This window comes from Microbacterium sp. NPDC058062 (genome assembly GCF_042885375.1).
In the GTDB taxonomy this organism is placed as follows: Bacteria; Actinomycetota; Actinomycetes; order Actinomycetales; family Microbacteriaceae; genus Microbacterium; species Microbacterium trichothecenolyticum_C.
Genome location: NZ_JBHVSC010000003.1, coordinates 678,327 through 734,774, shown reverse-complemented (window position 1 = coordinate 734,774; position 56,448 = coordinate 678,327). Strand labels below are relative to the sequence as shown.

At 70.9% G+C, this 56,448-nt stretch carries 51 protein-coding genes (2 of these 51 running past the window's edge); 18 read left to right on the top strand and 33 right to left on the bottom strand.

Annotated elements, in window-relative coordinates; translation table 11 throughout:
• Positions 1-930, bottom strand: partial view of a phosphoribosylformylglycinamidine cyclo-ligase gene (purM, locus tag ACFVSU_RS12450; RefSeq protein WP_387142994.1) — the 5' portion only. It extends 240 nt beyond the left edge of the window; 930 of the gene's 1,170 nt are visible here — the first part of the coding sequence; it begins with the start codon at positions 928-930; the stop codon falls past the left edge of the window.
• A gap of 144 nt (positions 931-1,074) precedes the next feature.
• Here purM and ACFVSU_RS12445 point away from each other — a divergent pair, with 144 nt between their 5' ends.
• Positions 1,075-1,686 carry a zinc-binding alcohol dehydrogenase gene (locus tag ACFVSU_RS12445; RefSeq protein ID WP_387142991.1) on the top strand — a complete coding sequence of 204 codons (612 nt, stop codon included), beginning with the start codon at positions 1,075-1,077 and terminating at the stop codon, positions 1,684-1,686.
• Positions 1,687-1,695: 9 nt separating this feature from the next.
• Here the strand turns inward: ACFVSU_RS12445 and ACFVSU_RS12440 are convergent, their stop codons facing one another.
• Complete coding sequence (locus tag ACFVSU_RS12440) at positions 1,696-2,049, bottom strand: potassium transporter Trk (protein ID WP_387142988.1); 354 nt, start codon at positions 2,047-2,049, stop codon at positions 1,696-1,698.
• A gap of 101 nt (positions 2,050-2,150) precedes the next feature.
• Entirely contained in the window at positions 2,151-5,771 is a 3,621-nt protein-coding gene (locus ACFVSU_RS12435) for an HtaA domain-containing protein (RefSeq protein ID WP_387142985.1), read from the bottom strand.
• A gap of 144 nt (positions 5,772-5,915) precedes the next feature.
• Here ACFVSU_RS12435 and ACFVSU_RS12430 point away from each other — a divergent pair, with 144 nt between their 5' ends.
• From ACFVSU_RS12430 to ACFVSU_RS12420, 3 genes are all read left to right on the top strand, one after another.
• A complete protein-coding gene (locus ACFVSU_RS12430) occupies positions 5,916-7,067 on the top strand; it encodes a hemin ABC transporter substrate-binding protein (protein WP_387142982.1) in 1,152 nt (383 codons plus the stop codon).
• Positions 7,068-7,168: 101 nt separating this feature from the next.
• Positions 7,169-8,182, top strand: coding sequence for a FecCD family ABC transporter permease (locus ACFVSU_RS12425; RefSeq protein WP_387143519.1), 1,014 nt, complete (start codon positions 7,169-7,171; stop codon positions 8,180-8,182).
• Entirely contained in the window at positions 8,179-9,000 is an 822-nt protein-coding gene (locus ACFVSU_RS12420) for a heme ABC transporter ATP-binding protein (protein ID WP_387142979.1), read from the top strand. Before ACFVSU_RS12425 ends, ACFVSU_RS12420 begins: the two co-directional genes overlap by 4 nt.
• A gap of 6 nt (positions 9,001-9,006) precedes the next feature.
• Here ACFVSU_RS12420 and ACFVSU_RS12415 read toward each other — a convergent pair whose 3' ends face one another.
• Positions 9,007-9,375, bottom strand: coding sequence for a sterol carrier family protein (locus tag ACFVSU_RS12415; protein WP_387142976.1), 369 nt, complete (start codon positions 9,373-9,375; stop codon positions 9,007-9,009).
• A 140-nt stretch (positions 9,376-9,515) separates the two neighbouring features.
• Here ACFVSU_RS12415 and purD point away from each other — a divergent pair, with 140 nt between their 5' ends.
• The 9 genes from purD (at position 9,516) to ACFVSU_RS12370 (ending at position 18,683) form a co-directional block, all read left to right on the top strand.
• Positions 9,516-10,790, top strand: a complete 1,275-nt coding sequence (gene purD, locus ACFVSU_RS12410) for a phosphoribosylamine--glycine ligase (protein WP_387142973.1) — start codon at positions 9,516-9,518, stop codon at positions 10,788-10,790.
• Between the two features lie 3 nt (positions 10,791-10,793).
• Positions 10,794-11,180, top strand: coding sequence for a hypothetical protein (locus ACFVSU_RS12405; RefSeq protein ID WP_387142970.1), 387 nt, complete (start codon positions 10,794-10,796; stop codon positions 11,178-11,180).
• Positions 11,181-11,326: 146 nt separating this feature from the next.
• Entirely contained in the window at positions 11,327-12,775 is a 1,449-nt protein-coding gene (locus ACFVSU_RS12400) for an aldehyde dehydrogenase family protein (RefSeq protein WP_387142967.1), read from the top strand.
• Complete coding sequence (gene lhgO / locus ACFVSU_RS12395; RefSeq protein WP_387142964.1) at positions 12,775-14,091, top strand: L-2-hydroxyglutarate oxidase; 1,317 nt, start codon at positions 12,775-12,777, stop codon at positions 14,089-14,091. Before ACFVSU_RS12400 ends, lhgO begins: the two co-directional genes overlap by 1 nt.
• Positions 14,092-14,101: 10 nt before the next feature.
• On the top strand, positions 14,102-14,542 hold the full coding sequence (locus ACFVSU_RS12390; RefSeq protein WP_387142961.1) for a flavodoxin domain-containing protein: 441 nt from the start codon (positions 14,102-14,104) through the stop codon (positions 14,540-14,542).
• Positions 14,543-14,646: 104 nt separating this feature from the next.
• Positions 14,647-15,930 carry an MFS transporter gene (locus ACFVSU_RS12385; protein WP_387143517.1) on the top strand — a complete coding sequence of 428 codons (1,284 nt, stop codon included), beginning with the start codon at positions 14,647-14,649 and terminating at the stop codon, positions 15,928-15,930.
• 269 nt (positions 15,931-16,199) lie between these two features.
• On the top strand, positions 16,200-16,901 hold the full coding sequence (locus ACFVSU_RS12380) for a DUF2306 domain-containing protein (RefSeq protein WP_387142958.1): 702 nt from the start codon (positions 16,200-16,202) through the stop codon (positions 16,899-16,901).
• Positions 16,902-16,905: 4 nt separating this feature from the next.
• Positions 16,906-18,033: a sensor histidine kinase gene (locus ACFVSU_RS12375; RefSeq protein ID WP_387142955.1), complete on the top strand. Its 1,128-nt coding sequence runs from the start codon at positions 16,906-16,908 to the stop codon at positions 18,031-18,033.
• On the top strand, positions 18,030-18,683 hold the full coding sequence (locus ACFVSU_RS12370) for a response regulator (RefSeq protein WP_387142952.1): 654 nt from the start codon (positions 18,030-18,032) through the stop codon (positions 18,681-18,683). The genes ACFVSU_RS12375 and ACFVSU_RS12370 overlap by 4 nt, the downstream gene beginning before the upstream one ends.
• Before the next feature lie 288 nt (positions 18,684-18,971).
• Here the strand turns inward: ACFVSU_RS12370 and ACFVSU_RS12365 are convergent, their stop codons facing one another.
• The 15 genes from ACFVSU_RS12365 to ACFVSU_RS12295 all read right to left on the bottom strand — a co-directional run bounded on the left by ACFVSU_RS12365 (position 18,972) and on the right by ACFVSU_RS12295 (position 34,364).
• Positions 18,972-19,259 (bottom strand): putative quinol monooxygenase, encoded by a 288-nt coding sequence (locus ACFVSU_RS12365; protein ID WP_387142949.1) that lies wholly within the window; start codon positions 19,257-19,259, stop codon positions 18,972-18,974.
• Complete coding sequence (locus ACFVSU_RS12360) at positions 19,256-20,308, bottom strand: hypothetical protein (protein ID WP_387142946.1); 1,053 nt, start codon at positions 20,306-20,308, stop codon at positions 19,256-19,258. Before ACFVSU_RS12360 ends, ACFVSU_RS12365 begins: the two co-directional genes overlap by 4 nt.
• Positions 20,309-20,321: 13 nt before the next feature.
• Positions 20,322-20,789, bottom strand: coding sequence for a heme-binding protein (locus ACFVSU_RS12355; protein WP_387142943.1), 468 nt, complete (start codon positions 20,787-20,789; stop codon positions 20,322-20,324).
• Between the two features lies 1 nt (position 20,790).
• Positions 20,791-21,597 carry an alpha/beta fold hydrolase gene (locus ACFVSU_RS12350; protein ID WP_387142940.1) on the bottom strand — a complete coding sequence of 269 codons (807 nt, stop codon included), beginning with the start codon at positions 21,595-21,597 and terminating at the stop codon, positions 20,791-20,793.
• A 73-nt stretch (positions 21,598-21,670) separates the two neighbouring features.
• Positions 21,671-22,135: a VOC family protein gene (locus ACFVSU_RS12345; protein ID WP_387142938.1), complete on the bottom strand. Its 465-nt coding sequence runs from the start codon at positions 22,133-22,135 to the stop codon at positions 21,671-21,673.
• A complete protein-coding gene (locus ACFVSU_RS12340; RefSeq protein WP_387142935.1) occupies positions 22,132-22,974 on the bottom strand; it encodes a fumarylacetoacetate hydrolase family protein in 843 nt (280 codons plus the stop codon). The genes ACFVSU_RS12345 and ACFVSU_RS12340 overlap by 4 nt, the downstream gene beginning before the upstream one ends.
• A 35-nt stretch (positions 22,975-23,009) precedes the next feature.
• Complete coding sequence (locus tag ACFVSU_RS12335) at positions 23,010-24,497, bottom strand: NAD-dependent succinate-semialdehyde dehydrogenase (RefSeq protein ID WP_387142932.1); 1,488 nt, start codon at positions 24,495-24,497, stop codon at positions 23,010-23,012.
• Entirely contained in the window at positions 24,494-25,432 is a 939-nt protein-coding gene (locus tag ACFVSU_RS12330; RefSeq protein WP_387142929.1) for a VOC family protein, read from the bottom strand. Before ACFVSU_RS12330 ends, ACFVSU_RS12335 begins: the two co-directional genes overlap by 4 nt.
• A 4-nt stretch (positions 25,433-25,436) precedes the next feature.
• Positions 25,437-25,973 (bottom strand): MarR family winged helix-turn-helix transcriptional regulator, encoded by a 537-nt coding sequence (locus ACFVSU_RS12325; RefSeq protein ID WP_387142926.1) that lies wholly within the window; start codon positions 25,971-25,973, stop codon positions 25,437-25,439.
• Positions 25,974-26,184: 211 nt separating this feature from the next.
• Positions 26,185-27,090 carry a LysR substrate-binding domain-containing protein gene (locus tag ACFVSU_RS12320; protein WP_387142923.1) on the bottom strand — a complete coding sequence of 302 codons (906 nt, stop codon included), beginning with the start codon at positions 27,088-27,090 and terminating at the stop codon, positions 26,185-26,187.
• A gap of 117 nt (positions 27,091-27,207) precedes the next feature.
• A complete protein-coding gene (locus tag ACFVSU_RS12315) occupies positions 27,208-28,116 on the bottom strand; it encodes an ATP-binding cassette domain-containing protein (protein ID WP_387142920.1) in 909 nt (302 codons plus the stop codon).
• On the bottom strand, positions 28,113-30,017 hold the full coding sequence (locus ACFVSU_RS12310; protein ID WP_387142917.1) for a dipeptide/oligopeptide/nickel ABC transporter permease/ATP-binding protein: 1,905 nt from the start codon (positions 30,015-30,017) through the stop codon (positions 28,113-28,115). Before ACFVSU_RS12310 ends, ACFVSU_RS12315 begins: the two co-directional genes overlap by 4 nt.
• Complete coding sequence (locus tag ACFVSU_RS12305) at positions 30,014-30,961, bottom strand: ABC transporter permease (RefSeq protein WP_387142914.1); 948 nt, start codon at positions 30,959-30,961, stop codon at positions 30,014-30,016. Before ACFVSU_RS12305 ends, ACFVSU_RS12310 begins: the two co-directional genes overlap by 4 nt.
• Before the next feature lie 95 nt (positions 30,962-31,056).
• Positions 31,057-32,604 carry an ABC transporter substrate-binding protein gene (locus ACFVSU_RS12300; protein ID WP_387142911.1) on the bottom strand — a complete coding sequence of 516 codons (1,548 nt, stop codon included), beginning with the start codon at positions 32,602-32,604 and terminating at the stop codon, positions 31,057-31,059.
• Between the two features lie 185 nt (positions 32,605-32,789).
• Positions 32,790-34,364: an arylsulfatase gene (locus ACFVSU_RS12295; RefSeq protein WP_387142909.1), complete on the bottom strand. Its 1,575-nt coding sequence runs from the start codon at positions 34,362-34,364 to the stop codon at positions 32,790-32,792.
• Positions 34,365-34,545: 181 nt separating this feature from the next.
• On the opposite strand from ACFVSU_RS12295, the gene ACFVSU_RS12290 reads away from it, so the two are divergent.
• Together ACFVSU_RS12290 and ACFVSU_RS12285 are read left to right on the top strand one after the other, a co-directional pair.
• A complete protein-coding gene (locus tag ACFVSU_RS12290; RefSeq protein WP_387142906.1) occupies positions 34,546-35,880 on the top strand; it encodes an aminomethyl transferase family protein in 1,335 nt (444 codons plus the stop codon).
• Positions 35,881-35,883: 3 nt separating this feature from the next.
• The gene (locus ACFVSU_RS12285; RefSeq protein WP_387142903.1) at positions 35,884-37,245 is read left to right on the top strand and encodes a hypothetical protein; all 1,362 of its coding nucleotides are present in this window, start codon (positions 35,884-35,886) and stop codon (positions 37,243-37,245) included.
• A gap of 125 nt (positions 37,246-37,370) precedes the next feature.
• Here the strand turns inward: ACFVSU_RS12285 and ACFVSU_RS12280 are convergent, their stop codons facing one another.
• Positions 37,371-38,426 (bottom strand): hypothetical protein, encoded by a 1,056-nt coding sequence (locus ACFVSU_RS12280; protein WP_387142901.1) that lies wholly within the window; start codon positions 38,424-38,426, stop codon positions 37,371-37,373.
• A gap of 411 nt (positions 38,427-38,837) precedes the next feature.
• On the bottom strand, positions 38,838-40,217 hold the full coding sequence (locus tag ACFVSU_RS12275; protein WP_387142898.1) for an aminomethyl transferase family protein: 1,380 nt from the start codon (positions 40,215-40,217) through the stop codon (positions 38,838-38,840).
• A gap of 129 nt (positions 40,218-40,346) precedes the next feature.
• Here ACFVSU_RS12275 and ACFVSU_RS12270 point away from each other — a divergent pair, with 129 nt between their 5' ends.
• Positions 40,347-40,829 (top strand): MarR family winged helix-turn-helix transcriptional regulator, encoded by a 483-nt coding sequence (locus tag ACFVSU_RS12270; RefSeq protein ID WP_387142895.1) that lies wholly within the window; start codon positions 40,347-40,349, stop codon positions 40,827-40,829.
• A gap of 67 nt (positions 40,830-40,896) precedes the next feature.
• Here ACFVSU_RS12270 and ACFVSU_RS12265 read toward each other — a convergent pair whose 3' ends face one another.
• The 7 genes from ACFVSU_RS12265 to ACFVSU_RS12235 form a co-directional block, all read right to left on the bottom strand.
• Positions 40,897-41,829 carry a bifunctional methylenetetrahydrofolate dehydrogenase/methenyltetrahydrofolate cyclohydrolase gene (locus ACFVSU_RS12265; protein ID WP_387142892.1) on the bottom strand — a complete coding sequence of 311 codons (933 nt, stop codon included), beginning with the start codon at positions 41,827-41,829 and terminating at the stop codon, positions 40,897-40,899.
• 28 nt (positions 41,830-41,857) lie between these two features.
• Entirely contained in the window at positions 41,858-43,201 is a 1,344-nt protein-coding gene (locus ACFVSU_RS12260) for an ATP-binding protein (RefSeq protein ID WP_387142889.1), read from the bottom strand.
• A gap of 62 nt (positions 43,202-43,263) precedes the next feature.
• On the bottom strand, positions 43,264-44,619 hold the full coding sequence (locus tag ACFVSU_RS12255; protein ID WP_387142887.1) for an aminomethyl transferase family protein: 1,356 nt from the start codon (positions 44,617-44,619) through the stop codon (positions 43,264-43,266).
• A gap of 23 nt (positions 44,620-44,642) precedes the next feature.
• Positions 44,643-45,476, bottom strand: a complete 834-nt coding sequence (locus ACFVSU_RS12250) for a methylenetetrahydrofolate reductase (RefSeq protein WP_387142884.1) — start codon at positions 45,474-45,476, stop codon at positions 44,643-44,645.
• Between the two features lie 41 nt (positions 45,477-45,517).
• Entirely contained in the window at positions 45,518-46,423 is a 906-nt protein-coding gene (gene purU, locus ACFVSU_RS12245; protein ID WP_387142881.1) for a formyltetrahydrofolate deformylase, read from the bottom strand.
• A 388-nt stretch (positions 46,424-46,811) separates the two neighbouring features.
• Entirely contained in the window at positions 46,812-47,867 is a 1,056-nt protein-coding gene (locus ACFVSU_RS12240; protein ID WP_387142878.1) for a hypothetical protein, read from the bottom strand.
• A 137-nt stretch (positions 47,868-48,004) separates the two neighbouring features.
• Positions 48,005-48,589: a carboxymuconolactone decarboxylase family protein gene (locus ACFVSU_RS12235; RefSeq protein ID WP_387142875.1), complete on the bottom strand. Its 585-nt coding sequence runs from the start codon at positions 48,587-48,589 to the stop codon at positions 48,005-48,007.
• A 131-nt stretch (positions 48,590-48,720) separates the two neighbouring features.
• Here ACFVSU_RS12235 and ACFVSU_RS12230 point away from each other — a divergent pair, with 131 nt between their 5' ends.
• Both ACFVSU_RS12230 and ACFVSU_RS12225 read left to right on the top strand, forming a co-directional pair.
• Complete coding sequence (locus tag ACFVSU_RS12230; protein ID WP_387142872.1) at positions 48,721-51,555, top strand: family 78 glycoside hydrolase catalytic domain; 2,835 nt, start codon at positions 48,721-48,723, stop codon at positions 51,553-51,555.
• Positions 51,552-51,977: a cupin domain-containing protein gene (locus ACFVSU_RS12225; protein WP_387142869.1), complete on the top strand. Its 426-nt coding sequence runs from the start codon at positions 51,552-51,554 to the stop codon at positions 51,975-51,977. Before ACFVSU_RS12230 ends, ACFVSU_RS12225 begins: the two co-directional genes overlap by 4 nt.
• Before the next feature lie 134 nt (positions 51,978-52,111).
• Here ACFVSU_RS12225 and ACFVSU_RS12220 read toward each other — a convergent pair whose 3' ends face one another.
• The 5 genes from ACFVSU_RS12220 to ACFVSU_RS12200 form a co-directional block, all read right to left on the bottom strand.
• Positions 52,112-52,270 (bottom strand): hypothetical protein, encoded by a 159-nt coding sequence (locus ACFVSU_RS12220; RefSeq protein WP_169583593.1) that lies wholly within the window; start codon positions 52,268-52,270, stop codon positions 52,112-52,114.
• A 72-nt stretch (positions 52,271-52,342) separates the two neighbouring features.
• A complete protein-coding gene (locus ACFVSU_RS12215; RefSeq protein WP_387142865.1) occupies positions 52,343-53,284 on the bottom strand; it encodes an NADP-dependent oxidoreductase in 942 nt (313 codons plus the stop codon).
• A 3-nt stretch (positions 53,285-53,287) separates the two neighbouring features.
• Positions 53,288-54,325, bottom strand: coding sequence for an Ldh family oxidoreductase (locus ACFVSU_RS12210; RefSeq protein WP_387142863.1), 1,038 nt, complete (start codon positions 54,323-54,325; stop codon positions 53,288-53,290).
• 64 nt (positions 54,326-54,389) lie between these two features.
• The gene (locus ACFVSU_RS12205; protein WP_387142860.1) at positions 54,390-56,084 is read right to left on the bottom strand and encodes a thiamine pyrophosphate-binding protein; all 1,695 of its coding nucleotides are present in this window, start codon (positions 56,082-56,084) and stop codon (positions 54,390-54,392) included.
• Between the two features lies 1 nt (position 56,085).
• On the bottom strand, positions 56,086-56,448 hold the final stretch of the coding sequence (locus ACFVSU_RS12200) for an amidohydrolase family protein (RefSeq protein WP_387142857.1). Its footprint extends 537 nt past the window's final position; 363 of the gene's 900 nt are visible here — the last part of the coding sequence; its start codon lies beyond the right edge, outside the window; its stop codon occupies positions 56,086-56,088.

The following is a 56,448-nucleotide window of genomic DNA, read 5'->3' as shown; positions in this document are numbered from 1 at the left end:
CTCGGTCGCCTCGAGCTCGAGGTTGCCGAGGTCGGCGAGGACGCGGAACACCGGCGAGGGCGACCACGTCGAGCGGTCGACCTCGACCCACATGCCCTGCGGGAGCACGCGCGCGAGGTTCGCGGCGATGCCGCCGCCGGTGACGTGGCTGAGGGAGTGCACCGCGTCGCCGGTCGCCTCGATGAGGCGCAGCAGCGGCAGCGTGTAGAGGCGGGTCGGCTCGAGCAGGGCCTCGCCCCACGTCGTGCCGAAGTCGGCGGCGTTGTCGCCGTACTGGATGCCGGAGCCTGCCACGATGTGGCGCACCAGCGAATAGCCGTTGGAGTGCAGGCCCGAGCTGGCAAGCGCCAGGACGACATCGCCCTCGCGCACCCGCTCGGCGCCCAGCACGCGGTCGGCCTCGACGACGCCGGTCGCGGCACCCGCGACGTCGTAGTCGTTGACGCCCAGGAGGCCGGGGTGCTCGGCGGTCTCGCCGCCGACCAGGGCCGTGCCGGTGGCCTCGCAGCCCTCGGCGATGCCGCGGACGATGTCGGCGATGCGCTGGGGGAAGACCTTGCCGCACGCGATGTAGTCGGTCATGAACAGCGGCTTCGCGCCGACCACGACGATGTCGTCGACGACCATGCCGACGAGGTCCTGCCCGATCGTGTCGTGCTTGTCGATGGCCTGCGCGATCGCGACCTTCGTGCCGACGCCGTCGGTGCTGGTGGCCAGCAGCGGCTTGTCATAGGCCTTGAACGCGGCCGCGTCGAAGAGCCCGGCGAAGCCGCCGACGCCGCCGAGCACCTCGGGGCCGTGGGTGCGCCGCACCGCCGACTTCATCAACTCGACGGCGAGGTCGCCGGCGGCGGTGTCGACGCCGGCAGCCGCGTACGGGTTCACGGGCTCTTCGGGGCGGGAGGGGGCATCGCGTTCGGATGAGGCCACGGCTACCAGCCTACCGGCGCCCCACCTGGACGGATGCCGGGCGCCGCCGCTGTTACGTCGGGCCTCGCGCGCGAGGGTCGAGCGGGCTGCCGGGACGCGGTTTCGGCCCGCCTCGACGTCGATGCCCGGATCTACAATGGCCACATGGGCGGCGCCGGTGCTCCGGAGTGGCTGATCCGCGAAGACGCCGGTCAGCCCGTTCTCCTCGCCCTCTACCTGCGCCAGGTGCTCGGCATCCGCTCTCCGGAGGAGCTGCCGCACCTCCGCGGCATCCCTCCGCGTGCGAACGACCGGTCCGAAGAGGCCCAGGCGCTGCTCGAACGGCAGTGGCGCGAGTTCTGGGCGATGACGGTCGAGCCGCAGGCGCACCCGTCGCCGGTCCCCCTCGATCTCGTCGACGGCTTCGACACCGCGCTCGCCCTCCCCACCGAGGGCTGCGACGAGCTGCGCGCGGCCTTCCGACCGCATGCGATCGAGGCGGTGGCGTTCGCGCAGTCGGCGAACGCGCGGTACCGCAAAGAGGCGTCGCACAGCACGGGCACGGCGTACCGCGCCTACGCGGGGGCGATCGCCGAGCACGAGCGCCAGGTCGGCCGGCGGGCGCACTCGTTCGAGCTCAACGTGCAGGTGCTGCCGCTGAATCAGCGCGGGGTGTGGTGGATCGGCTCGCTCACGATCGCCGTCACCGACGGACTGCGGGGCGATGTCGCGGCGTTCGACGCCGCCATCCACCCGATCATCGCCGAGCTGGCGTAGCGGTCGGGCTCAGTGGGCCGGGCCGTGGCCGTTGGTGCCCGGCTCCGGGTCGACGTGCACCTGCTCGTGGTCGACAGTGACCTGCTGCGTGTGACGCCGTGACCGGCGGTCGAGGATGAGCGCGAGGATGCCGCCCAGCGCGAGGCCGATCGGGGCGCAGATGAGCGCCAGGAAGCCGAACACCTGACCCTGCGAGTACACGACCCCCGTGTTCGGGCTCGCGTCGGCCGTGCCGTTGAACGCGAACGTGAGGATCATCGCGACGAAGACCCCGACCAGTGCCCCCACGATCAGGAACACCGAGATCTTCGGTGCACGTCGCACGCGCACGGTCTCGATGCGGTCCTGGCTGTGCTCGGGCATACCTCCATTGTCCCACCCGGCGGGCGGCTGCGCGCCCATGAGAAAGGCGGCGCCCCGCTCGGAAGCCGAGAGCGGGACGCCGCGGGGGTGACGGCTGGTGGTCAGCCTGCCGTCTGGTCTCCGTTGCCGCCGGCCGTCGCACGGCGGCGGGAGACCACGATCCAGACCACGGACCCGATCCCGAGGGCCAGGGCGATCCCCACGAGCGCCCACGGCCAAACCGGCGCCGTCGTCTGGTCGGCGGAGAGGACCTCGGCCTCGGCGGACTCGGCCACCGGCACCTCCTCGGCCTTCACCGGCGCTGCAGCGACCGCGCAGTCGCCCGCCACCGGGAGTACGGCCGACACCGGGTCGAGCTCGTCGCCCGCCGGGTACGTGCCGAAGGCGGCGGCCCCCGCGTCGGTCAGGGTCGCGGGAAGCGCGTCGAGCACGAGCCCGTCGTCGGTGACCTCGAGGTCGGGCAGGGCGAACTCGGCGAACCGGATGCCCGCGGCCGTCACCGGCTCACCCGCCTGCGTCGTGCCGCTGACGTCGAACACCAGGTAGCCGGTGTCGCCCGCGAGCTCCACCCGGGCGTTCGACAGCGTCGTGTCGAGCGCACCTTGGTGGCCGGTGAAACGGATGCTGCCGCCATAGGTGACGAGACCGGTTCGGGTCGCAGCATCCACCGCTCCCGTGCCCGCGGTCCAGACGAACTCGGGGTACTCGTACGCGACGTCGGTCAGCTCCCAGCCGCCGGCGGCGATGCCCTCGATGTACGTGCGGAAGGTCTCCTTGAAGCCCCAGTTCAGGCTCGCGGCCTCGACGAAGCAGCCGGCGGCGATCGCGGCACGGGCGAGCGTGAAGCGGATGCCGCGGTCCACGGATCCCTGGAACGTCAGCGTGTGCTCGCCGTCCTCGAGCGTGGCGGGCAGCGAACCGGTCCACGTGGCGTTGCCCGAGGCATCCGCCGCCACCTCGCCCAGGAGCGTCGGCGTCGAGTACACGACGACCTTGATGCCCTCCTCGTTCGGGGTGAAGCCCGACGCGGAGACCGTGACCGGCTCGCCCTTCTGCAGCGCGGCGAGGGTGTCGTCGTCGAGGTCGATGCCCGTCGAGGCGGGCGGAGCGGCGGGCAGCGACGTCGTGCGCGCGGTCGACGCGGGAGCCGCCGCGACGGTGCCCGTCGAACCCGCGGGCGCGGCCGCCGGGACGCCGATCGTGAACGCGAGCGGGTCGAGGGCGGTCGTGTAGCCCTGGAACACCTGGCTGCGCCCGGCCGCGGTCAGCGTGGCCGGCACGCGCGAGTACGAGACGGTGCCGTTGGCGGTGACGCGCACCGCGGCCGACAGGTCGAGGTTCGCGAAGGCGACCTGCGAGCCGCCGCTCGTGACGTAGAGCGTCGCCGCATTCGCCGACGTGATGCGGACCTGCGGGTTCGCGATCGTGACGTCGAGGACGCCGCCGTGGCCCGTGAAGCGGACCGACCCGTTGTACGAGACGGTGCCCGTGCCGGTCGCCGCGTCATACGTGCTGCCGGTCGCCTGGCCGAACTGGAACAGGCCGCCGGAGCGGGTGGCGCCGCCCGTCACGGCGATGCTGCCCTTCGCGGTGCTGCTCGTGATGTAGCTCGCGAAGCTCGACGAGATCGCCCACGAGAGCGAGCCGCCCTGGACCGTCCCCGGCGGGGTCACCGGCGTGCCGGGATCGACCGGTGTCTCCGGATCGGTCGGCGGCGTCACCTCGGGGAAGAGCTTCGTCCAGTGATCGGCCGTGAACGGCACGTCGCCGCGGGCGTAGATCGTGTCGGCACCCGGGTTGGAGTGCTGCTTCCACACGATGACCTCGTACTGCTTCGCGCGGTCGAGCTTGGCAGCGGGGGCGACGAGGTCGACCGTGAACGCGCCGCCCGAGATCGGACGCACGTACTGCACCGCCGCGAAGCCGTCGCCGGCGGTGACCGCCGACTCGGTGCCCTTCTCGATGATGGCGGCGTAGGCGCCGGTGACATCCCCGAGGTTGGAGGCGGCGACCTCGACGGTCGCGCCGGCGGTGGCCGAGGCATCCGTCACCGTCACGTCGACGGCCGGAACCGGCGTGGGGTCCGCGAAGGAGATGGGGACGGCGAGCTCGTTGACCGCCTGCACGACGCCGCCGGCACCGACGGTGAACACGGCGAGGGTCGCGCCTTCGAGACGCTTCGCCTCGAGAGTCGCTTCGTCGATCTCGACGGTCCACGTGAAGTCCGCCGTGCCGTCGCCGTTGTCCGTCCACTTCAGGTACGGCGCCTGCGTCTGCACGCCCTGCGCCCAGACCGAGTAGGCGTTCGATCGGTCGCCCGAGACCGCGCCGGCCGAGGGGCGCCACGTCTCCTTGAGCCAGCCGATCTGCGCGTACACGCCGGCGGGTTGTCCCGCCGACGGCCCGTAGATCGCCTTGCCCGCGGTGCTGTAGTCGGTGCCGGTGATCGTGATGGTGTCACCCTCGGGGTCGAGGCCCGTGGTCTTCGAGACCGCCAGGGACGGCAGCGGAGCGGGCTCGGCGAACGTGATCGGCGTGTACGTCTCGAACGCGGCGTACTTCGCGCCCCCTCCCGAGTAGGTGTAGACGCCGTAGTTCCCGGCAAGCAGCTGGGACGCCTCGGTGCGCGAGATGGTCAGCGTCGTCTCGAAGGTGCCGTCAGCAGCGATCGCGATCCCTCCGCGCGCGGCGCCGCCGATGGATGCCACATCAGCCGCGTGCACGCCCCACTTCGTGTCGGTGCCGGGTCGTGCCGAGGTCGGCGCACCGGAAGAAGGTGTCCACTGCTCGAGGAACTTGCCGAAGACGATGTACGAGCCGCCGAACTTCCCCGCGAGTGGTTGACGGATTCCGTCGGTCGCCGGCGCGTTCGGGACGAACCCCGAACCCGACACCGTGACGGTCTCACCGTCAGGGTCCAGCCCGGTCGTCTTCGACACCGTCACCGTGGGCGTCGGGGTCTCCGGCTCGGCCGGGGGTGCGGTGATCTCGTACGAGACGACGGACGAGGTCGAGCCGGTGAACGCCGCGGTGTCGGCCGGCGTGAACACGGCCTTCAGCTGCGCGGTGCCGGCGGTGGCGATGCTGGCCGTGACCGTCGTGCCGACGGCGGCAGAGCCGAGCTGCGTCTCACCGTTGAAGTACGAGACGGTTCCGGATGCTGCGGGCTCGACGGTCGCGCCGAGGGTGAAGTCCGCGCCGGCCAGGCTCGAGGCGGCCGGGTCGACCGTCAGAGTCGTGCTCGTCGCGACGGCGGGGAGCGGCTCCCACACGATGGCCGTCGTCGCGTTCTGGCTCGGATCGGTCATGCCGCCGCCGTGCGCCTTCGAGGTGTACACCGTGTACTGCGCGCCGTCGGTGTGGGCCGGAACGCTCACCTGGACGCTGAACGTGCCCTCCGGCGTCATCGGCGCGGTGCGGCCGCTGCCGATCGAGCCGTCGGCGTTGCCCGGCGACACCCAGACGACGTCGCCCATCGCGCCGCCGTAGAAGCCGCTGAGGCCGGCGGGGCCGACGCCGACGTAGACACCCGGCGCGACGCCCGAGAAGCCCGAGCCGGTGACGGTGATCGCCCCGCCGGCTCGAGGGGCCTGCGTGGCCGAGACGGATGGCCCGGCGGCGAAGGCCGGGACGGCGGTGAGGGCTCCTGCCACGACGAGCAGGAAGGCGAGGAGCGCGGCGATGCTCGCGCGGCTGCGATCCAGGAACGGCTGCGTATTCACGGGGTGTCTCCGGCGCCGCGCGCGCCGAAGCGCACCGGCGCATCAGTGCGATTCGGGTTGGTTGCTTAGGTTTGGCTAACCTAATATCGACTCGAACGTAGGGCACTCTCACAGCCGACGTCAAGCTAAGGTAAGGCTCACCTAATGTTTCGCATCTCCTCCTCCCGCCGCGGTTCGGCACGCCTCGCCGGTGCGATCGCACTGCTCGTGGCCGCGGTCGCCCTCGCCGGCTGTGCCGCGCCGAGCGCCGATGCCGCAGACGCGGACTGCCCCGCAGCACCCGTCCCGCTGGCATCGCTGACCCTCGCCGAGAACCCGCGCACCGCGACCGGACCCTCCACGGCGTGCCTGGCGTCGCACGCGATCGAGCCCGTCGCGGCCGACGACGCTCCTGACCTGCCGGTGACGGTGACGGATGCCGAGGGTCGGGCGGTCGAGATCACCGATGTCAGCCGCATCCTGCCGGTCGACATCTCGGGCACGATCGCCGCGACCGTGTTCGGCCTGGGTCTCGGCGACGCGGTCGTCGGACGCGACTCGTCGACGTCGTTCGACGGCACCGACGACCTGCCCGTCGTGACGAAGTCGGGGCACACGCTCAACGCGGAGGGGATCCTCGGGCTCGCGCCGACCGTGATGCTGACCGACACCTCGATCGGCCCGAAGGAGGTGCGCCAGCAGCTGCGCGACGCGGGCATCGCCGTCGTCGTGGTCTCGAGCGAGCGGCGCGCCGACACGGTCGCCGACCTCGTCTCGGAGATCGCCGGAGCCCTGGGCGTGCCCGGGCGAGGCGACGCGCTCGCAGAACGGCTCGATGCCGACGTCGTGGCGGCGAGCGCCGAGGTGGCCGAGATCGCGCCGGCGGCGGCATCCGATCGTCCGCGCATGCTCTTCCTCTACGTGCGAGGCAGCGCGAACGTCTATTACATCTTCGGCCGCGACTCCGGGGCGGATTCGCTGATCGAAGCGGTCGGCGGCATCGACGTCGCGAGCGAGATCGGCTGGGAGGGCATGAAGCCCATGACCGCCGAGGCGCTCGTCGCGGCGCAGCCCGACGTCGTCGTGATGATGACCGACGGCCTCGCATCGGTCGGTGGGGTCGACGGGTTGCTCGAGCGCATCCCGGCACTGCAGCAGACACCCGCGGGCGAGCACCGCCGGGTGGTCGACATGGCGGATGCCGAGATCCTGAGCTTCGGGCCGCGCACGGCGGAGGTCATCCGGGCGCTCGCGCGTGCGGTGTACGCGCCGGCGTCGAGCGCGACCCCGGCCGCTGCCGAGGAGCCGGCGTCGTGACGGGGACGATGACCGCTGCCGAGGTCGAGGCGGCGGAGGGCGCGACGGCCGAGGTCGTCACCGAGGTGCCGACGACGCACCGCCGTCGCCGGTTCGCGCTCATGACGGCGGGGCTGTCGATCGCCATCGTGGTCGTGGTCGTGGTGTCGCTCGGCCTCGGGCAGTACTGGCTCACGCCGACACAGGTGATCGGCGTGCTGCTGCAGTCGATCGGGATCGACACGTCGTGGGCTCCGGAGGCGCCGACCGCGGCCGGGGTGATCCTCGACATCCGGCTCCCCCGCATCGTGCTGGGCCTCCTCGTCGGCGCGGCCCTCGCCGTGTCGGGCGTGCTCATGCAGGCGATCTTCGGAAACCCCCTCGCCGACGCGGCCGTCGTCGGCGTCTCGTCGGGTGCGGCATTCGGCGCGGCCGCGAGCCTCACGTTCGGGCTCGCGGTTTTCGGCATGTGGACGACCCCGGCCTTCGCCTTCGTCGGCGGCCTCATCGCGGTGTTCTCGGTGTACCTCATCAGCCGCTCGGGCGGACGCACCGAGGTCGTGACGCTGCTGCTCACCGGCATCGCGATCAACGCCATCGCCGGTGCGGGACTGGCGTTCCTCACGTTCCTCGGCACGACGTCGACCCGCGAGCAGATCGTGTTCTGGCAGCTCGGCAGCCTCAACGGCGCGCTCTGGCAGAACATCGCGATCGTCGCGCCGCTCGTGGCGATCGGCGTGGCCGCGGCGGTGTGCGTCGCGCACCGCCTCGACCTCTTCGCCCTCGGCGAGCGCACCGCGCGTCACCTCGGCGTGCGCGTTGAGCTGCTGCGGGTCGTCGTCATCGTCATGGTCGCGCTGCTCGTGTGCGCCGCCGTCGCGTTCGCCGGGATCATCGGCTTCGTCGGTCTCGTCGTCCCCCACCTCATGCGCATGGCCATCGGGCCTGCGCACCTGCCGCTCATGGTCACGAGCGCGCTCGGCGGCGCGCTGCTCATCGCGGTGGCCGACCTCATCGCCCGCACCGCCGTGCCCCTCGCGGACCTGCCGATCGGCATGATCACGTCGCTCGTGGGCGGCCCGTTCTTCCTGTGGCTGCTACTGCGCACGCGCCGCAAGGCAGGGGGCTGGGGATGAGCGTGATCGATACTGCGGCCCCTGCGGTCCAGGCACCGCCGGGCGCGGTGCGGCTCCGCGCCCGAGGCGTGACCGTCACACCGCACGGCGCCGCACGGCCGGTGCTCGTGGACGCGGGGATCGACGTCCGCGCGGGCGAGCTCCACGCCCTCGTCGGCCCGAACGGCGCCGGCAAGTCGACGCTGTTCGGGGTGCTCGCGGGGGATGTCACCCCGGACTCCGGCGACGTGAGCCTCGACGGGACGCTGCTGGGCAGCATCCGTCCTCGCCTTCTCGCGCAGCAGCGCGCCGTGCTGCTGCAGCAGAACGCGGTGTCGTTCCCGTTCACGGTGGAGCAGGTCGTGCGCATGGGCCGCGCGCCGTGGGCGCGCACGCCTGCCGAGGACGATGACGATGCCGCGGTCGCGCGGGCGCTCGAGGTCACCGACCTCGTGCCGCTCGCCGCTCGCGGCATCACGTCGCTGTCGGGCGGCGAGCGCGCGCGGGCGGCGCTGGCGCGCGTGCTCGCCCAGGGATGCGACGTGCTGCTGCTCGACGAGCCCACCGCGGCGCTCGACCTCAAGCACCAGGAGGACGTGCTGCGCATCGCGCGGGGTCGTGCGCGCGAGGGCGCGGCGGTGGCCTTGGTTCTGCACGACTTCAACGCGGCCCTCGGCGTCGCCGACCGCGTGACGCTGCTCTCGCGGGGTCGGGTCGTCGCCTCGGGGGCGCCATCGGAGGCGCTGACGGCGGCGGCGATCGAGGAGGTCTACGGGCAGCGGGTCGACGTCTTCCCGCACCCGGTGTCGGGCACGCCCGTGGTCATGCCGCGGCGGTGATCCGGCTCAAGGCCGCAGGGGCAGGAGGTCCGAGATGTCGGCGCGCGTACCCGAGGCGCTGATGCGGCCCGCGGTCGCGGCATCCGTCCACTGCTCGGCGCCGGTCGCGAGGGCGATCCAGGTCGCGGGATCCGTCTCGACGACGTTCGGCGGGGTGCCGCGCGTGTGCCGGGGCCCCTCGACCACCTGCACCGCGCCGAACGGCGGCACGCGCACCTCGACCGAGTTGCCCGGCGCCTTCTCGGCGAGTAGCTGCAGCAGGTAGCGCACGGCCGTCGCGTTGTCGGTGCGGGCGGGCGGAACGGATGCCTCCGTCGCCGCCGCGACCGCGCTCAGGGCGGCGCGGCCGTCGTCGGTCGAGATCTTGCGGGCCACTCCTCCACGCTACGCGTCAAAGCGTCGGGCTCAACCCGCGACATCGAGGCCCGCGGGAGCCGAAGACGGCGATCGAGCCCGACGCTTCCACGCCCGAGCGGCCCGAAACAGCGAGAAGGGCCGCCGGTAGGCTGGAACGCGTGAAGATCCTGGTTCTCGGCTCGGGCGCGCGGGAGCACGCCATCATCCTGGCGCTGCGGTCGGAGGAGGCGGAGCACGAGATCTTCGCGGCTCCCGGCAACGCCGGGATCGGGCAGGACGCGCAGCTGGTCGCCCTCGATCAGAACGACCCCGTGGCCGTCAGCCAGTTCGCGATCGACAACGACATCGCCCTCGTCATCATCGGCCCGGAGGCCCCCCTGGTCGCGGGCGTCGCCGATGCGGTGCGCACGCGCGGCATCCCGGCGTTCGGGCCCGGCCAGGCGGCCGCGCAGCTCGAGGGATCGAAGACGTTCGCCAAGCGCATCATGGATGCCGCCGGGGTTCCGACGGGCCGCGCCGTGCGCGCGCACACCCGCGCCGAGGTCGAGGCCGCGTTCGACGATCTCGGCGCCCCGCACGTCGTCAAGGCCGACGGACTCGCGGCCGGCAAGGGCGTCATCGTGACGAGCGACCGCGAGGCCGCCCTCGCGCACGCCGACGAGTACCTGCCGTCGGGCGCCGTACTCGTCGAGGAGTTCCTCTCGGGCCCCGAGGTGTCGCTGTTCTTCCTCAGCGACGGCGATCACGTGCTGCCGCTCAGCCCCGCCCAGGACTACAAGCGCCTGCTCGACGGCGACGAGGGCCCCAACACCGGCGGCATGGGCGCGTACTCGCCGCTGCCCTGGCTCGACGGCAAGTTCGGCAGCGAGCGCGAGTTCGTGGAGCTCGTCACGCGCGACATCGCCGAGCCCGTGATCCGTCAATTGGATGCTGAGGGCACGCCGTTCATCGGACTCCTCTACGCCGGCCTCATCCTGACCGACGACGGTGTGAAGGTCATCGAGTTCAACGCGCGCTTCGGCGACCCCGAGACCCAGGTCGTGCTGCCCCGGCTCGTCGACCCGCTGTCGGAGCTGCTGCTGGCCGCGGCATCCGGCCACCTCGAGGATCTCCCCCTCCCCGCCTTCGCCAACGACGTCGCCGTCACGGTCGTGCTCGCGAGCGAGGGCTACCCGGCCTCGCCGATCACCGGCCGCGCGCTGACGAACCTGCGCGAGGCGGAGTCGATCGACGGGGTGCACCTCGCCCACGCCGCCACCGCCGAGACCGACGGCGGACTTGTCGGCACCGGTGGACGCGTGCTCAACGTCGTCGGCGTCGGCACCACCTTCGTCGAGGCCCGCGACCGCGCTTACCGCGCGCTCGGTGCCATCGGCCTCGAGGGCGGCCAGCACCGCACCGACATCGCCGCGCGCGTCGCCGAAGGGCTCTGACGCATGCGTCGCGGCGCAGCATCCGTCATCCTGATGCTCGCGCTCGCGGGCGGTGCGATCACCGCGTGCTCCGGCACCGTCGACATCGACGCTCCCGGCAAGGAGCTGATGGACCAGGCGCACCAGGTCGCGAATGAGGCCCTCGTTGCCGCGGCCACGACCGGGCTGCAGGCGCTGCAGGCGACCGGCGCGGTCACCGAGGATGCCGTGCGCGACGCCCTCGAGAAGGCCGGAGCGGCCGAGGTCGAGACTCGCGTCGTCGGCGACAGCCTGCTGTTCGGGGCTGAGGTCTCGGGCGGCTGCGTGTACGGCTCCGTCGGCACCTCGGGCACCGTCTCGATCGACCTCGGCGGCGTGAACGCCGACGGCGGGTGCCTCCGCGAGCCGTGATCCGCGCGGGAGCGTGAAAGGTCGGCAAGCAAGGCTTGCGTGATCGGTGGCCCGTGCGCGTTGCCGCCCTCGCGGCACCCGGCGAAGCTGGGAGGAGCCTCTCGCGCCGTGTCCGGCGTCCGTCGGCGAGGCGACTGGAGGAACCCGTGAGCATCACCGTCAGCCCCAACCTCGTGGAGGGCCGCTTCTCGACCGAGGCGTCGGGCGAACCCATCGAGGTCCGCGATCCCGCGACCGGCGACCTCGTCGGGCGGGTCCCCGCTATGGGTCCCGCCGACCTCGACGCCGTGCTCGACGCGGCGCTGCGCGGTGCGAAGGCGTGGCGGGCGACCGGGCCGATCGAGCGCGGTCGGGTGCTGCTCGACGCGGCGGCGCTGATCCGGAAGGATGCCGTCGACCTGACGGCGCTCATCGTCACCGAGATGGGCAAGACCATCGCTGAGGCTCGGGGCGAAGTCGGCAAGGCGGCCGAGTTCTTCGAGTACTACGGCGGTCTCGGACGCGCGCCCTTCGGCGAGCTGATCCCCGACGCGCGCCCCGGCACCTTCGCGCTGCAGAAGCGCGAGCCGATCGGCGTCGTGCTGCTGATCACGCCGTGGAACGATCCGCTCCTCACCCCCGCCCGCAAGATGGCACCCGCGCTCATCTCGGGCAACGCCGTCGTCATCAAGCCCGCGACCGAGACGCCGCTGATCACCCTGCGCCTCGCCGAGATCCTGCACCGCGCGGGCGTGCCCGCCGGCGTGCTGGGCACGGTGACCGGCCGCGGCTCCGTCATCGGCGATGCGCTGGCGACCGACCGACGGCTCGCGGCGGTGTCGTTCACCGGCTCGACCGCGGTCGGCCTCGACCTGCAGCGCAAGCTCGCGGGCAGCAGCATCCGGGTGCAGACCGAGATGGGGGGCAAGAACGCGGCCGTCGTGCTCGACGACGCCGACCTCGATCTCGTCGTTCCGGTGCTGATGGCGGGCGCGTTCGGGCAGGCGGGTCAGCGCTGCACCGCGACCAGCCGCCTCATCGTGCAGCGCGGCCTCGCGGCCGAACTGCGGGCGCGGGTCGCAGCATCCGTCCAAGCCCTCCGCGTCGGAGCGGGCGGCGCCGACGGCACCGACGTGGGTCCGGTGGTCAGCCGCACCGCGCAGCGCGACATCACGGCCCGGGTGGATGCCGCGGTCGGCGCGGGCGCCACCGTTATCGCGCGAGCGGCCCTGGCTGACGGGCTCGCCGAGAGCGGGGCGTTCGTCGAGCCGGTGTTCGTGGCGTTCGACCGCGACAACAGCCTGTGGCGCGACGAGGTGTTCGGACCGGTGCTCGGGATGATCGAGGTCGACACGCTCGACGAGGCCATCGAAGCCGTGAACGACTCGGCGTACGGCCTATCGAGTGCGGTGTACACGCGCAGCCTCGACGCGGCGTTCCGCTTCGTCGACGAGGTCGACACCGGACAGGTCTCGGTGAACCAGCCGACGAGCGGGTGGGACATCCACCAGGCGTTCGGAGGATTCAAGGAGTCGGGCTCGCCGTTCAAGGAGCAGGGGCTCGAAGCGCTGCGCTTCTACACGCGCGTCAAGACCGCGGCCGTGAGGACCCACTGATGGCCCTTCGACAGCCTCAGGGACCGGGGACTCGGCGCACCGGGATCATCGGTGGCGGCATCGTGGGCGTCGCCCTGGCGCGGGCGTTGAGCGCGCGGGGTGACGAGGTGACGGTGCTGGAGAAGGAGGGCCGGCTGTCGCAGCATCAGACCGGGCACAACTCCGGGGTGGTGCACGCGGGCCTGTACTACAAGCCGGGGTCGCTGAAGGCGACGCTGTGCGCGGCGGGGCGGGTGTCGATCCGCGAGTTCTGCGAGGAGAAGGGGCTGCCGTACCGGGAGGTCGGCAAGCTCGTGGTCGCGGTCGACGCGTCCGAACTGGACGCGCTGGCCGAGATCGAGCGGCGGTCACTGGAGAACGGGGTGCCGGATCTGACCCGCATCGACGATCTGGAGCGGTTGCGGGAGATCGAGCCGCACGTCGCGGGGGTCGCCGCGGTGCACTCGCCGCATACTGCGGTGGTCGACTACGCGTCGATCACCGAGGCGATGGCGCAGGACGTCCGCGCCGCCGGCGGGCAGGTGCGGCTCGGCCACGAGGTCACCGGGATGACCCTGGAGAACGGCCGGGTGCGGGTGGTGACGCCGGTGTCTGAGGACGGGTTCGACCGGGTCATCGTGTGCGCGGGGCTGCAGTCCGACGTGGTGGCCCGGTTCGTGGGCGCCGACCCGTCGCCGAAGATCCTGCCGTTCCGCGGCGAGTACTGGGAGCTGGCGCCGGAGCGCACCGACCTGGTGAAGGGCATGATCTACCCGGTGCCCGACCCGCGGTTCCCGTTCCTCGGCGTGCACTTCACGCGCGGCGTGTACGACAACGTGCACGTCGGCCCGAACGCGGTGCCCGCGCTGGCCCGGGAGGGGTACAACTGGCTGCAGTGGTCGGTGAAGGACACGGTCGAGTCGCTGCGGTGGCCGGGCGCGTGGCCGCTCGCGAAGCAGCACTGGCGGATGGGCGTCGACGAGATCTCGGGATCGCTGATCAAGCCGCTGTACTTCCAGAAGGCGCGCCGGTTCATCCCCGAGCTGCGTTCGTCGGACCTGTCCCACAAGCACGGCGCCGGGGTGCGCGCACAGGCATGGGGCCGTGGGGGCGAGCTCCTCGACGACTTCGCCGTCGACCAGGTCGGGCCCGTCACACTGCTCCGCAACGCCCCCTCGCCCGCAGCCACCAGCTCCATCGCGATCGCCGAGTACGTCATCGACCACTACCTCGACGCGCCCCGCGCGGCTTCCCCCGCGAAGACGACGGCGACGGTCCCCACGCCCGCGGCAGCGCCGGTGGCGCAGGCGTCCACCGCGGCGAAGGCCGCGGGCTGAGGCATCCGTCATGCGCATCGTCGCCCTGTACGGCACCGAGTCGGGCAATGCCGAGGCCGTCGCGCTCGGCATCGCGAAGGCGGTGCCCGGTGTCGAGGTCGTGAACATGGCGGACGCCGGCGTCGACGTGTTCGAGCCGGGCGCGCTGTACCTGATCTCGTGCGCGACCCACGGCGGCGGCGAGCTGCCCGGGTTCGCGCAGTTCCTGCACGACGACCTGCTCGACCTCGCCCCTGACCTCGGCGGCGTGACGTACGCGATGTTCGGCCTCGGCGACACCTCGTACGACGAGCGCTACAACCGCGGCGCGCACCAGTTCGACGAGCTTCTCCGCTCGCTCGGGGCGACCCGGGTGGGGCCGTTCGGGGAGCACGACGTCATGACGCGCAGCGACCCGGCGGAGCTCGGCATCGCGTGGGCGCAGGCGGTGCTTGCCGAGACCGGGCCATGAACGGCCGGGGCCGCTCCGCCAAGGTCAGCGACCGGGATCGGGCGTATGCAGATGACGGGGTCCGGCCCCTGAGCCCGTCGAACGGCGACCTCGGCACGCGGCGGATGCTGTGGCGGTTCGCCCCCATGATCTACGGGCCGACGCTGCTGTTCGGGCTCGCCGAGGGCGCGCTGCTGCCGCTGCTGCCCGTGATCGCGGCGGCGCTCGGCGCCGACGTCGCGCAGGCCGCGCTCATCGTCTCGGTGATCGTGGTCGCGCGACTCATCGGCAACCTGCCCGCGGGCTGGCTCGTCGCGCGCATCGGCGAGCGACGCACGATGGCGATCGCCGGATGCCTCGCCCTCGCGGGCGGCGTCGGCATCCTGCTGGCACCGGGGCTCGGCGTGCTCGCCGCCGCGTCCTTCCTCATCGGGCTGTGCGCATCGGCGTTCGGGCTCGCGCGGCACGCGTTCATGACGACCCGCGTGCCGCTGCACTACCGGGCGCGGGCGCTGTCGGTGCTGGGCGGCTCGTTCCGGCTCGGTATGTTCGCCGGCCCCTTCATCGCCGCCGCGCTGCTGGCGTGGTCGGGGTCCACCGACGCCGCCGTGTGGTTCTTCCTCGCGATGCTCGTCGCCCTCGTGGTGCTCGTACTCGTGGGCCGCGACCCCGAAGAGGAACTCGAGGCCGAGGGGCAGTTGCCGTCGCGCACCGCCCTTCGACAGGCTCAGGGACCGGGCGGGGCTCAGGGACCGGGCGGGGCTCAGGGACCGGCTGCTGGACACCCCGCGGCCGCGCCGGCCGGGGTGTTCCGCACGATGTGGCGGCACCGCGCGGTGCTCGCGCGGATGGGCCTGCCCGCAGCATCCCTTTCGGGACTCCGCCAGGCCCGCGTGTACCTCCTGCCGCTGTGGGGCGTCTCGCTCGGACTCGATGCCGAGGTGATCGCGCTCATCGTGGGCCTGACGGGCGCGCTCGAGTTCGCGCTGTTCTACTCGAGCGGGCAGATCATGGACCGCTGGGGGCGCCTGTGGGCCTGCGCGCCGTCGATGGTGCTGATGGGCGGCGCCTTCGTCAGTCTCGCCTTCACCCACGACCTCGAGGCAGCGACCGCGTGGTTCGTCGCCGGCGCCGTCGTCGTGGGGGTCGGCAACGGCCTGTCGAGCGGCATCCTGATGACTCTCGGCGCCGACGTCGCACCCGCGACGGATCCCGCGCCGTTCCTCGGATCGTGGCGGACGTTGACGGATGCCGGAGCCGCGGCCACTCCCCTCCTCATCGCCGGCGTGACCGCTGCGGTATCCCTGCCGGTCGCGACCGCGCTCGTCGGCGCGCTGGGGCTGCTGGGAGCGGTCGGATTCTCGGTGTCCGTGCCTCGATACGTCCCGCACCCACCCCACGACCGCTGACCGCGCCGTCGGTTCACTCGGCGCGCTCCGTCGCTCCCGCGGCGCAACGCGACGCTTCGCGCCAACTCAGGGTTGGCCCCCCGATTCGGCCTGGCCCGACCCGTCGCCTCCGCGGCCGAACGCGACGGTTCGCGCCAACTCGGGGTTGGACGCCCGGGCTCGAGCGGGCCCGGGTTTGCCTGGCAAGCCGTCGCCTCGGCCGATCGGACGAGGCGTTTCGAGCCGGGCGGCCGAAGCGGCGCAGCATCCGTTCTCGCCAGCATGGCGGCATGACAACCGCCACCGCCCGCCCGCGGGCCACCCGACGCCGGCCCGAGTGGCTCGTGCCCACCGGGCTCATCGCCCTGAGCCTCGTGCCGATCGTGGCGGGATCCGCCCGCCTCACGCAGCTCACCACCGGCGCGACGGTCACGGCCGAGAACGCCCGGTTCTTCGACTCGCCCATCCCCGTCGTCGCGCACATCATCGGGTCGAGCGTGTTCCTCGTGCTCGGCGCGCTGCAGTTCGCCCCATCTCTGCGGCGGCGGCGCTGGCACCGCATCGCCGGGCGCGTCGTCGCGCCCGCGGGGCTCGTCTCGGCGCTGTCGGCACTCTGGATGACGCTGTTCTACGACATGCCGGCAGCCGTGACCGGTCCAGGGCTGGCGGCCGTGCGAATCGTGCTCGGCGCGGCCATGGCCGGCGCCATCGTCGTCGCGTTCGTCGCGATCCGGCGCGGCGACGTCCGTACGCACAGCGCATGGATGACGCGCGCCTACGCGATCGGCATGGGCGCGGGCACGCAGGTGCTCGTGTTCATGCCCTACACCCTGCTGGTCGGAACCCCCGCGCCCCTGACCCACACGCTGCTGATGACGGCCGGCTGGGTGATCAACCTGGTCATCGCCGAGGTCGTCATCCGGCGGCGCGCTCGCGCCGGACGCCGCCGCAGCGGCGCCCCGATGGCGGCAACCGGTGCCCGCCTATCATGAGGGCATGACGAGCCCGGTCCGCGCGCTCTGGGCCGCGCCCGCGGCGGTTCCGGCGCCGCCCCGTCGGGTCTGGCGCGACTGGGTGCTCGTCGGTGTGATCCCGGCGCTGGCGTTGGTCGAGGCATCCGTCCGCACCGACGTGCCGTGGCGCTGGCTGTGGGCCGTCGTGCTGGCCGCACTCGCACCCACGCTGCTGTGGCGCCGGTCGCGTCCCTTCACGATGCTCGCGATCGCGTTCGCCGTCGGCACGACGGTGGGCGTGGCAACGGCCGGCGACCCGCAGCTGTACACGACGGCGTACTTCCTGATCCTTCTCTACGCGGTGTTCCGGTGGGGCTCTGGACGGGCGATGCTCGCGGGCGGCGCGCTGGTCGTCATCGGGATGCTGCTCACCTTCCTCGCGACGCCGCCCGAGGTCGCCGACGTCATCGGCGGCGTGGCCGTGGCGGTCACGACGGCCATGCTCGGCCTCGCGGTGCGGTGGCGACGACGCGCGCGCAGCCGCGAACTCGAGCAGGTGCGGCTGCTCGAGCGCGAGCAGCTCGCCCGCGACCTGCACGACACCGTCGCGCACCACGTGTCGGCGATCGCGATCCAGGCCCAGGCGGGCAGCGCCGTGGCGGCGACCGATCCCGGCGCGACGGTGCGGGTGCTGCAGGCGATCGAGGCCGAGGCGACGCGGACGCTCCGCGAGATGCGCGCGATGGTCGGCGTGCTGCGGGCGCCCGACGATGCGCTCGCGCCGACACCCGGGCTCGCCGAGATCCGCTCGCTGGCGGCGGATGCTGCGGCGCCGAGGGTCGTCGTGACGCTCGGCGGTGATCTCGACAGCGTGCCGCAGGCGGTCGCCGCCGCGGTGTTCCGCATCGCGCAAGAGGCGGTGACCAACGCCCGTCGCCATGCCCGCGGCGCCACTCGGATCGAGGTGGGTGTCGAGGTCGACGTCGAGGGCGTGCGACTCGAGGTGCGCGACGATGGCGGGTCCGCAGCATCCACTCCCTCGTTCGGTTACGGGATCACCGGCATGCGCGAGCGCGCGGCGCTGCTCGGCGGGACGTGCGAGGCCGGCCCGGCGCCCGGCGGCGGCTGGGTCGTCACCGCCGCCCTCCCGCGGGCAGGATGGACCGCATGACCGTGCGCGTGCTCGTCGCCGACGACCAGGACCTCGTGCGGACGGGGCTGCACATGATCCTGGACGCACAGCCCGACATCGAGGTGGTCGGCGAGGCCGCCGACGGCGCCGAGGCGGTCGCGCTCGCGCGGAGCCTGCGGCCCGACGTGTGCCTGCTCGACATCCGCATGCCGGTGATGGACGGGCTCGCTGCAACCCGTGCCCTCGCCGGCCCGGACGTCTCCGACCCGATCCCCGTCGTCGTCATCACGACGTTCGACCTCGACGAGTACGTCTACGAGGCGCTCCGCTCGGGGGCGCGCGGATTCCTCCTCAAAGACGCCGGAGCGGTGCTGCTCGCCGAGGCCGTGCGCGCGGCGGCGCGCGGCGATGCGCTCATCGACCCGAACGTGACGGTGCGCCTGATCGAGGCATTCGCGGGCGGGACTGCCGAACCGGCGGTACAGCCCTCGAGCCCTCTCACCGACCGGGAGGAGGCGGTGCTCGCCGGCGTCGCCCGCGGCCTCGGCAACAGCGAGATCGGCGACGAACTGCACGTGTCGCTCAGCACGGTGAAGACGCACCTCGCGAGCATCATGACCAAGCTCGGTGCCCGCAACCGTGTCGAGCTCGCGATCTGGGCCCACGAGCGCGGCCGCGGGCGCCGGTAGGCGCGAACCCATCTCTCCGCTCACCCGGCGCGTCTCGTCGCCTGGCTGGGCCTACCCGACGGAATCGGCCCACTGAGGTACGCAGCATCCGGCGTCCCCGCCTCGATGCACAGAACAGGTGCTGCCCTCCACCTGCCGGCTGATTCCCGGGTGCCGCGGTTCACCCGGCGCAGTGCGTCGCGTTGCAGCGGCGAAGCGACGATTCGCGTCAGGTGGAGCCCTGCGTGGTGGCCCGACGCCGGCGCCGAACGCGCCGCGGGGGGTCGGCGCGCTCGGCGACGGGGTCGATCAGAACTCGACCGCGACCGTCACCTCGGTCGGCGCGACCGTCAGCCCCTTGAGGCCGTCGCGCAGCACCTGCACGGGGGCGCCGGTGTTGTGGGCGGCGAGCGCCTCGCGCGAAGCCCAGCGCTCGACGATCACGATCGTGCCGTCGTCGGCGAGGTGCGGGTCGTACTGCACGCAGCCGCCCTCGGACCGGATGCCCTCGACCGCCGCGCGGACGGCGGCGGCAGCATCCGTGATCCTCTCCGGATCGGGATGGATGCGGGCCACCACCGTCACGGCTTCGGTCACGCCTCGTTCCCCCAGACCATCGTTGCGAAGGTCTCGACGTGCTCGAGCTTCTTGCGCTGCTGCGCGATGCTGAGCGGAGCATCGCGGTAGTGGATCGGCTGGAAGCCCCGGTTAGGGAGGAGGCCGATGCGGTCGAAGTCGTGCTGCTCGAGGGCGATGTCGAGGCGCGCCATCACCGTGTCGATGTCTTCGAGCTCCGGATCGAACGCGTCGACGATGCCGATGCCGATCTGCTTGTCGTCGGGCACGAGGGTCGGGATGTTGCGGGCCACGATCGCGTCGGTGTGGAACGGGAACGTGTACTTGTCGTAGTCCGACGCGAACAGCTGCTCGGCGCGACGCACGTCGAGATCGCCTGAGAGGTCGTCGTCCCAGCCGATCGTGAGCGCGACCTTCTGGTCCTCATCCCTCTCGATGCCCGCGACCACGGCCGCGTCGATGGAGAGCGCCTCGTCGAACGACATCTCGCCGACCTCGCCGCCCGAGAGATAGGTGAAGTAGTCCGGGTTGTCGAACTGCACGAACTTCACCCCGATCTCGAACAGCAGCTCCAGCTCGTCGCGCAGCATCTCGGCGACGGCATCGCCGACGGCGGCCGCACCGGGGTACGCCCGCTCCGCCCCGTCCGTGTAGGTGTGCGCGGCGATGTGCGCGGCCGAGGGCAGCTTCACCTTCACCGGGAATCCGGTGTGGTCGAGCAGGAACCGAGCCGCGTCGGTGGCGATCGGCTTGCGCTGCTTCAGCGGGCCGTCGACGGTCCAGGTACCCAGGCCGGAGGCATCCATCGCATCGGGCACGCGGCTGAAGCCCGCTACCGACTGGAGCACCGCGCTGCGGTAGTCGCCGTCGCGGAAGTTGCCGTCCGACAGGCACGAGAGCGTGAGGTGACGCTGGAACGAGATGAACTCGAGGATCGCGTCGTCCTCGGCCTGCTGCCGTTCCTCGGTGGTGATCTCACCGGCGCGGAACTTCTTCCGCGCCTGCTGGATCGCGTCGGGACGGACGTTGTCGCCGTGGTTGTCTATGCGGTACGAGAAGAGATTGGCCATCGTCGGCCGCCTTTCAGTGCTTCGGGTCGCCGGCACCCTTGGCACCGGCCCACTCGTCGAAATCCGTCTCGTAGCCGAGCTCGGTGAGGATGCTCTGCGCGAGAGCCTCGTCCTCCTGGGGGGTTCCGCCCGAGACGCCGACCCCGCCGACGAACTCGCCCTCGAGCTTGAGGGTCACTCCTCCTCCGGTGGCGACGATGGGGAACTGGCCGAGGTCGCCGACCTTGCTGAAGAAGACCGGATCGGAGGTCGACCAGCCCTTGAGCATGCCGCTCGGACGCTGCATGACGGCCGACGTGTAGGCCTTCGACAGCGCGATGAGCGGGGTCATCGGGCGCGCGCCGTCGAACCGGCGGATGCTCACGATGAAGCCGCCGGAGTCGACGACCGCGATCGACAGCCCCTTGCCGAGCCGCAGCGCCTCGCGCTCCGCGACCTCCATGATCTTCTCGGCCTCATCCTGCATCGCGTTCTTCGGCATCTCAGGTCTCCTTCGTTGCGGCGGGTGCAGCGCCCACCGCGACCGGTGCGAGGGCGTCGACGAGCTTCTTCACGGCCGCGTTGAACTGCTCGGGCCGCTCCCAGTACATGGAGTGCGGGGCATCCGGAACGATCTCGAGCAGCGACCCCTCGATGAGCGCGTGCGCGGCCGTCACCGTCGCGGGGCTCAGCACCGCGTCCTTCTCGCCCGCCAGGAAGGCGACACGGATGCCGGATCCGGCGACATCGCCGGGCGTCGGGCCGTCGCTGGAGAGGTTGCGGAGGTCCTGCATGCGCGCCTTGTTGAACGTGCCCATCTGGGTGAAGAGGAACGTCTTGGCGGACTCCTCCTCGCGGAACCGCTTCGTGAGGAGGCGATCGATCACCGGAAGCTTCTCGGCCTCGGCGCGGTCGGCCTTCACCAGCGGCGTCACCTCGGGGGCGTCGATCCCGCCGAGCGAGTGGGCGAGGATCACACCGCGCACGCGCTCCGGCACGCGCAGCGCCGCCTTGAGCGCTGCGGCCGCGCCGATCGACTGGCCGAGGAGCACAGCATCCGTGAGGTCGGCATCCTCCAGGACGGCCACGATGTCGCCGGGGAAGCTGAGGCTGTCGTACCTCTCGTCGGGGTCGGAGTTGCCGAAGCCGCGCAGATCGAGCGTGACGATCGTGTGCTCGTCGCGCAGCGCCGCGACCTGCTGCCACCAGGCGGCGTGGTGGCCGCCCGAGCCGTGCACGAAGACGATGGGCGATCCCTCGCCGTGCACCTCGTAGTAGATGGTCGTGCCGTTGTTGTCGACCGTGGGCATGCGTCCCTCCTCGGGGCAGGGTGGTTCGACCGGCCCGCCCATGAACGGCGAGCCGGTGAAGGAAAGGGTCGGGTCAGGCGGGGCGCTTGCCGTGGTAGACGAGCTCGATCATCGTGTGGTCGGGGTCGTGGATGTAGCAGAACTTGGACTGGTTCTCGGGGCGCTCGACCGGGCGCGTGTGGCGGATGCCGAGGCTGTCGAGGTGACCGAGGAAGCCGTCCCAGTCCTCGACCTCCATGGCGAAGTGGTACGGCGCCATGCGGTCCATCTCCTCGACCGGCGTGAAGTGCAGGTCGAAGCGGCCCTTGGTCATGAGCACCACGCGGGTGTTGCTCTTGGGCATGACGCGCTTGAGGCCGAAGACCTTCGTGTACCACTCGACGGTGCGATCGACGTTGGTCGTCGGGAAGTTGACGTGGTGGATGTACTTCGGCTCGATGCTGCGCCCCTGCTCGTCGAACTTGGGCTCGGGCAGGCTGAAGCCCTTCTCGACGTGGCTCGGACCAGGGGCGGTCTCGGTGGTTTCGGTGGTGCTCATGCGGGCACTCCCTCTCTGTCGGTGCCGGCGACCTCGCCGACGCTGGTGTCGATGCGGGCGCCCTCGGCGACCACGGTGTTGGTGAGCGTTCCGATTCCGGAGACCTCGATGTCGATCACGTCACCGACGTCCATCGCGGTGTTGCCGTCGGCGCCCATCCACAGCACGTCGCCCGGGTGGACGGTGATGTACTTCGTCATCTCGACGAGGAAGTCGTACGGGTCGAAGATCATGTCGCCCGTCTCGAACGAGGCGTCGACGACGCCGTTGCGGCGGACCGTGGTGACGGACGCGAGCGGATCGACGTCGGTCTCGATCCACGGCCCCATCGGCTTGAACGTGTCGGCGTTCTTCGCGCGCCAGAACGTGCGGTCGGCGTGCTGCCATTCGCGGGCGCTCACGTCGTTGCCGATCGTCCAGCCGAAGACGGCGGCCTTCGCCTCGTCGCGCGTGGCGTGGCGCAGGGTGCGCCCGATCACCGCGACGACCTCGGCCTCGGTCTCGAAGCGCCCCTCCACGTCGGACGGCTTCACGATCGCCGCCGCGTGGCCGACGAGCGCGCTCTGCGCGCGATAGCCGACCTCCGGGTGCGGCCCGACCTTGACCGGGTCGTACCCGAGTTCTGCGTGGTGGCGGTTGTGGGCCTTGTAGTTGAACCCGGCCGCGTAGAACGTGCGCGGCATGACCGGCGGCAGCAGGACGACGGAGGAGAGCGGATGCCGCGGCCCGACCGCCGCCGAAGGCCCGGCCCACGGCGCACCGGTGAGCTCGACGACGTCGTCGCCGTCGACGACCGCGAAGAACTCGTGGCCGTCGACCCTGCACCGGGCGTACCGCATCCGTGTTCTCCTTGGTCCCTGAGCCTGTCGAAGGGTCAGCGCAGCTTGTGCGAGACGCGCTTGGTGATGAGGTACGCCTGCACACCCTCGGGACCGGACTCGCGGCCGAGGCCGCTCTCCTTCACGCCGCCCGACGGCGCCTCGGTGACCGAGCCGCCGCAGTGGTTGATCGAGAGGATGCCGGCCTCGAACCCGCGGGCGAGGATGTCGGCCGTCGACGCGGACTCGGTGAAGCCGTAGGCCGCGAGCCCGAACGGCAGCGAGTTCGCGATGCGGATGGCCTCGTCGAGGTCGGTGAACGTCGTGATCGGGGCGATGGGGCCGAACGGCTCCTCGCTCATGATCTCGGCGTCCAGCGGCACGTTCACAAGCACGGTCGGGGCGTAGAAGCAGCCCTTCTCGCCGATGCGGTGACCGCCCGTGGCGACGGTCGCGCCGTGGGCGACAGCATCCGTCACCAATGCATGGGTGGACTCGACGCGCTTGGCGTTGATGAGCGGGCCCATCGTGACGTCGTCGTCGAGCGGGTCGCCCACGACGAGCGCCTCGGCGAGGCGCACCATCTCGGCGGTGAAGGCCTCGGCGATCGACTCGTGCACGAGGAAGCGGCTGGGCGACGTGCACACCTGGCCGGCGTTCGCCCACTTCGCGGCCGACGCCCGGCGCGCGGCCTGGATCGGATCGGCGTCGGAGGCGACGATGACAGGCGCGTGGCCGCCGAGCTCCATGATGGTCGGCTTCATGAGGCCGCCCGCGCGGGCGTTGAGCTCCTTGCCGACGGGCACGGAGCCGGTGAACGCGATGAGGCGCGTGGTCGGCGATTCGATGAGGTGCTCGGCGGTCTCGGCGCCGCGGCCGAACACGAGGTTCAGCACGCCCGCGGGCAGACCCGCGTCGTGGAACGCCTGCACCAGAGCGCACACCGTGGCGGGCACCTCCTGCGACGCCTTGATCACGAGCGTGCACCCGGCGGCGATGGCCGCGGACATCTTGCGCATCGGCGAGCCCGCGGGGAAGTTCCAGGGGACGATCGCGCCGACCACGCCCACCGGCTCGTACCGCACGGTGAGCGACGTGTCGACGTCGGTGGGGATGATGCGGCCGTAGAGGCGCCGGGTCTCCTGCGCGCACCACTCGAGCGTGCCCGAGACGCGCAGCACCTCGGTCGTGGCATCCTTCACCGGCTTGCCCTGCTCGACGGCCATGAGCCGTCCGATCTCGGGCGCCCGCTCGCGCAGCAGCGCGACGGTCTTCATGAGGATGCGCGCCTTCTCGAACGCGGACGTGTCGCGCCAGGCGGGGAAGGCCCGGTCTGCGGCGACGAGGGCATCGTCGAGATCGGATGCCTCGGCCCGGGCGACGCGCCCGATCACGGAGTCGTCGACGGGGTTGAGCACGTCGAACGTGCGGCCCTGGGCGCCCTCGCGCCAGGCGCCGTCGATGTACAGGCCGAGCCGGGCGGCCGAGTAGATCTCGGCGGCGCGGGTGGCAGCATCCGTTCGCGTTTCGGCTGCGATGGTCATGCGAGGGCCGTTCCTTCCGACGTGTTGGGCACCGCGCTGTCGCGGTTGGTCTCGAGCACCCAGATGTGGTGCGGCGGGGTCTCTTCGTGCACGCGCGTCGGGTACGAGTCGTCGACGCGGTCCATATCGGCGGCGTACTCGACGCGCCCGCCGGCCGGGCAGTGCACGAACCGGAAGACGTTCGAGCCGACGGTGTGCCGGCCGAGGCGCCGCGCTTCGCGCCAGCCCTTCTGGATCATGTGATTGCCGCCCTCGATCACGTCGTCGAAGCCCGAGACCTCGAACGAGACGTGGTTCGTGCCGGCGCGGTCGGGGCGGTGGCACAGCAGGAAGTTGTGCTGGTCGTCGTCGCCCTCGATCTGCATGAACACGCCCATGGGCTTGACGATGTCGACGGCGCGGAAGTTGAGGCGGTCGAGGTAGAAGTCGATGGCCTCGTCCTTGCTCGCCTTCGGGATGTTCAGCGCCACGTGGCACATGCGGATCGGACGGATGTCCGCGATCGGCGTGTGCGGCTGGTTCCAGCGCTCGACGTGGCCTCGGCTGTTGTAGCGGCGCGGGTCGTAGTCGACGTGCTCGGGTGCGGTGACGGCGAGCGCGAGACCGAAGCCGGTCTCGTCGACCGTGTGTGCGACGCCGTTCGCGTCGACGGTGACCTCACGGTCGGTGCGGAGGTCGGCCACGAGCGCGTCGAGAGCCTCCTGCGTGTCGACGCCCCACACCACCTCGCGGATCCCCGACGTCGTTTCCACCGATGCCGGAAGGCTCGGGTCGTCGATGCGCTTGAGCACGAGACGCTGGTCGACCTGCGTCGTGAGCACGACCTCGGTGTCGGACTGTGCGACGAGCGCGAGGCCGAAGTCGACGAAGAACCGCGCGCACTCGTCGAGGTCGTCGACGCCGTACACGACGGATTCGATGCGTTCGATCGACATGCGCTCAGGCCTCTCGGTGGGGGGTCGCGGTCGAGTCTGCGCTCTCGCCCGCAGCGGCGGGAGCCTCCGACGCGAACCCTTTCGTTGCGCGGTCTGCATGCAGGCCCGCCCGGATGCGCACGAGCGCGTCCACCGCGCTCCCGGGCACGTCGGCGCCGTCGGCGGCGGCGTGCCAGGCGGTCTCGACGAGCCCCGCCCACGAGGTGCGGAGCTTGCCGATCGTCTCGTCGGCGAGTGGCGTGGCGTCGATGCGGATCGCCCGGCCGTCGGCCTCGTCGCGCTGCGACGTGATGTAGCCGCGGCCGCGGAGGTCGCGCAGTGCCACACTCACGTTGGCGCGCTGCAGCCCGCTGCCGTCGGCGATGTCGGAGGCGGAGCATCCGGGGTGATTGTGCACGTAGCGCATCACCTGTCCCTGCGTCTGGGTCAGGGGGACGACGGGCGTGGTCTGCACCGCCCGCAGCTGGATCTCGCGCGCGATGTCGATCACCAGCTCGGCCAGCAGCCGGAACGTCGGATCGGTGTTCGCTTCTTCGCTCATCGGGCCTCCTCGCGCGATTTGATTATCAAAACATAATCACTTTGTGGTAGCAACCCTGCGTTCATGAGCTGAGGACCTGTGCGTCAGTCGAGGACCCGGCTCCTCATCTGAGGGCCAGCGCCGAGATGAGGCGCGACGACGCCGGATCGATCCTCGTCTCGGCCCTCGTCCTCAGTTGAGGACGGGCGCAGAGACCTCTGATGAGGACCGGTCAGGCCGCAGCGGCGGCGCGGGTGCGGAACCAGGTCGTCATGAAGTCGAGGAAGATGCGCACACGCTCGGGCGTGCGGCCACCCGGCCCGTGGACGGCGTACAGCGCGCGGGCCGGCGGCTGGTGCTGGGGCAGCAGCTCGACGAGCTCTCCCGCCGCGAGCCGCGCCTCGGCGGGGCGGCGCGGGATGAGCGCGATGCCGCAGCCCTCCTCCACGAGCTTCTCGATCACGAGGTACGAGTTCGCGATCACCGCGGCCTCCTGCACCTTGAAGTGGATCGTGTCGGCGCCGGAGCCGAGGCGCCAGACGGGGTCGTTCGGGTGCAGCAGGCACAGGTGATCGTTCAGCTCGGCGACCGTCGCGGGCGTGCCCTTGCGACGCAGGTAGTCGGCCGAGGCGGCGAGCACGAACGGCAACTCCGAGACGCGGCGCACCAGCACGTTCGAGTCGCGAAGGTCGCGGGTGTGGAAGGCGATGTCGTACCCGCGGTCGAGGAAGTCGTAGTTGCGGTCCGACATGCCGCCGAGCTCGAAACGCACCTGGATCTTCGGGTGATCCCGCACGAAGGCCGCGATCGCGTCGCCGACCTCGAGGGTGCCGATCCACTTCGGGCAGATGATCGACAGCGTTCCCTCCGGCGCATCGCGCGACCCCGAGAGCGACGCATCCTCGTCGTCGATCTCGTCGAGGATGCGCTCGGCGAACTCGGCGTAGCGCTTGCCCGCCTCGGTGAGGCTCACCGAGCGCGCCGTGCGGTTCACCAGGCGCACGCCGACCTGCCGCTCGAGGTCCGCGACGTGGCGCGAGACGAGCGAGCCCGAGATCGCGAGCTCGCGCGCCGCCGCGCTGAAGCTCGACGACTTCGCGACGGTGACGAACGTCTTCATGACGACCAGACGATCCACGGCGACCTCCCCGTTCCCGACGACCGTCGTCGTGAACTGAATGGAGCTTACCTATGCAGGATCTGCACAGCTCTGTTCCGAGGTTGCAAGGATGACAACCTCAGTCTGAGCGATCCGTCAGACCGCCGGCACGAGTCCCTCAACGTGCGCGCGGGCGAACGCGGCGCGCACGGCGCGCCGCTCGTCGCGCCCTGCCGGGTGCTGCGCCGGTGTCGCCCCGAGCAGCTTGCGCGTGTACGGATGCTGCGGATCGTCGAAGACGCGAGCCGCCTCGGCGAACTCCACGAGCCGGCCGAGACGCATCACGGCGATGCGGTCCGAGATGTGCCGCACGATCTCGAGGTTGTGCCCGATGAAGAGGTAGCTCATCCCGGTCTCGGCCTGAAGGTCGACGAGCAGGTTGATGATCTGGTTCTGCGTCGAGAGGTCGAGCGCGCTCAGCGCCTCGTCGCAGACGACGAGGCGGGGCTTGAGCACGAGGGCGCGCGCGATGGCCACGCGCTGCTGCTGCCCACCCGACAGCTCGCTCGGGTACCGCTCGAGGTACGCGCGCGTGAGGCCGACGTGATCGAACGTCTCGGCAGCGATGCGTGCTCGCTCGGCGGCGTTGCCCAGACCATGGCGCTTGAGGGCCGCCGTGACCGCCATCGACACGGGCTGCCGCGGGTTGAGCGACATCGCCGGGTCCTGGAAGACCGCCTGGACGTCCCGGCGATACGACAGCGGCGTGCGGTGGCCGAGCGTGGTGACCTCGGTGCCGTCGAAGCGGATGGAACCCGCGGACGGCGCGAGCAGGCGCAGGATCGCACGACCGACGGTCGACTTGCCCGAACCCGACTCACCGACCAGGCCCAGTGTCTCGCCCGGCAGAATGTCGAAGGTCACGTCCTCGACGACGTTCTTCCGTTCCCTGCGGAAGACGCTGCGAGCTTCGTAGCTGATCGACAGACCCGTGACTTCGAGCAGCGGGTCGCGGCCCGCCTCCGGTCGGGTCGCGCTGACGGGGGTGCTCAGCTCGGTCTTCACCGCGCCACCTCCTTCGTGGGACGCGGACGTCGATCGCGTGCGGCGAGCAGCGACTTCGTATACGGATGCTGCGGCTCATCGAACAGCGCCGCCGCAGAGTGGGTGACCTCGACCAGCTCGCCCTGGTACATGACGGCCGCGCGGTCGCATGCTTCGGCCACGACACCCATGTCGTGCGTGATGAGGAGGATCGCCATGCCGTACTCATCGCGGAGGTCCAGGAGCAGGTCCAGCACCTGGGCCTGGGTCGTCACGTCGAGCGCGCTCGTCGCCTCGTCGGCGACCATCAGCTCGGGCCGTGAGGCGAGGGCGATCGCGATCGCGACGCGCTGGGCCATACCTCCTGAGAACTGGTGCGGGTAGTGGCTCAGGCGGCTCTCGGCATCCTTCACGCCGACCCGATCGAGCAGCTCGATCGATCGTGCCCGGACCTCGGCCTTCGATAGGTGGAAGTGGGCACGCAGCGGCTCCGCGAGCTGCTTGCCGATCGTGTGCACGGGTGAGAGGGAAGCCATCGGGTCCTGGAAGACGGCGGCGATCTTGCTGCCGCGCACTCCGCGCAGTTCCTTCTCCGTCCTGCCGACGAGGTCCTCGCCGTCGAGCAGGATGGCGCCGTGCGAGACGCCGATTCCGGGGGCGAGCAGCCCGAGCACGGCGCGTGCGAACGTGGACTTGCCCGAACCCGACTCGCCGATCAGGCCCACGATCTCACCGCGTGCGATGCTGAGCGAGGCGCCCTTGACGAGCTCCACTGTCCCCTTCTCGACGCTCTGGAACTCGATGTGCAGGTCGCGCACCTCCAGGACGTTGCCGTCGTCGGCGGGGGCGTAGACGCGATCCGCGTCGTCGCGCACGATCGGCGCGAGCTCGATCCCTTCGGGCGGCCCGACGGGCGAGGTCGGCGTCACGTAACCGCCGGCCTCGGCAGCGGCGACGGCCCCGGCCGCGGGCGCCTCGACGACGGCGGCCTGTGCCACGTTGTCGGCGATCCTCTTCGTGCGGCGGAACGGCTTGCGCCGCCCCACACCGAGGGCTTCGTTGAGCCCGTCGCCGATGATGTTGAACGCGAGCACCGTGCACACGATGACGACGCCGGGCGGGATCGCCATGAACGGCTGCACCGCGAGCTTCGCGGCGGCAACGCCGAGCAGTCCGCCCCAGGACGGAACCGCCGATTCCAGTCCGATCCCGAGGAAGCTCAGCGCGGACTCGATGATGATCGCGGTCCCGGTCATGATCGCTGCCTGGACGATCAAGGGTGAGGCCAGATTCGGCAGCACCTGTTTGAAGACGATCGAACTCTCACGCAGGCCGGTCACCCGCGCCGCGTCGACGTAGAGCTTGCTGCGTTCGGCCATCGTGATGGCGCGCGCCATGCGGGCGAAGTTCATGCAGAACATGAGGCCGATCGCGAGTAGCAGGGGCGCGAGGCCCCGGCCCAGGATCGAGATGACGGCGAACGCGACGAGGATGCCGGGCATCGCGTCGAAGACGTCGACGAAGCGTGTCCCGACGCGATCGGTCCATCCGCCGCGGAAGCCCAGGAGCAGGCCGATCGGCACGCCGATGAGCATGGCGACCATCACGGCGCCGAAGCCGACCGCCAGCGCGACGCGGGCGCCGTAGATGATGCGGCTGAGGGTGTCGCGGCCGTTCTCGTCGGTTCCGAGCCAGTGCTCGGCGGACGGCCCCTGGAGCACCGCGGTGAAGTCGTTCTCGAGCGGGTCGTAGGGAGCGAGCCACGGGGCGAAGATCGCCCACACCACCACGAGGAGCAGCCACGCGAGGGCGACGATCGTCAGCGGCTGGCGCAGCAGCCGGCGGACGACCTTGGTCCCCTGCTTCTGCTCCGACGCCGTCGTCCGGATCGCGACCGTCTTGCCGTACTGTGTCTCGGTCATGCGGGTCGGGCCTTCGGGTTGATGAGTCCGTACGAGATGTCGAGGACCATGTTGACGATGATGACGAGCACGCCGATGACCAGCGCCACGCCCTGGACGACGGGGAAGTCCTTCGCCATCACGCTCTGGAGCATCAGGGTGCCGAGACCGGGGAAGCTGAACACCTTCTCCATCACGAGGCTGACGCCGAACAGGACGCCGACCGCGAGTCCGATCGCGGCGAGGGCGGGAACGAGCGAGTTCTTGAACGCGTACGTCCAGAGGATCCGCCGGCGAGGCACACCGGCGGCGACGAGGGTGTCGATGTACCGGGAACTCAGCGCCTCGGCGATCGCGGTGCGGGTCTGGCGGGCGATGAGGGCCGACGTGCCGATCCCGAGGGCGATCGCAGGAAGGACGAGACCGGAGAGCCACTTCCCCACGTCCTGCGAGGGCGGGGTCCAGGCGAGGACCGGGGCGACGTGCAGCTGGATGACGAACACGACGACGAGGATCTGGCCGAGCCAGAACTCGGGCACGGACTGCATGAATGCGGTCAGGCCGGTTACCGCCCGGTCGCGCGGCTGACCCGCCTTGATCCCGGCGAAGATGCCGAGCCCCATGCCGACGATCACGGCGACGACCAGCCCGCCCACCACCAGCGACAGCGTCGCGGGAAGGCGCTGGGTGATCATGTCGGTCACCGGCTGCCCCGAGAGCAGCGACGTGCCGAGGTCTCCCTGCAGCGCGGCGGCGTACCAGTCGAACAGGCGGACGAGGAACGGCTGGTTCAGGCCCAGGTGGGCTTCCACCTCGGCGATGGCCTCGGGGGTCGCGGCGGCATCACCGAGGATCGCCGCCGCGACGCTGCCCGGCACGAGGTACGTCAGTGAGAAGACCAGCAGCGAGACGATGAGCAGTTGAGGGACGGCGAGGACGAGCCGGTAGCCGATCAGCTTCAGCATGTCGACCTGCTCCGACTTGTCGTTCGCCGTCCCATTGCACTGCTTCTTTCTCTTGCGGGTCTTCACCGGGAGGCCGCGCCAGCGGCCGGATGGACTTACTCCGAGACCACCGGGTAGACGCTGCGGTAGTCGATGAGGTTGATCATGTACGGCTGGCTGGACTCCTGGACGCCGGCGACGGTGTCGGTGTTCCAGCCGATGCGCTGACCGCCGACGGCGAAGCCGCACGCGAGCGCCTCGTCGTCGATGATGATCTTCATGACCTCTTCCCAGAGGCCGGCGGCCTCTTCGGTCGAGCCCGCGGCCTTGGCCGCGTCGGCGGCGGCCTTCAGCTCAGGGCTCTCGTACTTCGACGGGTTCTGACGAGCCGTCGACGCGAACCAACTGGAGTACCAGTCGAACGGCGTGATCTCGGGGTTCTGGCCGATGCCGAGCGCGTACTTGCCGGTGTTCCAGGTCGACTGGAAGTCGGGGACGGCCAGGTCCTGCACCGTCACGTTGACGCCGTCGAGCTGGTTCATCTGGTCGGCGTAGAACTCGATCTGCCCCTTGAGGAACGGCGCGGCCGGGAAGGTGGCCTCGACGCTCGCACCGCCGAGCAGCTCCTCCGCCTTGTCGAGATCGGCGGGGTAGCCGACGATGTCGGGGTTGTAGCCGACCTCGCCCTCGAGGAAGTGCTGCTGCGGCACCTCGAGCGTCATCGGGTCGAACTGCTGGTATGCCTCGGTGTCGAGGGTCGAGCAGATCGCCTTGCGCACGTCGACGTCGCCGAACACCCCGCCTGGGGCGCGGTCAAAGAAGACCACGTTGTTGCGCACGGCGTTGTAGTCGTACCAGTCGATGTTCTCGACGCCCTCCAGGCGTGCGAACTGGTCGTTCTCGATGTCGGTGACATCCAGCTCGTCGCCGAGCAGGGCGGCGACGGCCGAGGTGTCGTCGGCGATCGCGTAAAGCTCGACGTTCTCGAAGTACACCGGGTCGCCCCAGTAGTCCTCGTTGAGCGTGAAGGCGTACTTGTTGCCATCGACGGAGTTCGCCGCGTCGTACTTCCAGGGCCCCGTGCCGACGGGCTCCTTGAGGATCGTGCCGTCCGCGATCGCGGTCGGGCTGGCGATGAGGACGTTGTTCCGCGTGAGCATCGTGAGGAACGTGGGAGCCGGGAACTTGAAGTTGATCTTGGCCGTGTACTCGTCCACGATGTCGATCGACGCGACCGCCTGCAGGGGGCCGGAGTAGGCGCCCGGGTTGTCGCGCACGTACTCGAGGTTGGCCTTGACGGCCTCGGCGTTGAACGGCGTGCCGTCGTGGAAGGTGACGTCGTCGCGCAGCTTCAGGGTGAGCGCCATGGGCTCCTCGACCCACTCGGTGGCGAGGTTGGGGAGGATCTCGTTGTTCTCGCCGAGCAGCACGAGGGACTCGTAGGGCACGTAGTAGTACCCGGGCTCGATGCGCGCGCCCGGCGCCCAGGTGCTGGGCGCGGAGCCCCAGTTGATGCGCAGCGTGCCGGTCGGCTCGCTGGGCGGGCCCGACGTCGCGCTACTGGTCGGGGCGGCTTCGCCGCCTCCGCCGGAGCAGCCGGCGAGCATCGCGCCGACGACCACCAGCGGGACCACCACCTTCATCCATCGCTTCTCAAGTGCCATGTGGGACGCCTCCTCGCGTCGCTGTCGAGCGCTTCTGCGCGCTCGGATCTGGGCTAGAACACCCGCCTTGGTGCTCGGGTCCTGCCACGGTACCTACGCGTCCGGGAGCGGACCCAGACCCCAACCGGCAAGCTAACCGTGCACGATCTGCGGGGTGCGCGGACCGGGTTCGCGGCCCCTCTCGATCACGACGTCGCCTGCCATGCCGGCAGCCCCTGCGCCTCGTAGATCGCGACAAGTTCGGGGAACGGGATCACACCGTGTCGGCCTGCCCACTCCTGCCATGCGCGCGCGAGCTCCGCCACCAGTTCGGGATGGTCGGCGGCGAGATCGCGCAGCTCCGCGCGGTCGACATCCAGATCGTACAGTTCCCATTCGCCGCCGTACTCGCGCACGAGCTTGTGGCGGCCGCGGCGGATGGCCGCGTTGCCGATGTGCTCCCAGCAGAGGTCGCGCTGCGGCATCCGCTCGCCCTGCAGGAGCCCGACCAGGCTGGCGCCGGTGACGCGGTCGGGCAGCGGAGCGCCGACGGCGGCCGCGATCGTCGGGAGCAGGTCGGTCACATGCGCCGGTTCGTGGCGGATGCCGCCACCGCCGATTCCGCCGGCGGGCCAGCTCGCGATCATCGGGGCGGCGATCCCGCCCTCGTGCACCCACGACTTGTAGAGCCGGAACGGGGTGTTGGAGAGGTTCGCCCACGCGCGGCCGTAGCTGGCGTAGGTGTCCTCGGCGCCGGGCACGATCGACGGATCGTTGCCGATCGAGACCGGGTCGCCGTCGCGGGTGTGGTCGGGGGTCACATGCGGCGCGAAGCGTCTGCCGAGCGGGATCTCCATGGCCTCCGCGCCGTTGTCGCTGAGGAACAGCAGCAGGGTGTCGTCGAAGCGCCCGGCCCGGTCGAGCTCGTCGAGCAGCCTTCCGATCGACCGGTCCATCACCACCACCTGCGCCGCGTAGACCTCCATGCGCCGCGCCTGCCACGCCGGGTCGCCGGCGTCGGGCCAGGCGGGCTCGGCATCATCGCGGGGTGCGGGCTCGAACGACTCCGGGAAGAGCCCGAGCTCAGCCTGGCGGGCGCGGCGTCGTTCGCGCAGCGCGTCCCAGCCGTCGTCGTAGTCGCCGGATCGCTCCTGGATGTCGTCCGCCGGCGCCTGCAGCGGCCAGTGCGGGGCGGTGAGCGCGAGGTAGAGGAAGTAGCGGCTATCCGCCGCGACCTGCTCGCGCACGAAGTCGACGGCCTCGTCTGCCAGCGCGTGCGTGAGATAGAAGTCGGGGCGGAGCGCGTCGTCTTCGGCGCTCTGCTCGCCGCGGAAGAACGCCTTCGGGGCGAAGTAGCTCGTGCCGCCGCCGATGATCCCGTAGAAGCGGTCGAACCCGCGCCGGGTGGGCCAGGTGTCGTCGGCCTCGCTCACCTGCGACGACAGATGCCACTTGCCCGCCAGCGCCGTCGCATAGCCCGCCTCCGACAGCATCGTCGCGAGCGTCGGAACCTCAGGGTCCAGCGAGCCGCGGTAGCCGACGGGTCGCGTGAGCACGCCGATCCCCACCTCGTGCGACGGCCGGCCGGTGAGCAGTGCGGCTCTGGTCGGGCTGCAGCGCGGGGTCGTGTAGAAGCTGCTGAGGCGCACGCCGCGCTCGGCGAGCCGGTCGAGATTCGGCGTCGGGATCTCGCCGCCGTACGACGCAAGGTCGGAGAATCCCAGGTCGTCGACGAGGATCACGATCACGTCGGGGCGGGGGGCAGGTGTGGGCGGCGTCATCGCGGCTCCTCGGCTTCGGCGGCGGGTCGCTTCCAGTCTCGCGGGTGAGGCGGGGCGCTTCGTGCACGCGAAGACTGCACGGCAGGACCCTCTTGGCATGCTATTTCAGTTGACTTACACTTCTGCATACAACTGGGATCCCGCGACATCCGATTCGCATCCCGAGGCAAAGGAGCCGCACATGGCATGGGAGTTCGTGAGCCTGCAGCAGGGCATCGACGAGGCGGGATCAGCGATCCGCCTGCTCTGGAAGCCGGGCTCGGACCCGTGGAAGCCGCCGGTCGTCGACGACGAGTACGCGGGATGGGGCGTGGAGCAGACCGCGTGGCGCACGGACGTGACGCTGTCGGATCTGTCGTTCCACATGTCCGACACGTTCCTTCGCGGCCCCGACGCGCGGAGGCTCCTCGGCGAGGTCAGCGCGAACAACGTCGAGAACTTCGAGATCGGACAGGCCAAGCAGTTCGTGCCTGTGGCCGCGGACGGCAACATCATCACTGACGGCATCCTGCTGCGCGACGGCGAGGAGTCGTTCGTGCTCAGCGGCGTCCCCGCCGCGCAGAACTGGGTGACCTCGCACGCGGTCGCCGGCGGCTACGACATCGAGTACTCGACCGACGGATCGATGGAGTTCCGCTTCGGCGAGCAGCCGCGGCTGTTCCGCATGCAGGTGCAGGGGCCGCGTGCCCTCGATGTCGTGCACAAGGCATTCGGCGGACCGCTGCCCGAGACGAAGTTCTTCCACTCGACGCCCGTCACCCTCGCCGGCCGCTCGTTCCGGGCCCTGCGCCACGGCATGGCGGGCCAGGCGGGCTACGAGTTCATCGGCGACTACGCCGACCACGACGCCGTCAAGGAGGCGCTCACCGCCGCGGGCGAGGAGTTCGGCATCTCGCTCGTGGGGGCGCTCTCGTACGCGACGAACGGCATCGAGAGCGGCTGGATCCCGACACCGACCCCGGCGATCTATACGGATCCGTCACTGGCCGACTACCGTCAGCGCCTGGGCCTGTTCACCTACGAGGGTCAGAACCCGCTCTACGGCTCGTTCTACTCCGACCGCATCGAGGATTACTACACGTCGCCGTGGGAGCTGGGATACGGCCGGTCGATCTCGTTCAGCCACGACTTCATCGGCCGCGACGCCCTGCAGGCGGCGAAGGACCAGGTCCACCGCACGAAGGTCACGCTCGAGCTCGATGCCGACGACGTGCGTGCGCTCGGCGCGGACGACGCGTACCTCAACAACTACGGCCGCCAGCGCATCGAGGCCGACGACGAGCTGGTGGGGACGACCTTCCAGGCAGCCCGCATCGCGCCGCTCGGACGCGTGCTCGCACTGTCGCTCGTCGACGCGGCGCACGCCGCGCCGGGCACGCAGGTCGAGGTCGTGTGGGGCGACCATCCCGGCCACGGAACCGACGCCGACGCGGACCTCGGCTTCCCGCGCATCCGCGCCACCGTGCAGCCCGCGCCGTACAACGAGTACGCACGCACCACCTACCGGAAGGACTGACGGATGCCGCAGTCCACAGCCGACCAACGCGAGAGGTACGACCGGCTCAAGGCCGACCCGCGGGGCGCCTTCGACCGCGACCGGCCCGCGATCTTCAGCCCTGCCGCTGCGGCGCAGGACGAGGGCAACGGCCGTACGACGGTCAAGCGCTTCGGGCCGCTGTACCTGCCCAGCGAGTACACCCAGTGGACGGAGGAAGCCGCCGCACACGTCCAGTCGGTCTATCTCGGCGACTGGTCCTCGCTCGCGAAGGTCCGCGTGCGAGGGCCCGAGGCGCTGTCGTTCCTCGGGTGGCTCGGCATGAACGACCTGTCGCGGTTCGAGCTCGGGCAGGTCAAGCATCACGTGCAGCTCGACGAGCACGGGTGGGTCGCCTCCGAGGGCATCCTGCTCCGGCTCGCCGACGACGAGTTCCTGTACACGGCCGGCTCGGGCGACTGGCTCCTCTGGCAGTTGAGTCAGGGGGACTGGGATGCCGCCGCCGCAGACATCAGCCCGGACCTCTTCATCTTCGGCGTGCAGGGTCCGCGCTCGATCCACGTGCTGGAGCGCGTGCTGGACGAGTCGCTGCGCGACCTGCGCTTCAACCGGAGCCGTCCCGCCCGCCTCGGCGGGACGGAGGTGCGGGTGCTGCGGACGGGCATCTCGGGCGAGCTCGGCTACGAGGTGCACGGCCCGGCGGATGCTGCCGACGACGTGTGGCGGGTGATCCGCGACGCCGGCGCCGACGCGGACCTCAGGCAGCTGGGCCTCCGCGCGCAGCCGGTGCAGCACATCGAGTCCGGCATCGCGACGAACGGCCTGGACTACTTCCCCGCCGCGGCCATCACTCCCGGCGCGGCCTGGCAGTTCACGCAAGGCGGGATCGAGGGAAGCTTCGTGCCCACCGGAGGGTTCACGGATTACTTCCGCAAGCCGGTCGAGCTCGGCTGGCAGGTGCGGGGCGACTTCACGCACGACTTCCTCGGCAAGGACGCGCTCCTGGCTGACCTGGCCGCGGGCGAGCCCGCGCGGGTGCTCGCCGGGCTCGTCTGGAACGCCGGGGACGTGGCATCCGTCCTCACCGCCTTCCTGGATGACGGGCCGCTGCCCGAGCCGATGGAGCTGCCGCGCGTCGCGGGGCCCGCGTTCGACACGGTGCGGAAGGACGGCGCGGTCGTGGGCGTCGCAACGGGCCGCACCGTGAGTCCGACACTCCGGCAGATGATCTCGCTCGTGACGATCGCACGGGAGCACAGCGCGCCGGGCACCGAGGTCGCCGTGGTGTGGGGTCGTCCGGGCACGCCACAGCGCGAGATCCGCGCGATCGTCGCCGCACTGCCGTTCAAGCCCGACAACCGCCGCGTCGACGTTTCCCGGCTCTAGACCCCACCCCCTCCGCCCATGTTCGGTGGGCGCGATCCGTCGCCTCCCTCACTGCAGACGGCAGATTGCGCCAACCGGGTCGCGTCCGGCCGATCCGAGCGCCGGGGCGCAGGCTCGCGGCGAGGTCAGGGGCGCCAGCCGAACCTCAGCAGCGCGCCACGCACCTGGATGACGGCGCCCTCGCGGCGGGGGTACAGGTGCGCGGCGGTGAGCCGGATCACCGTCCAGCCGAGAGCCGCGCACTTCGCGTGCTTCTCGATGTCGCGGTTCCATTGCGCTCGATCGAGGCGGTGGTGATCGCCCTCGTACTCGACCAGGACCCGCCATCGCGGATAGGCGATCTCGGTGCACCCGAAGGGCTTGCCGTCCTCGCCGATCAGGTCGAAGTCGAGCTCCGCATCGGGGAGTTCGGCGCGCTCGAGAGCGAGACGCAGGTCCGTCTCGGCGGTCGACGCGCTGCCCACCCGGATCAGAGGCAGCGCGGCCCGCAACTTTGCGGCACCGCGACGTCGGCCGGCGGCGAGCGCCGCCGTCAGCTCGTCAACCGTCGCGAGGCCACGAGTCCCGCGCTTCATCCCGCGCTGCCGCGGAATGTGGACGATCGCGTCACCGAGTTGCACGAGTTCGTCGACGCTGAGCTCCTCGCCGAGCAGCGCCCAGGTCGTGGCGGGATCGGTCACCCGCAACGCGTCACGGACGACGACCGTGGTGGATGCCGGCGCCAGTTGTCGCCCACGAACGCCCGCCGCCCGCGAGGCTCGGATCGGCGCCAGCACGGCGACGTCGATGTCCGCGGGCGCCCCGGGATCGATCTCGGCGTCGGGGTTCGCCGCCCGCGGACGCAGGAGACGAATCGGCAGCGGCAGGTTCCACAGCACGGCCGCGGTCACGTGGCTGAAGAACGAACCTTCTCCGGCGACGCACCAGAACGCACGGGCACGGCGCACCATCTGTCCACGACGGCGCCGCGCCTCGACCGTAATCGGGCTCTCATCGGCAGCGCCGCTCGTGGGCTTGGCCGGCTCGGCACCGGCGCGCATCCTCGCGCCGTGGAACGGCTGCGCGAGGCCGTCGTGGCGCAGCCTCCGCTCCGTGACACCAGCCAGCAGGGCTTCGCGAACTGCAAAGACGTCGCCGAGCGACTCCGGGAGTGGGCGCGGGGTTCGTCGTCGGCGTGTCATCCCCCCACGCTCGCGGACGTGTCGCCCCGAGAACCGCTCCGGGACCGCATCAGTGGAGAACCTGGTCGGGTACCCCAGTGGGGAGAAGCGTGTCATCCACCCCGTGCGGTTCGGCACGCCCGGCGCAACCCGTCGCTCGGTTCCCAGCTCGCGACCAGTTGCGCCGAGCGAACCAGAATCCAGGGGCCGCAGCATCCGTCCCTCAGGCCACACCACCCACCGCGCGCAATCCACCGCGCAACCCTCGCTGCGCGATCGAATGCGCCCGTCTGACTGGGCTGCGGGCGACGTCGCACGGGAAGAATCGACTCACCTGGCGCACCCGGTCGCGCAAACCCGGGGTTCGCGGCCGAATGCGTCAAGCGGAACGGATGCCGAGTGCACCGGCATCCGCTCCGCTCTGCGTGGGCGTCAGGCGACGCCGACGGCAGCCGCCTGCCGATTGCCCGAGCCTTCGGTGGTCTCGGAGAACGGCCGCGCGATCACGGTGGCGCGCACCGTGGTCTGCGTGTGGCGCTCGTAGAACGGGCTGTCGACGCTGCCGGCGGGCTCGCCCCACGTGAGCTCGACCTGGTCGCCGACCTGCGCCTCGTCGTCGAGCGAGCCGAGTGAGATCCAGCTGCGGGTGTTCGACGAGTAGGTCGTCAGGTTCATGTTGCCGACGTGCGCACCGTCCTTGTCGACGCGGTCGAACTGCGTCGCGGTGTAGGTCGCGAACGGCATCTCGAGGTACTTGAAGCGGTCGGCTCCCTCGTTGTACATGCTCGCGAAGATGCGCGCGACGTCGTCCCTGTTCCACTCCACCCACGCCTTGCGGCGGTGCGGCTCGTCGATGCGCGCCTCGAGCGCCTCGCGGCCGATGAAGTCGTGGTCGAACTTCGCGATGTGCGTGTAGCCGAGGTCCCACGGCGTCACGTAGTAGTCCTCGATGCGCTCCGACACGAAGCTGCCGGCGATGGCGAGCGTGCCCTCGAACGAGCGCGCGTTCTGCCACTCGCGGAACGGCTTCATCTCGGGCTGCGAGTACACGGCGGGCAGCGTGTTGGCGATCCAGCCGGACTCGGTGGCGACCGACGCGTAGGCCCGGCCGCCGATCTGGGTGATGCCGAACTCGGCGCCGGCCTCGAGGAGCGTCTCACGGACGCCCTGGAGCTCTTCGTACGGCCCGAAGAACTCGAGCCCGGGGAACCCCGACATGCGGTGGTTCAGCGCGGTGGTCTCGTACTTCCCGATCCTGAACTTGCCCATGTGGAAGAACTTGATCTCGGGCATGGGTCCGCCGTTGACCTTCTCGAAGATCTCGCCGGCAGTCGGTCCCTGCAGCTGCAGGCGGTAGTACTCGCGGTTGGGGTTGAGCACGAAGCGCTCGTCCTTGCGGACGGTCACGTTCCAGTCGCCGGTCTCGGCGTGGAACTGCACCCAGTTGAGTGCCGGCGGGCGGCCGACGATGCGCACGAGCTGCTCGCCGAGGCAGAACAGGATCGCGTCGCCGACCATGTTGCCGTCGTGACCGACCGCGATGAGCTGCTTCGCCTTCATGGGGCCGAAGTTCCGGAAGCTGTTCGCGCCGAGGTGCTCGAGCAGGCGGAACACGTCCGGTCCTTCGACGATGAGGTCGGGCATGTGCAGCGACAGGTCCATGAGAGCGGCCGTCGAGCGCCACGACTCCTGCTCGTCGCGCCAGTTGGTGAACTCCGGCTTGACCGGAAAGACGTACGCGCCGGAGCGTCCGCTGCGCAGAAGCTGGAGCGGCCCGCCGGCCTTCTGGATCTCGTCTTCGAGAGTGGGCATCCTTCGGTTCCTTCCACGACCCGCCTCGATGCGGGCCTGACCCGACCGTATCAGTCATCTGTAAACATGTCATCCCTCTTCAATGATTGGAATTCCTGATAATGTGAACCGGTAACGCGAGGAGGCGACATGGTGCTGAACGAGCCGGAGCGGCCATCGGAGTGGCTGGGCGGCATCCCCTACCGGCTGTGGCGGGCGAATCAGGCCCTGCATCGCCGCGTGGTCGAGGCGATCGACGATCTCGGTCTCACCGTCACCCAGCTCGGCATCATGGTGCACCTCGACGAGCTCGGTCACATGTCGGCGTCCGACCTCGCCCGCCTGTTCCGCCTCACGCCGCAGAGCACGACGACGGCGCTCAACCGCCTCGAAGCCGAGGAGTGGGTGCGGCGCGTCCCGCACCCGATCCACCGCCGCGTCATCTGGTACGAGGTCACGCCCGAGGGCCTCAAGGTCGCCGACGAGGGTCGCCAGCGCGTCGCCGCAGTGAACCGCGAGGTCGAGGCGGCTCTCGGCGACATCGACCAGGCGGCACTGTCGGCCGCACTGCACCTCATCACGTCGACCTTCGACGAGGAGGTGCCCACCGGCACCATGTGGCCGGTGCGCTGATCCTCGACCACGGATGGGGAGACGGATGCTGCGGCCCGCAGCATCCCTCATCCGCCGGCCTCACGCGTCAGGCGTGCCCGGCACTCCAGCCGGCGTCGACCAGCTCGCGCGACTCGGGCGCCACACTCCGTTCGGCGGCCGCGACGACGTTCGCGACGAGCATGGCCCGCGTCATCGGGCCGACGCCGCCCGGATTCGGCGACATCCACCCCGCGACCGCGGCGACCTCCGGGTCGACGTCGCCGGCGAGCTTCGCCTTGCCGGACGCCGTCGTGCCCACTCGCGTGACTCCCACGTCGAGCACAGCGGCGCCGGGGCGCACCCACTCCGGCCGCACGAAGTGCGGCACCCCGAGGGCCGCGACGACGATGTCGGCGCGACGCACCTGGTCGGCGATGTCGGGCGTGCGCGAGTGCGTCAGCGTCACCGTCGCGTCGATCCCCCGGCGCGACAGCAGCAGCCCGAGCGGCCGCCCGACGGTGATGCCGCGGCCGATCACGGTGACATGCTTGCCTGCGGTCGCGACGCCGTTGCGCGTGAGCAGCTCGACGATTCCGACGGGCGTGCACGGCAGCGGCACGGTGTCGTCCGACGCGTCGACGTCGAGCACGAGGCGTCCGAGGTTGGCGGGGTGAAGGCCGTCGGCGTCCTTGGCGGGATCGATGAGCGCGATGATCGCGTTCTCATCGATGCCTGCGGGGAGCGGCAACTGCACGATGAACCCGGTGACGGCCGGATCGGCGTTCAGGTCCCGCACCGCCTGTGCGATCTCGGCCTGGCTCGCCGTCGCGGGCAGCTCGACGGCGATGGACTCCACACCGACCTCGGCGCAGTCGCGGTGCTTGCCGGTGACATACGACCGCGATCCGGGGTCGTCGCCGACGAGCAGCGTCCCGAGGCCCGGCACGATGCCCCGGTCGCGCAGGACGCGCACACGTTGCGTGAGCTCTTCCTTGACGGCGGCGGCGGTCGCGACGCCGTCCAAGACGATGGCGGTCATGTCTCTCCGATCGGTGGGGTGGGGGCGTTCACAGGCGGGCAAGCGCGTCGATGTCTTCGAGGAAGTCGCGCACGGCGCTCTTCGACACCGTCGCGCGGGTCGAGCGGAGCGCGCGCTGGTAGTGGCGGGTCTCGAGCTGCACCGGCGACTCGTCGACGTCAGGGAGCACGATCGCTCCCGTCGTCGTCGCGACCGGAGCGCCCTGCAGCGCGCCGGCGAGGGCGTCCTGCGCGGCGCGACGCACCGCGTACTCGATGTCGGCGGGCGTGAGTCCCTCGCTCGCGTCGACGAGGGCGTCGAGGTCGATCCCGTCCACCACGCCGGCAGGCACGTAGCGGATCCAGATCGCGCGCCGGGCGTCGGCATCCGGCAGTCCGATCGGAAGCACGTAGTCGAAACGGCCGTGGCGCAGGAACGCCGCGTCGAGCGCACGCACGAAGTTCGTGGCGCAGATCAGGAGGCGCCCCTCGAGCTCCCGGAACTCCGAGAGCAGCTTCAGCAGCTCGTTCGTCACGCCCTGCGTGGGCGAGGGCGGGTCGCCGCGCCGCCGTGAGGCGATCTCCTCCACCTCGTCGATGAACACGACCGCGTGCTCGAGCTCGGCGATCACCTCGAACGTCTGGCGCAGCGCCGCCGGCAGTCCCGCGGGCGAGTCCGCGAGCCGGGAGGGGAACACCTCGACGAAGGGCCAGCCCAGGCGCGAGGCGACGGCCTTCGCGAACGTCGTCTTCCCGGTGCCCGGCGGCCCGAAGAGCATGACCGCGCGCGGCGGCAGCACGCCGTACCGCGCCGCGAGCTCGGGGTGCGCGAGCGGTGTGACGAGGCGTTCCTCGAGCAGCAGCTTCTCGCGTGCCATCCCCGCGACGTTGTGCCAGAGCCGGCGCGGCAGGATGCGGCCGCCGACCTCCTTGAGCAGGTCGAGCTCGCGCCGCTGCACCGGCAGCGGGCGCTCGAAGTAGCGGAGGTGATGGCGCACCTCGAAGCCGTTGCCGGTGAGGTGCGGCACGCCCTGCGCCGCGTCCGACACGATCACCGACAGCTTCCCGAGGCCGAGGGGCGCCATCCGCCGCTCGAGGCGGTCGAGCAGCGCCGCCCCGATCCGCTCCGCGTCGAGAGCGGGGGTCCGGTCGTCGTCGATGCGGAAGAACACGATCCACCCCTGCGCGTGGGCTGCGCGGCCGACCGCGGCCCCGAGGATCCGATCCCCCGACACCGCGACGACGGCATGGTCGGCCTGGCACGACGCGATGACCTCGGCCAGGGAGTACACCGGCGTCTCGCCGCGGTCGTGCGAGAGCTCCCACAGCCGCACGATCCCCTCGAGGTCGTCGTCGTGGAAATCGCGGATGTGCGCGTGACTTCGCTGGCTCATCGCCCCACCCTCGTGTTGTGGACGGATGCCGCGGCCCGCAGCATCCGTCCTCATCCGCTGTGTCAGACCGCGACGTTCGCGCGGTAGGTCGTGCGGGCGAACTCGTTGTACGGCGAACTCTGCACCGTGGCGCGGATGCGCGGGAGGCCGAGGTCGGCGTCGCTAGCCTCACCGTGGCCCGGGTACTGCCCCCAGACGACCTCGACCTCGGTGCCGGGCTCCGCGACCGCGTGGTCGACGAGCGCCAGCGACAGGATCGTCCCGACGGGGGCGATGTGCGAGGTCCAGAACGTCATGCCCTGGAGCTGCCCCTCCCGCTCGATGCGGAAGCGTCCGTACGAGTTGAGATAGTCCGAGCCCGCTGCGCCGAGCACGCGCCCGACGTCGCCGCGGTCGAACTCGAGCGTGACCTTCGTGCGCCGCACCTCGTCCTTGGCGGCGAAGAGGGCGTCGCGGCCGATGAAGTCGTGGTTGAACGAGATCGAGCGGCCGTAGCCCAGTTCCCACGGCGAGATGTAGTAGTCCTCGATGCGGTCGGAGTAGAAGCTGCCGCCGAGCGGCTTCATGCCCTCGTACGAGAACTTCGGCAGCCATCGACGGTAGTCCTCGAGGCGGGGGTCGGTGTAGATCGCCGGGGTCGGCGTGGGGATCCAGCCGCTCTCGACGCCGTTCGTGAAGTACGCCTTGCCGCCAACGGGCTGGATGCCGAAGGGCTCCCCGCCCTCGAGCAGGGCCTCGCGCACGGCGCCGTAGTGGGCGAAGTCGCCGATGAACTCGTAGCCGGCCTGCCCCGCCATGCCGTGGCGCAGCGCACGCACCGGGATGCCGCGGAGCGACACCTCGACGGAGTGGAAGAACTTCACCTCGGGCAGCGGTCCCCCGAACGCGCGCTCGACGGCGTACGCCGCGAGGGGGCCCTGCACCTGGAAGCGGAACAGCTTCGGGTCGCGGTCCTTGCGCACCGACGAGTCGGGGTCGGTCGAGTACGCGACGTCGTAGCCGCCCTTTTCGGCGTGGTACTTCACCCAGTTCTGCGCGGCGGGCACGCCGGTGAGCGTGAACGCCTCTTCGCCGGTGCGCAGCAGGATGCCGTCGACGACGATGTTGCCGTCGTACGAGACCGGTACGAACTGCTTGGCCTGGCCGACCGCGAAGCTCGCGTAGTTGTTGGCGCTGACGTCGCTGAGGAGGCGGACGGTGTCGGGGCCCTCGAGGAACGTGTCGAACATGTGGAACGACAGATCGAACAGGGCGACGTTCTGGCGCCACGCCGCCTGCTCGGCACCCCAGCCTGAGAACTCCGGCTCGACGACGGGGACGGTCCACGCGGGCGCGCCGGGCTTCCAGAGCAGCTGGATCGGGGATCCGGCCTCGTCGATCGCGTCCTGAAGGGTGGGGGTGGTGGCGGGTGCGTTCATGGTCTTCTCCTGGGGTCGGCGCGTCATTGCGCGCGGAAGTCGCGGATCCACTCGCTCGTGGCCGTGAGGCCTCCGAACGTGTAGAAGTGCAGGTGCACGCGGCCGTGGCGTGCGGGGTCGTAGCCGGCGGCGAGCGCGCCGATGAGCTTGTCGGGTCCGGCCGTGCCGATGAGGTTGGTGAGCGAGAACCCGTACTTCTTGACGATCATCGCGTTCGCTCCGATGCCGAATCGGCGCGCGAAGCCGATGAGGCGCTTGACCCCCGCCGGACCGGGCACGCCGATGCGGATCGGCAGATCGATGCCCTCGGCGCGCACGCGCTCGATCCAGGCGAGCACGGGCTCCTCGTCGAACGCGAACTGCGTGATGATCGTGCCCTCGAGCCCCTGCTCCTTGAGCGCCGCGGCCTTGCCGCGCAGCGCCGACCACAGCACGTCGTCGGGGATGTCGGGGTGTCCCTCGGGGTAACCGGCGATGCTCACGTGCCGCACGCCGTACTGAGGGGGCAAGCCGGTGCGAATCACCGACTCCGAGTCGGCGTACGGTCCCTCCGGCGTCGCGGGGTCGCCGCCGACGGCGAAGATGCTCCCACTGGCGCCCGCGTCGCGGAGCGCACCGAGGTACTCCTCGAGCTCGGCCTGGCCGTGCAGCCGCCGCGCCGAGATGTGCGGCACGGGCGTGAATCCGCCCTCGAGCACGGCTTTCGCCGCGGCGAGCCGCATGGGCAGGTCCTCGTTGCCGAGGAATGTCACGTTGATGCGCGTACCGGCAGGGATCACGGATGCCGCGGCCCGCAGGTCGTCGACATCCTTCCCGGTCATCTCGAGCGAGAAGTCGGTGAGGAGCGTGGTGCTCATGGCTGTCTTCATCTTCGAATCGCCTTTCGGGGGTGAAATGGTCAGGGCTGGAAGACGACGGTCTCGCGGCCGTTGCGGATGACGCGGTCCTGGCAGTGCCACGCGACGGCGCGGGCGAGCACGGCGCGCTCGACGTCGGCGCCCCGGCGCTGCAGGTCGGCGGCCGAGTCGGCGTGCGTGACGCGCACGACGTCCTGCTCGATGATCGGGCCCTCGTCGAGGTCGCCGGTGACGTAGTGGGCGGTCGCGCCGATGAGCTTGACGCCGCGCTCCTTCGCCTTGCGGTACGGCGCGGCCCCGATGAAGGCCGGCAGGAACGAGTGGTGGATGTTGATGACGGGCACGCCGATCCGCTCGAGGAAATCCTCCGAGAGGATCTGCATGTAGCGCGCGAGCACCACCACGTCGACGTTGCCGACGAGCAGCTCGAGGATGCGCTCCTCGGCCGCCGACTTGTCGGGCCCCTGCGACGGCACGTGGACGAACGGGATGCCGAACGACCGCACGTCATCGGCCACGACGGTGTGGTTCGAGATCACCATCGGCACCGTCATCGGGATCTCGCCGCGGCGCTGACGCCACAGCAGGTCGAGCAGGCAGTGGTCGGAGGTCGACGCAAGGATCGCGACGCGCTTGGGGGCCGAGCGATCCGCGAGCGTCCACGTGACGTCGAGCCCACCTCCGAGCGCCGCCTCGAGGGAGGCCTCGATCGCGGGCCGCACGGCAGCGAAGTCGTCGACGTGGAAGACGGTGCGCTGGAAGAAGTGCCCGCCCTCGGGGTCGTCGGTGTACTGGTCGAGCGAGACGATGTTGGCGCCGTTCTCGGACAGCGCCGACGAGATCGCGCGAACGAGGCCGGGGCGATCCTCGCCCTCGACGAGCAGGATGCCTTCATCGGTCGGCAGCTTCAGTGCGAGGTTCGGCGTCTTCGGTGCCACGATCGTCATCGTCCGTACTCCCTTGTTACAGATGACTGAAACTCTAACAGTCGCCTGTAATCGCGGGAAGTCCCGACAGGGTGTCCACTCCTGCATCATTCGCGTGCAGACCGTGCGCGGTCGCCGGTGGGACGATGGTGCGAGCCCGCCACTCGCGGGCGCACACGACGAGGTGACCACCCGATCGCCGGACGTCGAGCACCCGAGAGGCGACCCCGCCCGGGCGCCCGGCGACACGCGACCAGCTGAAGGGAGCTCGCCATGAACCGCACGGCCGACTGGTACTGCGACGACAGCGACTGCGACTACTGCGGCGCACCCGAGACCGACTGACGGCGCCCGCACGAACGAGAAGCCGGCGCCCCGCGAGGGGCGCCGGCTTCATCGTGTGCGGATGTCACCAGGCGGTGGCGACCTCGGCGTGGGTCGTGAGGATCCCCTCGGTCGTTCCGGCCGGAGCGCGACCGATGCCGCACTCGGTCGCGACGCCGAACACCGGTGCGTAGCGCAGCGCCGTCTCGATGCGGCCGGCCGCGCCCGCGGCGCCGTCTTCGCGGTGGATCAGCCCGAGGTACAGCTCGGTGCCATCCGGCAGAGCGAGGCCGGCGAGCGGTGCGTAGTACGCCTCGTCGTCGCGCTCGATGGGCACCGGCAGGTGCAGCCACGTGATCGGGCGACCGGATGCCTCGAACAGCCCGTTCGCGAACCGCACGAGGTTGGCGGCATCGGCCGGCTCGACGAAGTGCTTCTCGGCGACGTCGCCGTAGCAGAGATGGAACCCCACCTCGACGGCATCCGGCACGAGATCGGCCTGTTCGGCGGAGCGGGCGATCAGCCCGCTCCACAGGTCGTCGCCCCACCAGGGCTCGACGGCCGGCTTGCCGCGGTATTCGACCTGCTCGATCAGCTGGAACTCGACTGCGTTGTCCCACTGGATCGCGAGTTCGTCGTGGGGGATCGCAGCGAGGATCTCGTCGAGCTCGCGATACATGGCGGCGCGGTACACCGGCTCGATCGCGGCACGCTGCTCGGCGGGGAAGAACGCGCCGACGACGGCCAGTGGCGTCGGCAGCGACACCTGGAACCGCACGCCCGCGGGGACCGCGCCCTCTTCCCGCAGCCGCCGGAACAGCGCGTACGACTCGATCGCCGCAGCCGCGTAGCCGAGTGGGGGGAACTCGATCGTCGCGGGGTCGACGCCGTCCGCGACCCGCACGGGTCGCGCGTCCAGCATCTTCACCGGGATCGGGTGATCGCCGACGCGCTCGATCCCGTCGGCCTCGGCGAGCACATCGGGCTGGAAGAGGATCCAGTGGAACCGGGGCCCCACCTCGCCGTCGGGGATGCGCTTGAGGTGACCGCCGAGCACCTCGGCGGCGGTGCGGATGGTGGTCTCGGCGTCGTCGTAGTTGACGCTGCCGACGAGATGGGCGCCCTGGGGCTGTCCAGTCATGACTCTTCCTTCTTTGTTCGTTCGTCACATGTGTACGCGAAATCGGCGGTTCCGCGTACACATGTGACGGACGAACGGCGGGTGGGGCGGGCGAGGCCGCGCCGGCGAGATCGCCGGGTCGCGGCATCCGTCCCGCGTCAGACGCCTGCGGGGGCGACCTTCGCGTAGCCGCGCACGTCGGGGAACGGGGGCACGCGGTCCTTCTGCAGGTCGACCTGGAAGGTGTTGAGGCACATCGACAGCAGTGTGAAGTTGCCGAGGAGGCCGATCGCGTCGACCAACTGCTGATCCGTGAACACGGCGGTCAGGCGGGCGTAGGTCTCGTCAGACACGAAATGGGTCGTGAGCAGCTCGACCGCGAAGTCATGGAACGTCTGCAGCTCGACATCGTCGCCGAAATCGGGTTCGCCCCACGTAGCGAGCGCCTCGATCGCCTCGGCGGGCACGCCGGTGGCGATCGCCTTGTCGACGTGGGCGTTCCACGAGAACTGGGCGTCGAAGTACCGGGCCGCGACGAGCAGCGCGTACTCGCGGATGCGCTCGGGCATGCTGCAGTCGAACCGCACGAACGCGCCGAGCGCCTCCACCCGGTCGCACAGTTCCGGGCTGTGCAGCCACACCTTGAAGGGGCCGCCGATCTTTCCGCGCTTCGCGATGATGCGGTCGGCGAGCTCCCGCTGGCGCGGTGTCATCTCGTCGATGGGGGTCACGTCGAGTCGCATGTCGTCCTCCGGGCTCGGCTTGTCGCGGTGTTCTCGGGGCGAGACTAGGCGGGGACGGATGCTGCGGGGAGGGCTCCCCGGGCAACGTAAGCGTGCACCCCGCGAAGCGAGCACAGACCTACCGTGAGAGCGTGCCCTCCCGTGTCACCACTCTCACCGCCGAACTGCGCGTCGATTCCGCCGCCGTCGCCTCGCCGACCCCGCGCCTGTCGTGGACGGTCTCGTCCTCCGAGCCCGGCTGGCGTCAGGAGTGGGCGGAGCTGCGTCGCGGCACCGAGGTGGTGCGCCGCGAGGGGCGCGACAGCGTGCTCGTGGATTGGCCGTTCGCCCCGCTGTCGGCCGGCGAACGCACCGAGGTGCAGCTGCGAGTGGGATCGACCGACGGACACGAGACCCCGTGGAGCGCCCCGCTCCCCCTGTGGGCCGCGTTCGCGCCAGAGTGGGTCGCGAAGCCGATCGCCCTCGCCGACCCCGAGACCCCTGCACAGCCGGCACTGCTGCGCACGTCGTTCGTCGTCGACCGCCCGGTGCGCAGCGCGACGCTGCACTGGACGGCGCTCGGCGTGGTCGACGCCTCCCTCAACGGCTCCCCCGTCGACGACCTCGTCCTCACCCCCGGCTGGACGAGCTACCGGGAGCGGCTCGTGTACGAGACGGCCGACGTGACGGCGCTGCTGCGCGATGGCGAGAACGCGCTCGGCCTCTCGCTCGCCGGCGGCTGGTACACCGAGGAGTACCACGTGCTCACGGCGCCGAAGCGGTTCTACGGCGACCAGCCGCGTGCTCTCGCGCAGCTGCGCATCGAGTTCGAGGACGGCTGTGTTCGCACGGTCGCCACCGGCGACGGCTGGCGGGCGTCCGGCCAGGGCCCGATCGTGGCGAGCGGCATCTATGCCGGCGAGCAGGTCGACGCCCGTCGCGTCGTCCCCGGATGGGACGCGCCCGGCTTCGACGACGCGGCGTGGGCCGCAGCATCCGTCGTCGACGAGGCGATGCCCGTCCTCGAGCCGCGCATCGCGCCGCCGGTCCGGGAGATCGAACGGATGCTGCCGATCGCGATCTCACACACCGGATCGGGGCGCGTCCTGCTCGACTTCGGGCAGAACGTCGTCGGCCGGCTGCGGCTGCGGGTGCGCGGCCGCCGGGGCACGGTCGTCACCGTGCGCCACGCGGAGGTGCTCGAGGGCGCGTTCGGGGAGGGGGCGGAGCTCGCCCTCCGCCCCCTCCGCCTCGCCTCCGCCACCGACACCTTCACCCTCGCCGGGGACGGCCCCGAGGTGTTCGAGCCTCGGTTCACGTTCCACGGGTTCCGGTACGTCGACATCGACGGGTGGCCCGGCGAGTTCGACCCGGACGAGTTCGTGAACGGGGCCGTCGAGGCCGTGGTGCTCGGCAGCGACCTGCGGCGCACCGGGTGGTTCGAGGCATCCGATCCCCTGCTGAACCGGTTCCACGAGAACGTCGTGTGGACGCTGCGGGGCAACTATCTCGCGGTGCCGCAGGACTGCCCGCAGCGCGACGAGCGCCTCGGCTGGACCGGCGATACGCAGCTGTTCGCGCCGACCGCCGAGTTCCTCTTCGACTGCCACGCCTTCCTGCGCTCGTGGCTCCGCGACCTCGCCCTCGAGCAGCGGCGGCTCGGCGGGCTCGTGCCGCTCTTCGCGCCCGACGTGCTGCCCGGGTTCAGTGACCGCGGACCCGTCGCGGCGTGGGGCGATGCGATCGCGATCGTGCCGCATGTGCTCGCCGACAGCTCGGGCGACACCTCGGTGCTCGCCGAGTTCTACCCGGGCATGCGCGACTGGATCGACCTCGTGCTCTCGCACCGCGATGCTGAGGGCCTCTGGACCAGCGGCCGTCAGCTCGCGGACTGGCTCGACCCGAACGCTCCGCCCAACGCGCCTTCGCGCGGGCGCACCGACACCGACATCGTCGCGACCGCCTACCTCGTGCGCACGGCACGGCTCACCGCCGACGTCGCGCGGCGGCTCGGGCATCACGCCGAGGCCGACCGCCTGCTGACAGAAGCGGAGGTGTCGCGCCGCGCCTACCTCGACGCGTTCGTGACGCCGACCGGACGCATGATGTGCGACACCCAGACCGCGTACGCGCTCACGATCGCGTTCGACCTCGTCGACGATCCGCGACTGCGCCGGCGCGTCGGCGACCGCCTCGCGTTCGTCGTGCGCCGTGACGGCTACCGCATCGCCACGGGACTCGTCGGCACGGCGGTCATCGCGCAGGCGCTCACGGCGACGGGCCACCTCGACGCCGCGGAGCGCCTGCTGTTCCAGACGGAGTCGCCCTCGTGGCTCTATCCCGTGACCGTCGGCGCCACCACGGTGTGGGAACGCTGGGACGGCCTGCGCCCCGACGGCTCGCTCAACCCCGGCGCGATGATCTCGTTCAGCCACGTCGCGCTCGGCTCGGTCGCCGCGTGGCTGCACACCGAGATCGCCGGACTGTCGGCGGCCGAGCCGGGCTACCGCGTGGTCCGGATCGCGCCGAAGCCCCTCGCTCGCCTGGGCCACGCCCGTGCCCGGCATGACACCCCGTACGGCCCCGCGGAGTCGGGGTGGGAGCGCATCGACGGCGGCCTGCGGGTGTTCGCCGAGATCCCGGCGAACACGACGGCGCTTGTCGCGCTGCCCGACGGTCGCCGATTCGAGGTCGGCGCGGGCGTACACGAATGGACGGTCGCCGAGACGGATGCTGCGCCCCCGCGCCCGCCCGTGACCCTCGAGTCCTCGATGGCCGAGCTCGCCGACGACCCCACCGCGCACCGCGCGTTCTTCGGCGCCCTGACGGCGCGGCCGAATCGCTTCCTCGCCGGCGCGGTGAGCTCGAACGCGCTGTACACGCCGGGGCGCAGCATCCGTGACGCCCTCGTCTTCGCCGACGAAGCGACCCTCGCGGCCGCCGCCGACGCCCTCGCCACCGCCCACGACGTGAAAGGCACCTCATGACCACCATCCGGATCTTCGACGAGATCGAGGTGCTCGACCGCGGCGGGGCCGTGAAGACCTGGCCGCTCATCACCAAGGACACCGCGGGCGCCACAAACGAGGTGACGACGGGCATCAGCGTGTACCCCGTCGGAGCCGGCGCGCCGCTGCACTCGCACAACTGCGGCGAGCAGGTGCTGATCCTCGAGGGTCAGGGCTTCGTCGAGGTGCATGACCCCGAGGAGGGTCTGATCCACCGCGATCTCGTCAAGGACGACACCGCCTATGTGCCCGCCGACACGTTCCACCGCTATCAGAACACCGGAGAGGTGCCGATGCGGATCCTCTGGATCTACCCGGGCGCCTACGTGACGCGCACGTTCGCCGACACCGGGAAGACGGTCGAGCACCTCACGGCCGAAGACGCGATGGGTGGTCGCTGAGGCCGATCGAGCCCGAGCGCCGAAACGAGGGACGCCGGCGCCCGTGTGCTGGGGGACACGAAGGCGCCGGCGTCCAGGTCGACGCCTGGGGTCTTGATGACCCGCGCAGGCGCCCAGGACCCGAGCTGGGGGACTCAGGTCTGACGGCGGATGAAGCGCATCAGCCACGCGATCACCGCGATGACGATGATGACGAGGCCGATCCACAGCAGGAACTTCGCTGCCTCGATGAACACGCCGAGCAGCAACAGGACGATTCCGACGATGAGCAGGATCACTGCGAGTCCGGTCATGCAGACCATGGTGGGCTGATGCCCGAGCGTCCGCCAACCTCTTGACAACAGGCCCGGAACGTGGGCGGGGCCTCAGGCGGTGAGCACGACCTTGCCGCCCGAGTGCCCCGTCGCGACGAGCCGCAGCGCGTCGGGCGCCTCATCGAGCGGGAACGTCCGCGCGACGGGCAGCACGAGGTCGCCCGCGGCCGCGAGATCGAGGATGCGACGCCGCGCGGGCATGCGGAATGCGATGCTCGCGGGCGCCGCGCCCGCGGAGATCCCGACGCCGGCCTCGCGCGCCTTCGGCCCGGGGGCGAGGGTCGCGATGCGGGCGGGATCTGCGACGAGGTCGAGCGAGACGGCGAGCGCCTCGTCCGTGCCCGCGGCGTCGATCGCCGCGTCGACGCCTCCGGGGGCGAGCGCACGCACGCGGTCGGCGAGTCCCTCGCCGTACGTGGTCGCCTGGGCGCCGAACGACGTGATCTTCGCGAGGCTCGCCTCGGAGCCCGTGCCGATCACCCGGATGCCGTCCTGCACAGCCAGCTGCGTCACCAGCACCCCGACCGACCCGGATGCCCCGTGCACGACGAGCGTCTCGCCACGCTGCGCACCCGAGAGTGCCAGCATTTCGGCCGCGACGACGCCGACGTGCAGGAGGCCCGAGGCGGTGACGTCGTCGACCTCGTTCGGAAGTGCGAAGACGTCGGATGCAGCGACCACGAGGTCGCTCGCGAGCGCTCCGGCGATCTTGAACGCGACGACCCGGTCACCCACGGCCACCGGACCGGTGGCGATCTCGGTGCCGGTCGCGACCGCGGTCACGACGCCCGCGGCCTCCTGGCCGACGCCGAGCGGGAGCAGCGACGGGTCGGCGTTCCAGCCGCCCGACAGCCCTTTGAAGTCGGACGGGTTCAGCCCCGCGGCGGTCACACGGATGGCGACCTCCCCGGCCTCGGGCGTGCGCGGCGCGAACTCCTCGAGCTCGAGGGCGTCGATCCCGCCGTACTCCGGCAGCACCCACCTGCGCGCCATGGCTCAGGCCGCCTCAGGAACCGCGACGCCGAGGCCGGCGGCGGTCTCGACGAGCTCGGCCCACAGCTTGTCGCCGACCGGGATGCCGGCGGCCGAGCGCTTCTCGAGGGTTCCGGCGCTGCGCTCCCCGGGCACGAGGATCTGCTCGACACCCTCGGCCTTCGGAAGGCCGTGGATGGTGTCGATGGTCGCGTCGACGTTCGCGGCGAACTCTTCGGCGGAGCCGAAGGCGGCCGGGTCGAGCACGATGAGCGTCGCGTTTTGACGGTGCTTCTTCTCACCGGCGTGGTACTTCGTGAGGATCGGCGCCGTGACCAGCACCGAGGTCAGCAGCTCGAACATGAGCGACAGACCCGAGCCCTTCGGCCCACCGAGCGGCGTCGGGATCTTCGCGAGCTCCGGGTCGGTCGTGGGGGTTCCGTCGGCGGTCGTCGCCGAACCCTCGGGCAGCGGCCTGCCCTCCCGCTTGTACTGCGCGATCTTGCCGAGTGCGATGAGCGAGCTCGCCATGTCGAGCAGCACGGTGGGCTTGTCGCCGGTGCCGGGCACCGCGATCGCCAGCGGGCTGGTGGCGACCGAGGCGCCGACGGCGCCCTCGTACGACATCATCGGCGAGCCCGCCGCGATGCCGATGCCGACGAGGCCGGCGTCGGCGATGCGGCTGACGTAGTAGCCGATCGCCCCGGTGTGCACGGTGTTGCGCACCGACACGACGGCGACGCCCTGCGTGCGGGCCTTCTCGACCGCGAGGTCGGCCGCACGCGTGAGGGCCACCGGGCCGGGTGCGAAGTCGGCGTCGACGACGGCGACGCCCGGGGCGGCGTCGTCGATGACGATGGCGGGTCGCGGGTTCGCGACGCCCGAGCCGAACATCTCGACGTAGCGCGGTACGCGCGAGATGCCATGGGAGTCGACACCGCGCAGGCTCGCCCAGACGAACGACGGCGCGGCGGTGGCCGCGTCGTCGGCGCTGACGCCGGCGGCCTCGAAGATGTCGCGGATGAATGCCTCGAGGGCGTCCGCGGGAACGGTGACGGGCATGGTTCTGCCTTTCAGGTGGGTGGTGCGAAGCGGGCCGGCCGCTGACTGCCGGCCCGCTCCGGGCTCATCGGGTGACCGCGACGTTGAGGACGGCGGTCGTTCCGCTCTTCACCGCGGTGACCGCCTCGGCGAGGACGCGGTCGAGTTCGGCCGGGTCGTCGACCTCCGCGGCGTACATGTCGAAAGGGGCGGCGAAGGCGCTCAGCTCGGGCTGCCCCGACAGGTCGACGCCCAGGTGGTTGTTCGTCTGCACTGCGGCGCCCTGCGGGTAGAAGCGCAGGTGGTTCATCTTCATCGACAGGTACTTCTTGTTGTTGAAGATGACGATCAGCACGGGCAGGTCGAAGTCCTTCGACGCCAGCAGCGACTGCACGATCGGGTTGTAGAGGTACGCGCCGTCGCCGACGGTGAACAGCACGAAGCCGTCCTCGACCGCAAGCTTCACCCCCAGCGCGACGGCGATGCCCTGGCCGAGCCCGCCCTGGACGTAGAAGAACGAGTCGGGGCGCTCCCAGCCGATGTGGCGCTGCACGACCCGGCCGTGGGTGATCGTCTCGTCGACGACCGTGGCCTGCTCGTCAGCGACCACCGCGCGCAGCTTCACGGCGAGCGCGACGGGGTCGATTCCGCCCGCCGCAGCCGCCTTCGCCTCGATCGCGGCGGTCTGCGCCGCCCAAGCCTCATGGGCCTCGCGGAACGACTCGGCACGGCCCGCGAAGTCGCCGCCGCGCCGACGTGTCGCCTCCCGCAGCTGCCCGAGGGTCTCGGGAAGCGCGCCCTCGAGATAGTGGTCGGCGTTGAGCACCTGGTACACGATGTGCGGGCGCTGCGGCACCTCGTCGATGACGACGGTGGTGGCCTTCAGGGGCTTGCGGCTGGGCGGGTAGTACGGCGCCCGGCAGTTGACGAGGAGGATCAGGTCGGCCTCGTCGATGTGCGGCTCGAGTTCGCCTCCCAGGTGCACCGGCGAAGACTTCGGAAGGTTCGCGCACACCGCCGACGTCGGCTCGATGACGCCGATGCCGAGGTCCTCGGCGAGCGCGCGCAGCGCCTCGAAGCCCCCGGGTTCACGCCCGGCCGTCTCGGTGATGATCACGGGGCGCTTCGCCGTCGCGAGGAGCTCGGCGACGGCATCCACGTCCGTCGGCGCCGAGATGCGACGCCCACGCTCGACGACCTTCTTGCGCACCGGCTCCTCGGCCGGCTCGAGGAGCACCTCGAGCGGGAGGTTCAGGTACACCGGGCCGGTGGGCTGACGCCCGGCGAGCTCGCCGGAGCGCTTGACCAGTTCGTAGAGGGTCGAGACGGATGCCGCCTGCTGCGACCACTTCGTCCAGGGCTCGGCGACCGGATGGGTGCCGCCGACGATGGAGAGGTTCCGATACCACTGGCCGCCCGGATCCTGACCGTGGCCGTCGCCGTAGGTGGTCGACTCCGAAGAGGTGACGACCATCCCGACGCCGGCGAGCAGCGCGCCGTGCACGGCCATGGAGCCCTGCAGGAGGCCCGGCGTGGCGTGCAGCAGGACCGCCTGCACGCGCCTGGTCACGAGACCGTAGCCGGTGGCCATGCCCACGGCCACGGTCTCGTGCATCAGGTCCATGTAGCGCGGGGTCGGAACGCCCTCTGCCTGGCGGCGGGCGAGCGCCTCCCAGGCGGGGGCCCATTCCGAACCCGGCGAGGAGAAGATGACATCGACGCCCAGATCGTCGAAAGCCTCGATGAGCAGCTCGCCGCCGTCATACTTCTTCGCAGTCACGTCAGACAGTCTCCGCCTTCGCACCGGCGGCGACGCCGGCCGTCTCCGGAATGTCCCAGTCGAGCACCTTGCAGATGCCCTTGCCCATGATCCAGTCGAGCTCCTCGGGGGTGAACGTGTAGTACTTCGTGAACTGCTCGATCGTGTCGGTCCAGGTCAGACCGTGGCCGAGCAGGCGCGTGATGTCGGTGCCGAAGTGGGCACGCTCCGGGCCCATCTTGTCGACCACTTCGCGCACGTACTTCTCGATGTTGTAGTTCGGGAACGGCTGCGTCGAGTAGCCGGGCAGTGCCGAGACCTTGACCGAGATGTTCGGGTAAACGTGCAGGTCGGCGGTCTCCTGCACCCAGTAGCCGATCGCGTC

What these genes read in the sequence shown, in the direction of transcription:
- ACFVSU_RS12445 (WP_387142991.1), top strand. Translation starts at nt 1,075, where the DNA reads ATGGGCGGCGCCGGTGCTCCGGAGTGGCTGATCCGCGAAGACGCCGGT.
- ACFVSU_RS12440 (WP_387142988.1), bottom strand. Translation starts at nt 2,049, where the DNA reads ATGCCCGAGCACAGCCAGGACCGCATCGAGACCGTGCGCGTGCGACGT.
- ACFVSU_RS12430 (WP_387142982.1), top strand. Translation starts at nt 5,916, where the DNA reads ATGTTTCGCATCTCCTCCTCCCGCCGCGGTTCGGCACGCCTCGCCGGT.
- ACFVSU_RS12425 (WP_387143519.1), top strand. Translation starts at nt 7,169, where the DNA reads ATGACGGCGGGGCTGTCGATCGCCATCGTGGTCGTGGTCGTGGTGTCG.
- ACFVSU_RS12420 (WP_387142979.1), top strand. Translation starts at nt 8,179, where the DNA reads ATGAGCGTGATCGATACTGCGGCCCCTGCGGTCCAGGCACCGCCGGGC.
- ACFVSU_RS12405 (WP_387142970.1), top strand. Translation starts at nt 10,794, where the DNA reads ATGCGTCGCGGCGCAGCATCCGTCATCCTGATGCTCGCGCTCGCGGGC.
- lhgO (WP_387142964.1), top strand. Translation starts at nt 12,775, where the DNA reads ATGGCCCTTCGACAGCCTCAGGGACCGGGGACTCGGCGCACCGGGATC.
- ACFVSU_RS12390 (WP_387142961.1), top strand. Translation starts at nt 14,102, where the DNA reads ATGCGCATCGTCGCCCTGTACGGCACCGAGTCGGGCAATGCCGAGGCC.
- ACFVSU_RS12385 (WP_387143517.1), top strand. Translation starts at nt 14,647, where the DNA reads ATGCTGTGGCGGTTCGCCCCCATGATCTACGGGCCGACGCTGCTGTTC.
- ACFVSU_RS12380 (WP_387142958.1), top strand. Translation starts at nt 16,200, where the DNA reads ATGACAACCGCCACCGCCCGCCCGCGGGCCACCCGACGCCGGCCCGAG.
- ACFVSU_RS12375 (WP_387142955.1), top strand. Translation starts at nt 16,906, where the DNA reads ATGACGAGCCCGGTCCGCGCGCTCTGGGCCGCGCCCGCGGCGGTTCCG.
- ACFVSU_RS12370 (WP_387142952.1), top strand. Translation starts at nt 18,030, where the DNA reads ATGACCGTGCGCGTGCTCGTCGCCGACGACCAGGACCTCGTGCGGACG.
- ACFVSU_RS12360 (WP_387142946.1), bottom strand. Translation starts at nt 20,308, where the DNA reads ATGGCCAATCTCTTCTCGTACCGCATAGACAACCACGGCGACAACGTC.
- ACFVSU_RS12355 (WP_387142943.1), bottom strand. Translation starts at nt 20,789, where the DNA reads ATGCCGAAGAACGCGATGCAGGATGAGGCCGAGAAGATCATGGAGGTC.
- ACFVSU_RS12350 (WP_387142940.1), bottom strand. Translation starts at nt 21,597, where the DNA reads ATGCCCACGGTCGACAACAACGGCACGACCATCTACTACGAGGTGCAC.
- ACFVSU_RS12345 (WP_387142938.1), bottom strand. Translation starts at nt 22,135, where the DNA reads ATGAGCACCACCGAAACCACCGAGACCGCCCCTGGTCCGAGCCACGTC.
- ACFVSU_RS12340 (WP_387142935.1), bottom strand. Translation starts at nt 22,974, where the DNA reads ATGCGGTACGCCCGGTGCAGGGTCGACGGCCACGAGTTCTTCGCGGTC.
- ACFVSU_RS12335 (WP_387142932.1), bottom strand. Translation starts at nt 24,497, where the DNA reads ATGACCATCGCAGCCGAAACGCGAACGGATGCTGCCACCCGCGCCGCC.
- ACFVSU_RS12330 (WP_387142929.1), bottom strand. Translation starts at nt 25,432, where the DNA reads ATGTCGATCGAACGCATCGAATCCGTCGTGTACGGCGTCGACGACCTC.
- ACFVSU_RS12325 (WP_387142926.1), bottom strand. Translation starts at nt 25,973, where the DNA reads ATGAGCGAAGAAGCGAACACCGATCCGACGTTCCGGCTGCTGGCCGAG.
- ACFVSU_RS12310 (WP_387142917.1), bottom strand. Translation starts at nt 30,017, where the DNA reads ATGACCGAGACACAGTACGGCAAGACGGTCGCGATCCGGACGACGGCG.
- ACFVSU_RS12305 (WP_387142914.1), bottom strand. Translation starts at nt 30,961, where the DNA reads ATGCTGAAGCTGATCGGCTACCGGCTCGTCCTCGCCGTCCCTCAACTG.
- ACFVSU_RS12300 (WP_387142911.1), bottom strand. Translation starts at nt 32,604, where the DNA reads ATGGCACTTGAGAAGCGATGGATGAAGGTGGTGGTCCCGCTGGTGGTC.
- ACFVSU_RS12295 (WP_387142909.1), bottom strand. Translation starts at nt 34,364, where the DNA reads ATGACGCCGCCCACACCTGCCCCCCGCCCCGACGTGATCGTGATCCTC.
- ACFVSU_RS12290 (WP_387142906.1), top strand. Translation starts at nt 34,546, where the DNA reads ATGGCATGGGAGTTCGTGAGCCTGCAGCAGGGCATCGACGAGGCGGGA.
- ACFVSU_RS12285 (WP_387142903.1), top strand. Translation starts at nt 35,884, where the DNA reads ATGCCGCAGTCCACAGCCGACCAACGCGAGAGGTACGACCGGCTCAAG.
- ACFVSU_RS12280 (WP_387142901.1), bottom strand. Translation starts at nt 38,426, where the DNA reads ATGACACGCCGACGACGAACCCCGCGCCCACTCCCGGAGTCGCTCGGC.
- ACFVSU_RS12275 (WP_387142898.1), bottom strand. Translation starts at nt 40,217, where the DNA reads ATGCCCACTCTCGAAGACGAGATCCAGAAGGCCGGCGGGCCGCTCCAG.
- ACFVSU_RS12270 (WP_387142895.1), top strand. Translation starts at nt 40,347, where the DNA reads ATGGTGCTGAACGAGCCGGAGCGGCCATCGGAGTGGCTGGGCGGCATC.
- ACFVSU_RS12265 (WP_387142892.1), bottom strand. Translation starts at nt 41,829, where the DNA reads ATGACCGCCATCGTCTTGGACGGCGTCGCGACCGCCGCCGCCGTCAAG.
- ACFVSU_RS12260 (WP_387142889.1), bottom strand. Translation starts at nt 43,201, where the DNA reads ATGAGCCAGCGAAGTCACGCGCACATCCGCGATTTCCACGACGACGAC.
- ACFVSU_RS12255 (WP_387142887.1), bottom strand. Translation starts at nt 44,619, where the DNA reads ATGAACGCACCCGCCACCACCCCCACCCTTCAGGACGCGATCGACGAG.
- ACFVSU_RS12250 (WP_387142884.1), bottom strand. Translation starts at nt 45,476, where the DNA reads ATGAGCACCACGCTCCTCACCGACTTCTCGCTCGAGATGACCGGGAAG.
- purU (WP_387142881.1), bottom strand. Translation starts at nt 46,423, where the DNA reads ATGACGATCGTGGCACCGAAGACGCCGAACCTCGCACTGAAGCTGCCG.
- ACFVSU_RS12240 (WP_387142878.1), bottom strand. Translation starts at nt 47,867, where the DNA reads ATGACTGGACAGCCCCAGGGCGCCCATCTCGTCGGCAGCGTCAACTAC.
- ACFVSU_RS12235 (WP_387142875.1), bottom strand. Translation starts at nt 48,589, where the DNA reads ATGCGACTCGACGTGACCCCCATCGACGAGATGACACCGCGCCAGCGG.
- ACFVSU_RS12225 (WP_387142869.1), top strand. Translation starts at nt 51,552, where the DNA reads ATGACCACCATCCGGATCTTCGACGAGATCGAGGTGCTCGACCGCGGC.
- ACFVSU_RS12220 (WP_169583593.1), bottom strand. Translation starts at nt 52,270, where the DNA reads ATGACCGGACTCGCAGTGATCCTGCTCATCGTCGGAATCGTCCTGTTG.
- ACFVSU_RS12215 (WP_387142865.1), bottom strand. Translation starts at nt 53,284, where the DNA reads ATGGCGCGCAGGTGGGTGCTGCCGGAGTACGGCGGGATCGACGCCCTC.
- ACFVSU_RS12210 (WP_387142863.1), bottom strand. Translation starts at nt 54,325, where the DNA reads ATGCCCGTCACCGTTCCCGCGGACGCCCTCGAGGCATTCATCCGCGAC.